The sequence below is a fragment of the Streptomyces sp. NBC_00045 genome (genome assembly GCF_045041095.1).
GTDB lineage: Bacteria > Actinomycetota > Actinomycetes > Streptomycetales > Streptomycetaceae > Streptomyces.
In genome coordinates, this window is sequence record NZ_CP108271.1 from 7,405,969 (window position 1) to 7,461,591 (window position 55,623).

Genomic DNA, 55,623 nt, shown 5'->3' on the forward strand with positions numbered 1-55,623 from the left:
GCGCCGCTGACCTGACGTACGCGGTGGCGGCGGTGAAGGGGAGGCTCCCCATTCCCTTGTGAAGTGTCCGGGTCCGAGGCAGCCGGGGACGCTGCGGTGTGCTGAGGTGTCAGTGTCAACCGATGCTGTTCAAACACCACTGCTCGCACGGCAGTTGAAAGGACACCACCGTGACTCGACCCGTGGGCCGGCGCAGTCTCCTCGGCGCCGCCGCAGCCATCGGCGGCGCCGCTCTCGTGGGACCGCTCGCACCGGTCGCCCGGGCCGCCCAGGTCCGGCCCACCGGGTCCCGGCCGGACACCCTGCCCACCCCGCCCGGATTCCAGCCCGAGGGCATCGCCGTCTCGCCCGGTGGCCTCGCCTACACGGGGTCACTGCTCGACGGGGCGATCTACCGCGTGGACCTCGCCACCGGGGCCGGCCGGATCCTGACCCCGGGGCTCGGAGCGGGAGAGATGTCCGTTGGACTCGCGCTAGCAGGCGACGGCCGGCTGCTCGTCGCGGGCGGCGCGAGCGGCCGGATCCGCGTCGTGCACGCCGGTGACGGCCGGGTGCTGGCCACCCACCGGGCGGCCACCGGGACGGGCTTCGTCAACGACGTCGTCGTCGGCTGCGGCGGGGCCTGGTTCACCGACTCGTTCAACGACGTCCTGTACTTCCTGCCCGCCGGTTCGGGAGTGGGCCCGGGCGCCGCCCGGGCCCCGCTCGCCGTGCCGCTGTCCGGCGCATGGGTCCCGACCCCGCCGGGCGGCCAGGTCTGGGGCGCCAACGGCATCGAGCGGACCCCGGACGGCCGGGCGCTGCTGGTGGTCAACGACAACGCCCAGGCGCTGTTCCGCGTCGACCCGCGCACCGGCGCCGCCGCCGGTGTCGAACTCGACGGCGGATCGGTGGCGAACGGCGACGGGCTCGTCGTCCACGGCCGCACGCTGTACGTCGTCCGGAACTGGAGTTACGCCGTCGACGTGTTCACGCTCGCCGCGGACGGCCGGCGGGCGCGGTTCGTCCGGCAGATCACCGATCCGCGCTTCGACGAACCGACCACGGCGGCGGTCCACGGCGGCCGACTGTACGTGGTCAACGCGGCCTTCGACTCCGACTGGTCGGACCCGGCCACCGCGTCGACGATCGTCAGTTGCCCGTCGTGATCGCCGGGGCGGGCTCGTTCCTGTAGTTGGCCGAGCCGAAGTTCTTCTTCACCGCTGCGTCCCAGGAGCCGTCCTGGACCATCTTCTTCAGGGCGACGTTGATCTTGCCCTGGAGTTCCTTGTCGCCCTTCTTGACGCCGATGCCGTAGTTCTCGTTGCTCAGGCTCAGCCCGACCAGCTTGAACTTGCCGGTGTTGCCCTTCTGGGCCGCGTAGCCGGCCAGGATGGAGTTGTCGGTGGTCAGGGCGTCGACCAGGCCGTCCTGGAGCGCGATGACGCACTCCGAGTAGCCGTCGAGCTCCAGGAGGCTCGCCTTGGGGGCGAGCTTGTCCTTGACGTTCTGCGCCGAGGTGGAGCCGGTGACCGAGCAGAGCTTCTTGTTGTTGAGGTCCTCGGCCTTGGTGATCGAGGTGTCGTCGGCGCGGACCAGCAGGTCCTGGTGCGCGAGGAAGTAGGGGCCGGCGAAGTCGACCTTCTCCTTGCGCTTCTCGTTGATCGAGTAGCTCGCCGCGACGAACTTGACCTCGTTGTACTGGAGCAGCAGCTCGCGGTCGGAGCTGTCGACCTTCTTGAACTCGATCTGCTCGGGCTTGTAGCCGAGCTCCTTGGCGATGTACGTCGAGACGTCCACGTCGAATCCGGAGAAGGCCCCGGTCTGCTCGCGCAGCCCGACGCCGGGCTGGTCGAACTTGATGCCGATGGAGAGGTTCCCCTTGGGGCCGCTGTCGCCTTCGCCGCACCCGGAGGCGGTCAGGGCGAGGCCGATCACTGCGACCAAAGCACCGGCCTTGGGAACCTTCATGCTGCACTCTTTCCTTGGGGACGCGACGCGCTGCGGGATCTCCGGCAGGAACCGCGGATGTGTACGACGCGTCAAGACGCGTGGGGGACGCGTAGAGGACGCGTGTACGAGGAAGCTAGGAAGGTGGCGGGCGTGGTGTCACTGGAATTGAGCAAAACTTGAGGTAACGATCCGGCGCGACCGGCGTTTCTGCGGAGGATTGGGCTGCAAACGGGATAAAGGGGTGCCAATCCCACGGCAAGTTCGGTGCAGGTCGGCTGAAATGTAATGCTGCCGGGGCAAGGGGTCCACATCCGCTTCATCCGTACATTTCGCCTCGGGCAGGCATTCAAACTGGTGATCGAGTTTCGGCCTGCGGGTGGGTATGATCTCCCGCAGCAAGGCCGTAGCGCAGAGGTCGTCGCGCCCAAGCATCGAGCTGGAGGACGTCGGTTCGAATCCGACCGGTCTTGCGTCTTCTTCATGTGTTTTCTCTTGTCGTTGTGGACGCCGGGCACCGGCGAAGGACCGGTGGAGTGGTGATGACACAGCCGACACCCGTACGGTGCCCCGCGATCGAGCACCCCGACCTGCCGCTCGCCGACCCGGCCGGGCTCGACCCGCTGCTCGCGCGGCTCGCCTCCGGGCAGGACGTCGCGGCCGACGAAACCTTCCCGATCGGCACCCTGCGCGCCGACGGCCGCGTCGACCTGTGCAAGCAGGGGCTCGGACCGGCCGGCGCCGCCCGCGTGGTAGCCGTCGCCGCGGTCTCCGTCCACGCCCGGCACCTGCTCCTCGGCACCAACTCCATCGGTGACCAAGGCGCCCGCACGCTCGCGGACGCCCTCACCGGCGGACACGCACTGCACACCCTCTACCTGGGCTGCAACCGGATCGGACCCGACGGCGTGGCCGCCCTCGCCGGCGCCCTCGCCGACGACACCGACGTCAAGGCCCTGTGGCTCAAGCGCAATCCGGTCCTCGAAGACGGCGCCCGGACCCTCGCCGCCCTGCTGCGCCGCAACCGGACCCTGCGCACCCTCGACCTGGTCAACACCGGCATCGGCATCGAAGGGGTACGCCTCCTCCTCGACGCCCTCCGCAGCCGCGAGACCCCGCTCGAACGCCTCTTCCTCGGCGGCAACGGCCTCACCGCCGAGGCCGCGCCGCTGCTCGCCGCCCTCATCCAGGAGACCGGGGTGCGCGAGCTCTACCTCCCCGCCAACCACCTCGGCGACGAGGGCACCGCGATCCTGGCCGCCGCCGCGGCCGCCGACCCCGCGCGCCCGGTCCGCCTCGGCCTCAGCGGCAACGGCATCGGACCGGCCGGCGCCCGGTCCCTCGCCGACGCCCTCGGCGGAATCGAGGCCCTCGACCTCGGACGCGCGATGTCCGAGCGCAGCCTCGGCTCCACCGGCAACGACACCGGCGACGAGGGTGCGTACGCCCTGGCGGCAGCACTGCCGGGCAGCCCGCTGCGCCGACTCGAACTGCGCCACACCGGGCTCACCGGGCGCGGCGCGAAGTGCCTGCTGGCCGCGGTGCCCCAGGACTCCCCGCTGGAATACGTGGGCCTGGGCCCCGGCCTGCCCCGCAAGGTCAAGCGGTCCTTCACCACCCGGTTGCGGCCCGCCCGGCCCGCCCACCCCGACCTCGGCGCGATCACGAGCGTGTACCGGTGAGCCCGCGCACCGAACTGCCCGGCGGGTTCCTGGCAGAGGACGGCCCGGCCTGGCAGCGGATCCGACGCCACGCAGTCCCCGGCTGGATGATCGAGCGCGCCACCGGACACCGGCTGGCCGGCGACTGGCGGGCGGCCTGCGCGGCCGCCGCCGTGGACGTCCGGTTCGACTTGATCGAACTCGCCGCCCGCCACGGAGCCCCCGTCGCGGAGGCGGTGGAGGAGGACCTGCGCCACCTCGCCCCGGACCTGGTCCGCTGGCACCTGCCCCGCGTCCTGGGCGGCCGTACGACCATCGACACCGACCTGCGCGTCCTGCTCGCCCGCTACGGGGCCGGCGACGGCGCGCCGGTGCTGTCCGTGACCACCGGCGCGATGATCGAGGGCCCGCAGCGGCTCCGGCTGGACTGCGCGCCGATCGACCCGGCCGAACGCAACCGCGTCCGTGCGGGAGCCAACCAGCTGCGCGCCGAGGACTGGACCGCGGCCCGCCCGCTCTGGGACGCCCGGCACACCGCCGCACTGCGCGAACGCCACACCGGCGGCGCGGACCGGCTCCCCTTCTTCCGCCCGGACGGCACCCCGCTGCTCCCGGACGAACTGCCCACCGCCGATCCCGGAGCGGCCGACCCGGCGGCGCGCGCCGAGTGGGTCGCCCTGCTGCACGCCCGCGGCGACCACGCCGCAGCGCACGAGGCCGCGGGCATCGAGCGCGACCTCACCCTCCCCGAGGAAGTCACGCGCTACGGTCGCGGGGCGGACCCGGACACCCTCACGGCCTCGCCCGCCCTCGACCTGACCCGGCTGGGGTCGGAGGTGCGGCGCCTCGCGGCGGCCGGCGCGGGAGACCGGTTCAGGATGGCCGTGCACTGGCGCGGCAACCTGCTGGTGGAGCCGGCGGGCCCGGGATCGGGCGAGCGACTGCGCACCAGGGTGGTCGGCTGGGACGAGCTGAAGGACGTGCCGCGGCTGCCGCTGTACGCGTGGAAGCGGCTCCCGGACCTCGAACTGGTGCGCACCGGCCGGATCGCCCCGCGTGAGCTCCACCCGCTCGTCGTCGAGGCCCTGTTCCCCGAGGCCGGTCCCGCCGCCGGTCCGCCCGGACCCGCCGGGGCCGCACCCGTACGGGTGCGCTGCCGCGGCGAGTGGCACGAGCTCCGCTCCCAGGGCGGCGTACTCGACCTGCTCCCGCACAGCCGCGAGGAGCAGCAGCGCGAGCGCGCCATGCGGGCGTTCGGCGGGGCGATCGAGGGCTGCTTCGCCGTGCAGCAGATCTGGACCACGGGCGAGGGGCGGCTCCCGCGCGCCCTGCGGGCGCAGCGTCGGGAGCTGTTCCTGCGCGCCCAGCACGGGGACACCCCCGGCGTCGTGGCGCTGCTCGACGCGGGTACGGACCCCCGGGTCCGGGACGCCCGCGGGTACACGCTGCTGCACCAGCTCCACCTCCTCGACCACGAAGCCCTGCTGCCGCGGCTGCTGTCGGCGGGCCTCGACCTGGAGGCCCAGGCCAAGTCGGGGCACACCCCGCTGCAACTGGCGGTCCAGTACGGCGGCTCCGCCGACCTGGTCCGGGCGCTCGTCGCGGCCGGCAGCCGGATCGACGTCGTCGATGAGGCGGACCTGTCGCTCGCCCAGGTGGTGCGCCGGTACAAGCGCACCGATCTCGCCTTCCTGCGCAGCCGGGTGGAGGAGGAGTTCCCCGACGTCGGCTCCGAGTGGTTCGACGAATACATGGACGAGCGCGAGTCCGACGAGGAGTCCGAGCAAGCATGAGCACCGAGCTGCGGCCTCCGCAGGCCCTCGCGGCCGCCGACGCCCTGGGCGCCCGGCTCCGCGCCACCCGCACGGAACCCGCCACCAACCCCCAGCTCGAAGCACTGGCCCTGGCCGTGACGGCCAACCAGCCCGTGCTGCTGTGGGGTGAGCCGGGCATCGGCAAGTCCGCCGGCATGCAGCAGCTCGCCGACGCCCTCGGCGTCGGGCTGGAAACGGTCATCGCCAGCGTCCACGAGCCCTCCGACTTCGCCGGTCTGCCGATCGTCGGCGACGACCCCGCCACCACCGGCGTGCCGATGGCCCCGCCGGACTGGGCGGTGCGTCTCGCCCGCACCGGCCACGGACTGCTGTTCTTCGACGAGCTGTCCTCCGCCCCGCCCGCCGTGCAGGCGGCGCTGCTGCGCGTGGTCCTGGAACGCCGGATCGGCAGCCTCGTGCTGCCCGAGTCGGTACGGATCGTCGCCGCGGCCAATCCGCCGTCCAGCGCGGCGGACGGCTGGCACCTGAGCCCGCCGCTGGCCAACCGCTTCGTCCACCTCGACTGGACCCACAGCCCGCGCACCGTCGCCCGCGGCCTGGCCGGCACCTGGCCCGAGGTGGCCCTCCCGGCCGTCGACCCCGCCCGCGTCTCCGGGGCCGTGGCCCGCGCCCGCGGTGTGATCTCCGGCTTCCTCACCGCCCGGCCGGGCCTGGTCCACCACATGCCGAACGAGGCGGAGGGCCGCGGCCGCGCCTGGCCCTCCCCGCGCACCTGGGAGATGGCGCTGCGGCTGCTGGCCACCGGGTACGCGTCCGGCGCCGGCGGCGAGGCCCTGGCCGCCGCGCTCACCGGCGCCGTCGGCGACGCGGCCGGGATCGAGCTGCTCTCGTACGTGGAACACCTCGACCTGCCCGATCCGGACCGGGTGCTCGCCGACCCCGACGCCTTCGCCCTGCCCGAACGCGGAGACCGGCAGCTGGCCTTCCTCATCGCCGTGGTCGCGGCCGTCCAGGGCGAGCTCACCCGCCCCCGCTGGGAGGCCGGCTGGGCGGTCCTGGCCAAGGCCGTGGAGGCGGGCGTACCCGACGTGGCGGCGCGGGCGGCGGCCGACCTGGCCGCCATGCGCGACCTGGACTGGCCCGTGCCCGCCGGGATCGACGCCTTCGTCGAACTGCTCCAGCTCTCCGGCGCCCTGCCGGGCAGCGGCTGACCGGCCCGTGACGGTGCCCGTGGACGGCGCGGCGGCCGGCCGGCCGGCGGACGAACTGTCGGCCCACGCCCGCCTGGACCGGGCCAAACTACTGGCCGCCCGGTACAAGGCGGCCGAGGCCCGGCCGTACTTCGCCTCCGCCCTCTACGCACTCACCGTGGTCCCCTCGGCCGGGGTCCCGACGATGGGCGTGGACCGGCACTGGCGCTGCTACGTCTCGCCCTCCTTCGTCGACGCGACGCCGGTGGCGGAACTGGCCGGGGTGTGGATCCACGAGGTCGCCCACCTGCTGCGCGACCACCACGCCCGGGCCGGCCGGCTCCCGGCCGCCGACCAGCGCGACCGGGTACGCGTCAACATCGCCCAGGACTGCGAGATCAACGACGACCTCCTCGCCGACGGGCTGGCGCTGCCCGAGGGCAGGATGGAGCCCAGACTGTTCGGCCTGGCCACCGGCGGGCTGTTCGAGACGTACCTGCCCGCGATCCCCGCCACCCCGCACGCACCCGACTGCGGCTCCGGGGCCCACGGCACGCCGGCGCCCTGGGAACTCGCCGAGGGGGCCGGTCCCGCCCGGATCGGCCCCGTCGAGGCGGAGGCGCTGCGCCGGCAGACCGCGCAGGCCATGCGCACCCACCAGCGCACCCGGGGCAAGCTCCCGGCCGGCTGGCAGCGCTGGGCGCAGGAGCTGCTGGAGCCCACCGTCGACTGGCGCCGCGCGCTGTCCGGGGCGGTCCGGGAAGCCGCCGCCTGGGCGGGCGGTGCGGTGGACTACACCTACCGCAGGCCCTCGCGCCGCACTCCGGCGCTCGGCGGCCGGGTGGTACTGCCGAGCCTGCGCCGGCCGCTGCCGCGGGTCGCGATCGTCATCGACACCTCGGGGTCGATGGGCGAGGACGAGCTCGCCGCCGCGCTCGGCGAAGTCACCGGCGTCCTGCGGGAGGTGGGGGTCCGGGGCAACCGGGTCGCCGTCCTGGCCTGCGACGCGGACGTGCACACGGTGGCCCGGGTGACGAGCACCGACCAGGTGACCCTGGCCGGTGGCGGCGGCACGGACATGCGCGTCGGCATCCGCGCCGCGCTGGCGGTGCCGGACCGGCCGAACATCGTCGTCGTCCTGACCGACGGGTACACCCCGTGGCCGGACGAGACCCTGTCCTGCCGGCTGATCGCCGCGCTGATCGGGGCCGACGCGCCGCAGCCGCCGGGCTGGGTGGAGACCGTACGCGTCTTGCGCGCCTCCTGAGGGAACCGGCCCAACTGGCCGGGAACGTACGCTCGTCCTGACCCGCAGGCCGGCCGCATGACAGCATGGCCGGGCAACACCCGGCAAGCGGAGGGGGAGTTCGGTGAGCACTTCGACGAGCGGAGTACGCAAGAGCCTGGCCAAGGTGGAGATCGCACTGCGGTGGGATCCGAGCCCCGCGGGCACGCCCGCCCATGACCTGGACATCATCGCGGCCGTCTACGGCGCCGCGGACCCCTACGGGGAGCCCGTCCACCTCGTGCACTTCGGCAGTCGTTCTCCCGATGGCACCATCACCTTAAACCGTGACAGCCACACCGGCCAGGGCTTCGGGTTCGACGAGGTGATGACCGTAGAACTGAACCGGATGGCGCCGGAGTTGGCGCGCGTGGTGGTGGGCGTGGTCATACAGGAAACCGGACCGCGGGACGCCCGCACGAAGACCTTCGCGGCCATAGGCGGTACGGGGGTCCGGATCCGGGAGGGCTACACCGATCTCGCGGTGAGCGACTTCGCCGGGGTCCCGGCCGCCACGGCGGCCACCGTCGCGGAGTTCACCCGCGACGCCGCGGGCGTCTGGTCGCTGGACGCCGGGGTACGGGGCTTCGACGCCGATCCGGAAGAGTTCATCCGCAGCATGGGCGCCCCCAGGTCCTGAACGGGGCGTGCGGCGGGTCTGCGGCCGCACAGACCGGGCGGTGGTCACTCCCTCCCAGCGGGTGAGTGACCACCGCCCCGTCCGGTGGCGCGCTGCCGCCGTCCCCACGAGGCAGCGCGGGCGGGTCGCCGTCCGGTCATCGGAGACGGCGGCCCACCGGTTCAGGGGGCCCGGTCCGGTTTCGGGCCGGGGGCGGGGACGGGTGCCAGGCCCAGGGCGGGCAGTAGGGCCGCGTCGACGAACCGGACCAGGTAGTCCGCGTCGGCGTACCGCCCCTCCAACACCGGCCGGATGCGCAGTACGCCCATCAGCTGGGCCGGCAGGAACTCCACGGCCGGGTGGTCCGCAGCGATCTCGCCGCGCGCCACGGCCCGTGCCACCATCGCGTCGAACGCGGTCAGCTCCGGTTCGACCAGCGCCTCGCGCAGCGCCGCCTGGAGCTCCTCGTCGCTGAGTACGGCATGTCCGAGGGCCTGGGTGAGCCGGGTGTCGCGCCCCGAGTTGCCGGCCGCGATCCGGGCCGCCTCGCGCAGGTCGCCGGCGAGCGTGCCGGTGTCCACCGCGACCAGAGTGCCCTGACGGTTGGCCCGCAAGGCTGCCGCGACCAGCTGGGGCTTGGTCTTCCACTGCCGGTAGAGGGTCGACTTCCCGCAGCAGGCGCGGGCGGCGACGCCCTCCATGGTCAGGGCCTCGTACCCGTTCTCGCGCAGCATGTCCAGGACGGCGTCGTAGAACTCCTGCACCCGCTCCGGGGTGATCTTGGAGCGGCGCGCGGCGGGCGGCGGCGACGTCATGGTGAGCGGCTCTCCTCGGGGCTCCGCGGTGGATGGTTCCGTGGGAAAAGTGTACGGGAACGCAAGCGTATCGGTACACCCCCGTATCGATACGCGAATGTATCGATACACTGGCGTGTCGATGTACGCGCGGCCGGCCGGGGCCGGCCGCCGCACACCGGCACACCAACCGCGTGGCCATCCACGCCACCCACGTGTGGGCGGCGCGCGAGCACAGAGAAGAGAGAGCGGGGGAAATGAGCTCCCACACCACACCCGACGGGCCGGCCGACGGCCCGGGAACCGGGCAGCGGCGCCGTCTCATACGCGAGCTGCTGCTCGTCGCCGGCCTGTTCGCCGTCTACAAGGCGGGCCGGATGCTCTCCACGGACCGCACCGACGAGGCCTTCCGCAACGCGGGCCGGATCTGGGACGCCGAGCGCGCCCTGCCCCTCCCCGGCGAAGGCGCGATCCAGCGCCTGCTCCTGCACGGAGCCGGCAGCGGCGGGGCCGGTGACGTCCTCGTGCACATCGCGAACACCTACTACGCGGCCGTGCACTTCCCGGCGACCGTCCTCTTCCTGATCTGGCTGTACCTGCGCCGGCCCGGCCACTACCTGTGGGCCCGGCGCACCCTCGCCGTCCTGACCGGCGCCGCCCTCGCACTGCACCTCGCCTTCCCGCTCGCACCGCCCCGGATGCTCGGCGCCGCGCACCTCGTCGACACCGCGCAGGTCTACGGGCCCTCCGTCTACCGGGCCGCGCCCGCCGCCGACACCATGGCCAACCAGTTCGCCGCGATGCCCTCGCTGCACTTCGGATGGGCACTGATGCTGGCGCTCGGCATGATCGCGGCCACCCGGTCCCGCTGGCGCGTGCTGTGGCTGCTGCACCCGCTGGTGACCCTGCTCGTCGTCGTCGGCACCGCCAACCACTACTGGCTCGACGCGATCGTCGCCACGGTGCTGCTCGGCGGGGCACTGCTGGTCGTCCCGCGCCCACGGGTCCGTACCGGATCGCTGCCCGTCGCACGGCACCTGCCGCGCCCCCGGAGCACGGCGTCGGCGGCCGGGGCAGGGCCCGGGGCGGCGGTACCGGTCGAAGTCGCCGGAGCTGCCGAGGTCGTGGCGTCCGCCGAGGCCGTGGGGGCCGGCCGATGAACGCCACCGCCCTCGCCGTCGCCCTCTGCCTCGCGTCCGCCGTCGCCTACGCGGCCGCCGCCGTCGCCCAGGAGCGCCTCGCCCGCGCCGCCGTCGCCCGTAGCGCCGGAGCCCTGCTCGGCAACGGCGCCTGGTGGTGGTCGGCCGGGCTCAACGCCGGCGCCGCGCTGCTGCACGCGGCCGCCCTGCGCTACGGACCGCTCACCCTGGTCCAGCCGCTGGGCGCGCTGACCCTCGTCGCCGCCGTCCCGCTCGGGGCCCGTGGGGCCGGCCGCCGGGTCGCGGCCACCGAATGGCGGGGCACCCTGGCCACCGTCGCCGGGCTCGGCCTGCTGCTGCTCCCGGCCTCCGGTCCGGCCCCGGACGACACCCTCACCCTGGCCGAGGCGCTCGCCGTGTCCGGGGCCACGGCCGCCGCGATCGTGCTGCTGACCGTACGCCGGGACGTGCGCTCGGGGCTTCGGCACGCGACGGCGTCCGGGTTGGCCTCCGCCGTGGCCTCCGCCCTGACGCAGACGGTGGCAGTCGCGGGGGGCCGCGGCGGGGCCCTGCTCAGCGTGCGGGTCGTCTCCGTCGCCCTGCTCGTCGTGGTGTTCGCGGTCGGCGGGATGTTCCTGTCGCAGCGGGCCTACCGGGGCGGGCTCGGGGCGCCGCTCGCCGTGGTGAACCTGGCCAACCCGCTCGCTGCGGCCGCCATCGGCATGGTCCTGCTCGGCGAGCGCATCCAGGGCGGCGCCGTGGGGCTCTTGCTCGCCGTGGGCGGTGCGCTCGCCGCGGCGCGCGGCGTACTGCTGCTGACGCGCACGGCCCCGGCGCCGGCCCCGGCGCCCGTATCCGCGTCGCCGGCCGCCGCGCCCCCCACGCGCGTAGCGGCATGACGCCCGAGCTGAGAACCGTTTCGCCGGTGTGCGCGTCCTCCCAGGTGAGAACAGACGGACACGAACGAAGCGGAGTGAACGACCATGGGGATCGTCAGCTGGATCGTCCTGGGGCTGCTGGCCGGCATCATAGCCAAGGTCCTGCTGCCCGGCCGTGACCCCGGCGGCCTGATCGGGACCACGCTGATCGGCATCGCCGGAGCCTTCATCGGCGGCTGGCTCTCCGCGAAGTTCCTGGACAAGCCGATCGGGCACGACTTCTACGACCCCGCCACCTGGGGCTCCGCGATCGCGGGCTCGCTGGTGCTGCTCATCGGCTACCGCATCCTGTTCGGCAACTCCCGTGACTGAGCGGCGCCGCGGCCCGGCCTAGGCTGGGCCCGCACGGCACGACGTACGAACTGCGAGGAGCCCCGAGTCACATGAGCGTCACCCCCGTCCCCACCAGCGACCTGTACGACGAGCACGGCGAGAGCCTGGCCGTATGCACCACGTCGTTCCGCCAGTTCGGAGGGCGCCGGCTCTTCGCGGGCCCGGTGCGGACCGTCACCTGCCACGAGGACAACGCGCTCCTGCGCGAGCTGATCAACACTCCGGGCGAGGGCGCCGTCCTCGTCGTGGACGGCGGCGGCTCCCTGCACACGGCCCTCTCCGGCGACCTCATCGCCGGAGCCGCTCAGCGCAACGGCTGGGCGGGCATGATCATCAACGGCGCGGTCCGCGACAGCGTGGCCCTCGGTGGCCTGGACCTCGGCATCAAGGCCCTGGGCACGGTCCCGCGCAAGAGCGGCAAGACGGGCGAGGGCACGGTCGACGAGCCGGTCACCCTCGGCGGCGTCACCTTCCGCCCGGGAGACCTGGTCCACGCCGACGACGACGGCACGGTGGTCCTCCCCACCGCCTGACCGCGAACGGACGGGGGCGAGTTCCGGCCAGGGGCGGGCCGGGAGCCCTGGTGCCGCCCCCGTGCGGCGGGATTCACTGCGGGGCCATGAGACGACACAGGATCACGGGCCTGCTCGGCGCGCTCGCCCTCGCCGCGGCCACCCTGGCCGGCGCCGCGGGACCCGCGGCCGCGGCCGGTACGACCGCGCGCGCGAACGGGGCCCACGGCGCCCCGCAAGCGGGCCCGGCCGGCCCCGGGACCGGCCGGGCGGTCGAGGGCACCGGCCCGGTCGCGCCCCCGGGCGGCGCCGCCGCCGAGCCGCCCGCCGAGTTCGGGAGCGACTGGCACGACCCGCTCACGGCGGCCCCGCCCATCACCCGGCCCGCGACCAGGTCCTGCGAGGTGACCGTCGCCGAAGCACAGTTCCGCGACTACACCCCGTACGTGGGGAGCTACGCGCCCCCGACCGCGTGCGGCGGCGCCTGGGCCAAGGTCGTCCTGCGCCTCGACGGCAAGGTCAAGGGCCGCCAGTACGACCGCCTCGGCCACCTCTCCCTCGGCGGCGTCGAAATCCTGCGCACCTCCACCCCCGAACCCTCGCCCGACGGCATCACCTGGTCCGTCGAGAAGGACGTCACCCGCTACCGCGACACCCTCAGTCGGCCGCAGCCCGTCGAGATGCTGATCGGCAACTTCGTCGACGACACCTACACCGGCGTCATCGACGTCAAGGCCACCCTCACCTTCTACGCCGCCGACCGGGAGCGCCGCGCGCCCGCCCCCGACACCCCCGACCGCGTCCTCCCGCTCACCACCCCCACCGTCACCACCCCGCGCAACACCGAGCGGCTCCTCGCCGAGGTGTACGCCACCGGCTCCGGCGGCGGCTGCGAGGAGTACTGGTACATGACCACCCCCGACGCCGCCCCGTACTCCTGCAAGGCCGCCGAGGGGCCCTACCGCGAGGTGCGGATCTCCGTCGACGGGCAGCTCGCCGGCATCGCGGCCCCGTTCCCGACCGTATGGACCGGCGGCTGGTCGAACCCCTTCCTCTGGTACGTCACCCCCGCGCCCCGCGCCTTCGACGTGCAGCCGATCGTCTACGACCTCACCCCGTACGCCGCCCTCCTCAACGACGGTCGCCCGCACCGGATCGAGGTGTCCGTCGCCGGAGTCCCGGCCGGGCAGAGCGGCTGGAGCACCCCGACGAACCTGCTCCTCTGGCAGGACGAGGGGCGGGCCGTCGTCACCGGCGCCCTCACCCGGCACGAGGCGGGCGAACCGGCCAACTCCGCCCACTGGACCCCGGGTGCCCCCGGTGCGCAGCACCGCCTCGACGCCGAGGGCGGCCACCGCCTCACCGTCGCCGGCCGGCTGGACACCTCGCACGGCCGGGTCACCACCACCGTCACCCGCGCCGTGCGGGGCACCTCCGTGCACCGCTGGACGGAGGGCGAGAACCAGGACGCCCTGACCGCCACGTGGACCGACGAGGAGAACGTCACCCGCGGGCCCAGCACCGTCCGCACCGCGCGCACCTACACCATGGACGGCGAGACCACCCTGGGCGCCGGGGACCGGATGCGCACCGTCATCGCGCTCGGCGACCGAGCCGAGACGACCACCCTGCGCGGCGGCCGGACCGTGGACCGGACCTGGCTCGACGACCGGTACACGGGCGACGCGAGCTACACGGCGAACGTCCCGCGCGAGCAGCGGCACGCAGTGGGCACCAGTTCCGAGCGCTACCAGCTGTACGGGTCGCAACCGGGATTCGGGTGCTACGACCGGACGCTGGCCACCGTCCAGGGCGCGGTGACGGTGGACCGCCGACGCTGCTGACAGAGGCTGCGCCTACGATGTCCGGCCATGGACAACAGTGAGGCCGAAAGACAGCTGGTCGACGGCCGCTTCGAACTGATCGCCCCCCTGGGCGCCGGCGGCATGGGCACGGTGTGGCGCGCCCGCGACATCGCCCTGCACCGCGACGTCGCCCTCAAGGAGGTGCGCCCGCCGGACCCGGCGACCGCCGCCGCCCAGCCCGGGCTCACGATCCAGCTGCGCGAGCGCGCCATCCGCGAGGCGCGGGCGCTCGCGCGGCTGGCCCACCCGCACGTGGTGACGATCCACCACATCGTGGAACCCGCCGACCCCGAGGTCGGGCATCCGTGGATCGTGATGGAGCTGGTCAAGGGCGGCTCCCTGCACGACAAGCTGGAGTCCGGCCCGATGCCGGTCGCCGAGGTGCTGCGGCTCGGCCTCGACGTGCTGTCCGCGCTGCGGGCCGCCCACGCCGAAGGGGTGCTGCACCGCGATGTGAAACCGGCCAACGTGCTGCTGCGCACCGACGGCTCGGCCGTGCTCACCGACTTCGGCATCGCGGCCCTGCACGGCTCCACCGCCCTCACCTCCACCGGCGTGCTCATCGGCTCGCCGGAGTACATCGCGCCGGAGCGCGCACGCGGCGAGGAAGGGCTGGCGGCCTCCGACCTGTGGTCGCTCGGCATGCTGCTCTACGTGGCCTCGGAGGGGGTCCATCCGCTGCGCCGGGCCACCAGCCTGGCCACCGTCGTCGCCGTGCTCGACGAGCCGATCCCGGCTCCGGTGCGCTCCGGCCCGCTGGGGCCCGTACTGGAGCGGCTGCTCGTACGGGACCTGGCCGTGCGGCCCGACGCGGCGCAACTGGAACAGATGCTCCGGGATGCGAGCACCGCTCTCGCAGGCGCGACGCCCGTCGTGCCCCCGGTGGTGCTGGGCCAGTACGGGCCGCCGAGCCCGCAGTCGGGGACCGTTGCGTCCCAGCTCCCGCACACCCCGCTTCCGCACACCGGGCCCCAGCCGCCGCAGGTCCCGCATCCGTACGCGCCGTCGGCGTCCTTCACCCCCGGGGGCGGTTCCCCGTACTCGACGACCGCGCCCGTCCCGGCGGTGCGCGCCCCGCGCCGCCGCCCAGCACTGATCGGCGGCCTCCTCGCGGTGGTCCTGATCGGCGGTGTGATCGGGATAGTCAACTGGCTCCCCGGCGGCCACTCCGACGACAAGGGTGCCGGCGGCGGGGCGAAGGGCGGCGCCACCACGGCGAGCAGCTCCCCGTCCACCCCCGGCGCCAAGGCGAGCACGCCCAAGGCGAACGGCAGCCCGGTCGCCGCCCCCAAGGGCAGCCTGCTCACCCCCGCCAACGTGCGGACCGCGCTTGAGGCCCTCAAGCAGAAGTCCGGCACCACCGAGTTCGTGGAGATGACCGTCTACGAGGAGTACGTGCTCGCCTCCATCCCCACCGGCCCCGGCGCCAAGACCTACGACCGCTACCAGTACCGCGACGGCGAGGCCAAGCGCACCGGCCCCGGCGGCACCGTCAAGCCGGACGAACCGCTGATCGACATGGCGGCCGTCAACTGGGACGCCCTGCCCGGTCTCCTCGACCGGGCCAAGCAGGAGCTCGGCGTGGCCAACCCGACCTCCCGCTACGTCATCGTCGAGCCCTGGCTCTTCGACCAGACCCCGTCCATGCGGCCCTACCTCAGCGACGAGTACGGCCAGGGCGGCTACGTCCACGCCGACACCCAGGGCAACGTGAAGAAGGTCTACCGCTCCTGACATCGTGTACCCGTACGCACACCGCACGCGTACGGCACTTCACGGTCGAGGAGCACCACCACCATGCCCAGCTGGCGCACCACCCTCACGGCGGCCGGAATCGGCGAACCCCGGCTGCGCGACGACTACACGTACGTCGCCCGCCGGGTGCTGCGCCGCGAGCCGGCCCCGTACCTCACGCTGCGCCTGCTCGCCGCGCCGCCGCTGGTGCCCTGGCTGACGGCGGGGGTGGCCTTCATGAACCTGGTGGACGACGTGGCGGAGACCGGCACTCCGCAGGAACGTTCCGCCGGTCTGGCCGCGCTCGCCGGGCAGACGGCCGCGGCCCTGGAGACCGGCGACAGCCCCGACCCGCTGCTGCGCGCGTACGCCCACGCCGTCACGACCCGCGGGCTGCCCGTCCACTGGGTCTCCCGGTTCCTGGAGGGCGCCGCCACCGCCGAGGCCGGCTTCGCCGGCTTCGAGACCGAGGAGGACTTCCAGTCCTACCTCGACGCCTACGCGTGGCCCGGGGTCCTGGTCTTCACCGGACTCCAGTACCAGGGCGGCCCCGACGGGGAACAGGCCGCCGGGTGGCGGCGGTTCGTGGACGCCGCCCAGCGCGTCGACTTCCTCGCCGACCTCGCCGGAGACCTCGCTGACGGCCGTCTGTGCATCCCGCGCGCCCGCCTCGCCGAGCACTCCGTCACCCGGGCCGACCTCGAACAGGCCCGCGACACCCCGGCCGTACGCGCACTCCTCGCGGCCGAAACCCGGCGCGCCCGGACCGCGCTCGACGCCACCGACGGCATCCTCGGCCTGGTCGAGCCCGGCCTGCGCCCCGTGATCGCCACGATGACGGAGCTGATGGGACACCAGCTGGCCGCCGTGGAACGGGCCGGCGTCCGGGCCCTGCGCAAGGACGTCGGCTACGGCCTGGCGGCCCCGGTCCGCACCCTGATCCGCGCCCGCGCGAGCCGGCCCCGCACGTCCCGGTAGACCGCCCCGGCCCGCTGGGCGGAGCCGGCGGGACATTCGTACCACCGGGGTCCGTACATGCGGATCTGCCGGGGAGCCCGCCCCGGTCCCTAGCGTGGTTGTCATGACACAGACGACGCCGACGACGCAGCCGGACCGCACGACGCAGCCCACGAGGCCGGCGAACGCCGAGCCGGCCATCAGCTTCCGGCACACCGCCAAGGCCTTCGGTCCCGTCCGCGCCGTCGCCGGCATCGACCTCGACGTCCGGCGGGGCGAAACGGTCGCCCTGCTCGGCCGCAACGGCGCCGGCAAGTCCACCGCCATCAGCCTGCTGCTCGGCCTGAACGAGCCCGACGCGGGCAGCGTACGGCTCTTCGGCCAGGAACCCGCGCGGGCCGTCCGGGCCGGCCGGGTGGGCGCCATGCTCCAGGAGGGGCGCGCCGTACCGCGGATCACCGTGCGTGAACTCGTGGCCTTCGTGGCTCACACCTACCCGGCGCCCATGCCCGTCGCCGAGGCGCTGGAGCTCGCCGGGCTCACCGAACTGGCCGGCCGCCGCATCGACCGGCTCTCCGGGGGCCAGGCCCAGCGCGTCCGCTTCGCCGTGGCCCTCGCCGGCAACCCGGAGCTCATCGTGCTCGACGAGCCGACCGCCGCCCTCGACGTGGAGGCCCGCCGCGCCTTCTGGGAGTCCATGCGCGCCTTCGCCCGCCGCGGCAACACCGTCCTGTTCTCCACGCACTACCTGGAGGAGGCCGACGCCCACGCCGACCGGATCGTGGTCGTCGATGCCGGACGCGTCGTCGCCGACGGCACGGGGGAGCAGCTGCGCCGGGCCGCCGGCGGATCGCTGGTCTGCGTCGACCTGGCCGGGCGCCCCACCGAGGGCCTCGTAGGCCTGCCCGGTGTGATCTCCGTGGAGGTACGCGGGGACCGTGCGCGGCTGCGCACGGAGGACCCCGACGCGACGGTCATCGCCCTCGCCGGGCTCGGCGCCGTCCGCGGGATCGAGGTCACCGCGCCCTCGCTCGACGACGCCTTCCTCGCCCTCACCGAGACCCGCGCCCACACCCACGCCCTCGACCGCGCCGAAACCCTCACCCACCCGTACACCGCCGCCGCCGGGAGCGCCCGATGATCACCGCCTACGTCAGCCTGGAAGTCCGCCGGACCCTGCGCGACACCTCCTTCGTCGTCTTCGGCATCGGCATGCCGGTGCTGATGTACCTGCTCTTCACCAACCTCGGCACCGGCGTCGACGCCGAGTGGAAGACGGCCTCCATGGTGGCCATGGCCGCGTACGGGGCCCTCGGCGCGGCCCTGTCGACCGGAAGCGGCGTAGCCGAGGACAAGGGCATCGGCTGGCTGCGCCAGCTGCGGGTCACCCCGATGACCCCGCGCCAGGTGGTGGTCGGCCGGGCCCTGACCGGTTCGGTGATCGTGCTGCCCGCCGTCGCCGCCGTGCTCGCGGCGGGCGCGTTCGTCAACGGCGTCCGGCTCGCGGCCTGGGAGTGGGGCGCCGTGGCCCTCGTCCTGTGGCTCGGCGCGCTCCCCTTCACCCTGCTCGGCATCGGCAACGGCTACCGCCTCACCGCGCAGACCACCGGCGTCGTCAACGTCGGGTGCAGCCTCGCCCTCTCCATCGTCGGCGGACTCTGGTTCCCGACCGAGCTGTTCCCGGACTGGCTGCGCTCCCTCTCGGGCTTCACGCCCACGCGCCGCTTCGCCGAGATCGGCCAGTCCCTCGCCGCCGGCACCGCCCCGAGCCCGGGCGCGGTCGCCGTACTCGCCGGATGGGCCCTGCTGTTCGGTTCGTACGCGGTGTTCTCGTACCGTCGGTCGGCGAGGACGGTATAGCGCATGAAGCGGGCAACAGGAGCGAAGATGCACGGCCAGCGGGGGACCGACGAGGACTGGAAGGCCGACTGGGCGGCCCACAAGGCCGAATGGCTGGAGCGGCGACGCAAGCGGCGCAAGACGTGCGGTGAGGCCTCCGGCTACGGCCCGATGGGCCCGCCCAGCGCCTTCACGCTGCTGCCGTGGCTGTTGATGGGCATGGGCGCCATCTCCAACGTCATCAAGGGGGAGACCCCCAACCCCTGGATCGGCGCCCTCGGTCTGCTCCTCTTCAACTCCCTCTACATCACCCTGGTGTTCCGCGCCTTCGACCGGCGGGCCCGGGAGGCCGCCAGCACCCGCTGGTGCCTCGCCGCCCTCGGCGCGGTCACCTGCACGCTCGCCTTCGTCTACGGGGGCAACTGGCTGCTGTTCTTCCCGCTGTGGGGCCTGGCGACCGGCGCGGTGGTCCGGGGCAGGATGCTCGGCCCGGTGATGTTCGCCGTCACCACCCTGGCCGCGGTGATCGCCGGCCGGGACGAGGGCTGGGACACCCTCGGCATCGCCTACGGGACGCTCCTGTCCGGCATGGTCACCGCAGCCATCCTCGCCCTGTCCGAGACCGTGAAGGAACTGCGGGACACCCGGCAGGAGCTGGCCCGGGCCGCCGTGGACCAGGAGCGGCTGCGCTTCTCCCGCGATCTGCACGACCTGCTCGGCCACACCCTCTCGGTGATCGTCGTGAAGTCGGAGGCGGCCCGCCGGATCGCCCCCCGGGACATGGCCGCGGCGCTCACCCAGGTCGCCGACATCGAGTCGGTCGGGCGCCAGGCGCTCACCGAGATCCGCGAGGCCGTCACCGGCTACCGCGAGGCCAGCCTCGCCGCCGAGCTCGACCGGGCCCGCGGCGCGCTGACCGCCGCCGGGATCGAGCCCGTCCTACGGCAGTCCGGGCCCCCGCTGCCCCCGCAGGCGGCGGCACTGCTGGGCTGGGTGGTGCGCGAGGCCGCCACCAACGCCATCCGGCACAGTGGCGCGACCACCTGCGAGATCGAGGTGCGGAGCTCCGCGGAACGGGTCTGCCTGGTGATCACCGACAATGGGAACGGCGTAGGCTCGACCCCGCCGGGCAGTGGACTGACCGGCCTGACCGAACGGCTCGCCGCGGCCGGCGGCACCCTGGTCGGCGGACCGGCCCCGGGCCCGGCCCGCGGCTTCCGGGTCACCGCCGAACTCCCGGTGGAGCCGGCCGAACCGGAGGACCGGGCCGCACCGGCGGGCCCGACGGACGAGGAGAGTCGATGATCAAGGTCCTGCTCGCGGAGGACCAGGGCATGATGCGCGGCGCGCTGGCCCTGCTGCTCGGGCTGGAGGAGGACATCGAGGTCGTGGCCCAGGTAGGTGCCGGGGACGAGATCGTGCCCGCCGCGATCGAGGCGCAGCCGGACGTGGCCCTGCTCGACATCGAACTCCCGGGCCGCAGCGGGCTCGACGCGGCCGCCGAACTGCGCACGCGCTGCCCCGGCTGCCGGGTGCTGATCCTGACCACCTTCGGACGCCCCGGCTATCTGCGCCGGGCGATGGAGGCGGGGGCCGCCGGGTTCCTGGTCAAGGACGGGCCGGTGGAGGAACTGGCCGCCGCGATACGCCGGGTGCTCGCCGGTGAGACCGTGATCGATCCCGCTCTCGCGGCCGCCGCGCTCAGCGCCGGCCCCAACCCGCTGACCGCGCGCGAGGTCGACGTGCTGAACGCCGCGGTCGACGGGGCGACCGTGGCCGACATCGCGGCCAGGGTCCACCTGTCGGAGTCGACGGTACGGAACTACCTGTCCTCGGCCATCGGCAAGACGGGAACCCGCAACCGCATGGAGGCCGTCCGCGCGGCCCGCCGCCAGGGCTGGCTGTAGGCCCGGCCCGCCCGGTGGGCGCGGGCCCCGCCCGCCTAGTAGGCGCCGTTGACGTTGTCGATCGAGCCGTAGCGGGCCGCCGCGTAGTTGCAGGCGGCCGTGATGTTGGCGACCGGGTCGTAGGAGTCCAGGGCGGTGCCGGGCACGTGGTAGGCCCGGAACGTCGGGTCGATGACCTGGAGCAGGCCCTTCGAGGGGATGCCCGCCGCGGCGTTGGAGTCCCAGTTGTTGATGGCCAGCGGGTTGCCGGAGGACTCCCGCATCACATTGCGGTGAATTCCGTTGTAGCTGCCGGGGATCCCGTGCTTGGCCATGATGTCCAGGGACTCACGGATCCAGCCGTCGAGGTTGTTCGAGTACGAAGTCGCCGGCTTGGACACGGCGGTCGCCTTTGCGGCGGCCGCTTTGGCCGCCGCGCCGAGGGTCAGCTTCAGCCCGGGGCGAATGACCGAGGGGTTGGCCCCGATGGCGCTCCGGTTGGCGTCGTAGAGGGCCGGCCAGCCGCCGTTCACCGCGTGCTCCACGGCGATCTTCGAAAGGGTGTCGCCGACGGTCACGGAATAGGTCATCGGTACGGCCGCCTTTTCCACCGCAGGCTTGACGGCGGGCAGCGTGGCGGCCTTCACGGCGGGCGCAGCGGCAGGTTGCGTGACGGCGGCCCCGGCCGTGGTCGCGCTGATCAGCGGCAGGGCGAGGGCGGCGCCGCCGGTGCCGGCGAAGGCCAGCTTGCGGGCGATCGGGCGCTGCTTGGGCCGACGGTGCTTACCGAGTCCGGGCATGGCGGAATTCCTCACGTGCGGGTGCGGGGGATCCCTGGCGGCGGCCGGTTCGGGCTGCTGCCCGCTGGGAACGACGTGACCGTAAGCGAGCCCGACGGGCCGGAACAAGGCACGAATTCGACCTGGTGATCGACTTCCCGGTGCCGGGGGTGAAAACGACCTTGGAAGCGTGTTCCGGGAATGCCGAAATTCCTTTCCGGTAAAAGGGAATCGCCTGTTCCGGATAAATGATGTTGTCCCTATTTGAGTGACCCACATCACGAGCTCCCGAAGCCCTCCCGAGAAACGGACAAGTCGCCCATACGCATGCCTGATTCGGGCATCTCGCCCGTTGTTTGCGAACCGCCCACAGGGGGCGCTTCCCGGCATGCCCGCCATGGCGGCGCGTGTCCGGCGGAGCGCCGGGCCGGGTCCGCGCAGTCCCGCCCGCCCCGCGGCGTCCGGCACCGCACCCCGCTGCGTTGTCGGGCGCGCCGGAGTACGGCCAGTACGCGGGCGGCCCTCCGCCTTGCGATGCGCGGCGCCCGGGGGCCCCCAGCGGTAGCTGGGGGAGCCGCGGGGCCCGCCCTTCGGGCGGCCGACGCTAATGCGCGGACACGGCCCGGCCGAGCCCGAGGTCCGCCAGTCGGTCCAGGGCCGCCGACACCGCTGCCGGGTGGGCCGGCAGCAGCGGGAGGCGTACGTCCGGCGTCGGGATCCGGCCCAGGGCGTGGAGCACCCCCTTCACGACCACCGGACTCGGCTCGGCGAAGAGCGCCGCCGAGAGCCTGGCCAGCCCGTGACCCAGGGCCCGCGCCCGGGATGCGTCGCCGGTGCGCCAGGCCGTCGCCAGCTCCGCGTACCGCGCCGTCGCCACGTGCGCCGAGGCCAGGATTCCGCCCGTCGCGCCCAGCGCCATCAGCGGCGACACGTACAGGTCGTCGCCCGCCAGCACCGCGAACCCCTCCGGCGGCCCGCCGAGCAGCGCCACCGCCTCCTCGCCGATCCCGCCGCCCGCGTACTTCATCCCGGCCACCCCGGGCAGCTCCCCGATCGCCCGCAGCGTGGCCGCGTCCAGCTGCTGCCCGGTCCGGTACGGAATGTGGTAGACGACCAGCGGTACGGGACTCACCTCGGCCAGCCGTGCGAAGTGCGCCAGCACCCCGGCCGCCCCGGGTCGTACGAACGACGGCACGGTCACCAGCGCCGCCCGCACCTCCGGCCACTTCGCGAGCCGCCCGAGCGCGGCCCCGGCGGCCACGGTGCCGCCCGCCCCGGCGCCCACGGTGAGTGCGGCGCCCCGCTCCCGGCAGACCCGGGCGCAGACGTCGGTGACGAGGTCCCGCTCCGCCCCGTCGAGGCCGGCGGCCTCGCCGGTGGTGCCGAGGGCGACGATCCCGGTGGCGCCCTCATCGAGCACCTGGTGGGCGAGCCCCTCCAGGGCGACGGCGGCGACGTCCCCGGAGCGCGTGAACGGCGTGACGAGCGGTACGTGAATCCCGTGGAGGGAGAGGTCCTGTGCCATGTCCACGAGCTTCGTCCGACCCGAGCCTCGAATCCAGTTCGCGTTTCTTACCTGAACCGTAAGCTGAGCCGATGCTCGACGTACGACGCCTGCGCCTGCTGCGCGAACTCGCCCGCCGCGGAACCATCGCCGCCGTGGCCGAGGCCCTCGCCTTCAGCCCTTCGGCGGTGTCCCAGCAACTCGGCGTCCTCGAACGCGAGGCCGGTCTGCCGCTCCTCGAACGCACCGGGCGCCGGGTCCGGCTCACCCCGGCCGGGCAGAACCTGGTCCGGCACGCCGAGGCCGTACTGGAGCGGCTGGAACAGGCCGACGCCGATCTCGCCGAAGCGCGCGGCGGCCTGGCCGGGGCGCTACGCATCGGGGCCTTCCCCACCGCCATCCGGGCCATCGTCCCGGCCGCCTTGGGGGCCCTGGCCCGGCGCCACCCGGGGCTGGAGCCGATGGTGTCGGAGACGGACCCGGCGGCGGTCGCGCACGCCCTGCGCGCCGGTGACCTGGACGTGGCCCTGATCCACGAGTACGACTTCGTCCCCGCCCCGCCGGAGCCCGGGCTCGACGCGCAGCCGCTGTACCGGGAGGCGATGTACCTGGCGGCCCCGGCGAACGCCGCTGCCCCGGCGCCAGGCCCCGAGTACGGTCCCGAGCACGGCCCCGGCCAAGGCTCCGGCCAAGGCCCCGGCCAAGGCTCGGACCAAGAATTCGACCCGGGCGCCGCGGACCGGGGCCCCGGCCGGGATCCGGTCCACGACCAGGGCGCCGTCCTGCGGGCGCACGCCGATGCCCCCTGGATCACCGCCACCCCCGGCACGCTCTGCCACACCATGGCCCTGCGGGCCTGTCAGGCAGCCGGCTTCACCCCGCGGATCCGCCACCGGGTCGACGAGTTCCCCACCGTGCTCGCCCTCGTCGCGGCCGGCCAGGGCGTCGCGGTCGTCCCGCAGCTCGGGATCACGGGTTCCGCCGACCCGGCCGTCTCCCTCACCCGGCTCGTCATGGAGCGCCGTACCAAGGTCGCCTTCCGCAGCGGGGCCGCCGCCCACCCGGCCGTGGCCGCCTTCGGCGCGGCGCTTCGCGCCTCCGTACCGCCGGAACTCGCCACTTGGGGTTCCGTGACGTGACACAACTCCCTTCCGCCGCCGCGCCCGTGTACGTTCGTTGATCCAGACAGATCCGACCAGAGCGGGGTACGACGTGACGCATCGCGTACGAGGGGTCATCGCCCGGAGCAAGGGCGCACCGGTGGAGACGACCACGATCCTCGTGCCCGACCCGGGACCCGGCGAGGCCCTGGTCAAGGTGCAGGCCTGCGGGGTCTGCCACACCGACCTCCACTACCGGGAGGGCGGCATCAACGACGAGTTCCCCTTCCTCCTCGGCCACGAGGCAGCCGGGATCGTCGAATCCGTCGGCCCGGACGTCACCTCCGTCGCGCCCGGTGACTTCGTCGTCCTCAACTGGCGTGCGGTGTGCGGAACCTGCCGGGCCTGCAAGCGCGGCCGCCCCTGGTACTGCTTCAACACGCACAACGCCACCCAGTCGATGACCCTGGAGGACGGTACCCCGCTGTCCCCGGCGCTCGGGATCGGGGCGTTCGCCGAGAAGACGCTGGTCGCGGCCGGCCAGTGCACGAAGGTCGACCCGGCCGCCGCTCCGGCCGCCGCCGGACTGCTCGGCTGCGGGGTGATGGCCGGCCTCGGCGCCGCCCTGAACACCGGCGGCGTCGGCCGGGGCGACTCCGTCGCCGTCATCGGCTGCGGGGGAGTGGGCAACGCGGCCGTCGCCGGCGCCCGCCTCGCCGGTGCGGCCCGGATCATCGCCGTCGACCTCGACGACCGGAAGCTGGAGTGGGCGCGGGGCCTGGGCGCCACCCACACCGTCAACGGCCGCACGGAGGACGTGGTCAAGGCCATCCAGGCCCTCACCGGCGGAAACGGCGCGGACGTCGTCATCGACGCCGTGGGCCGCCCCGAGACCTACCAGCAGGCCTTCTACGCCCGCGACCTGGCCGGCACCGTGGTGCTGGTCGGCGTGCCGACACCGGAGATGAAGCTCGAACTCCCGCTCCTCGACGTCTTCGGCCGCGGCGGCGCCCTCAAGTCGTCCTGGTACGGGGACTGTCTCCCCGAGCGCGACTTCCCCCTCCTCATCGACCTCTACCTCCAGGGCCGCCTCGACCTCGACGCCTTCGTGTCCGAGACGATCCCGCTGGACGGCGTCGAAGCCGCCTTCGCCCGGATGGAGCGCGGCGAGGTCCTCCGCTCGGTCGTCGAGTTCTAGACCGCTCCCGAGCGCCCGTCCCGGCGCCCGCGCGCCGGGTCCGCGGCCGTTCCCCTCCCGCGACCCGGCCCGGACGGGTCCGGCCGAGGCCCCGACCGCCCCGGCGCGATCCGGCGCCGGGGGTGTCCGGCGGGCCGTGGCCGGACACGGCTTAGACTCGGCCGGGCCGCCAGACCCGTGCCCCGGTCGCGATCCGGCCGGGGCAGCCGCACACCCAGGGGCCGTTCGTGACCATCGAGCACAGCTACCGTCAGCCCGGTGTCGTCCTCACCGACCACCGCTTCACCGTCCCGCTCGACCACACGCGCCCGGACGGGGAGCACATCGAGCTGTACGCCCGCGAGGTCGTCGCCACCGGCAAGGACCCCGACACCCTGCCCTGGCTGCTCTACCTGGAGGGCGGCCCCGGCTTCGGTGCCCGCCGCTTCGTCGGCCGGCAGGCCTGGCTGGAGCGGGCCCTGAGCGAGTACCGCGTCCTCCTGCTCGACCAGCGCGGCACCGGCCGCTCCACCCCGATCAACCGGCAGACCCTGCCGCTGTGCGGCACCCCCGGGCAGCAGGCCGAGTACCTCGCCCACTTCCGTGCCGACTCCATCGTGCGCGACGCCGAGGCGATCCGCCCCGGTCTGACGGGTGGCGCGCCCTGGACCGTGCTGGGCCAGAGCTTCGGCGGCTTCTGCACCACGCACTACCTCTCCACCGCCCCCGAGGGCCTGAGCGCCGCCCTGATCACCGGCGGCCTGCCGTCCCTGACCGCCACCGCCGACGAGGTGTACGAGGCGGCTTACCCCCGCATGGAGCGCAAGAACCGCGCCCACTACGCCCGCTACCCGATGGACGTCGAGCGCGCCCGCCGCATCGCCGCGCACCTGGCACAGGGTCCGGCCGAACTGCCGGGCGGCCACCGCCTGACCGTCGAGGCGTTCCAGTCCCTGGGCATCCTGCTCGGCACCGGCGGCGGAAGCCACCAGTTGCACTACCTGCTGGAGGACGCCTTCGTCCCGACCGCGTCGGGCCCCGCCCTCTCCGACGCCTTCCTGGAAGGCGTCCACGGGCTGCTCTCGTTCGCCGCGCACCCGCTGTACGCCCTGCTCCACGAGCCGATCTACGCCCAGGACCCGGCCGCGCCCACCGCTTGGGCCGCCGAACGGGTCCGCGCCGGCCAGCCCGGCTTCGACGCCGAGAAGTCCCTCGCGGGCGACGAGCCCCTGCTGTTCACCGGCGAGACCGTCCACCCGTGGCACTTCACCACCGACCCCGCCCTGGCCCCGCTGCGCGAGACCGCGGAACTCGTGGCCGCCCGTACCGGCTGGGGACCGCTGTACGACCCTGCCCGACTCGCCGCGAACGAGGTCCCGGTGGCCGCCGCGGTCTACCACGACGACCTGTACGTCGACACCGCCCACTCCCTGCGCACCGCCGCATCCATCCGCGGTCTGCGCACCTGGGTGACCGACGAGTTCGAGCACGACGGCGTCCGCGCCGGCGGCCCCCGCGTCCTGGACCGCCTCCTGGCCCTGGTCCGCGACGACGCCTAGGGGCCCGTGCGGTGCGGAGTTGGAGGCCGGCGAGGTGGCCGTCCGGGGTCTTGCCGGCGGGCCGGTCCTGTCGGTCGGCCACCGCGACCGTCTGCACGCAGAATCCGCCGGCTCTTGATCGATCGGCCAGGGCACGGCCGCCGGAGGAATCTCGATGGCAGGGAAGAAGGTGGTCCAGGTGAAGCGGAGGGCGTCGTTGTGCACGGCCGCGTGCGCCGTGATCGCACAAGCGCTGGCCCGCCACCGCGGCCCCGTGCGGCGGATCGGCGCCTCGGGCCGGGGCGCGCGGCTATCGTGCGGTGCATGACCGAACAACGGGATCAGCCCGCGCCCTTGGAGCCCATGCCCACCGACTGGCAGCGCGCCCTCGCGGTGGTCGCCCACCCCGACGACCTGGAGTACGGCGGCGCCGCGGCGATCGCCGACTGGACGGACGGCGGCCGCGAGGTCGTCTACGTCCTGGCCACGCGCGGCGAGGCCGGCATCGACACCATCGCGCCCGAAGAGTGCGCCCCGCTGCGCGAGGCCGAACAGCGGGCGAGCGCCGCCGTCGTCGGCGTGTCCACCGTGGAGTTCCTCGACCACCGCGACGGCGTCGTCGAGTACGGCCTGGACCTGCGCCGGGACATCGCCGCGGCCATCCGCCGGCACCGCCCCGAACTGCTGATCACCCTCAACCACCGCGACACCTGGGGCGGACAGGGCGGCGGCGGATTCTGGAACACCCCCGACCACAAGGCCGTCGGCCGGGCCACCCTGGACGCGGCCGCCGACGCGGGCAACCGGTGGATCTTCCCCGAGCTCATCTCAGAGCAGGGTCTGGAGCCGTGGAACGGGGTGCGCTGGGTCGCGGTGGCCGGGTCCTCGACGCCGACGCACGCGGCGGACGCGGGTCCCGGCATGGAGCGTTCCATCACGTCACTGATGCAGCACAAGACGTACATCGAGGTGCTCACCGACCAGGACCCGGAGGAGTACTGCCGCAATTTCCTCACCGGTTTCGCCCAGCAGGCGTCCGTACGCTTCGGCGGCCGCCCGGCGGTGACCTTCGAGGTCTTCCCGCGCTGAGCCCCCGCCCCCTAAGCTGACGACCCATCAGCTGTCGGCGGGGAGGGCGGACCGGCTCGGTGATCGACACCATCGGCAACGAGATCGCGGAGGGCGAGGAGCGCATCCGTCTGGAGACCGCGGACGGCATCGCGGTCCTCACCCTCTGCCGCCCCGAGCGGCTCAACGGCTGGAGCTGGGAGTCCACCCGTCAGCTGGGCCTGCTCGCGGACCGGATCCGCTTCGATCCGCAGGTGCGGGCGGTCCTGCTGCGGGCCGAGGGCCGCGCCTTCTGTGCGGGCATCGACGTGACGGCCCCCGGCGGCGCCATTACGGGCGCGACGCCCGCCGAACGGACCCGCAACTACTACGAGGGCATCCGCTGGGTCCACGAGCGCTTCGCCGTGCTCTCCCGCCTACCGCAGCCGGTGGTGGCCGCCGTACAGGGCCACTGTCTCGGCTTCGGCTTCGAACTGGCCCTCATGGCCGACCTCCGAGTCGCCTCCCGGGACGCCGTCTTCGCCCTGCCGGAGGCGCAGCTGGGCGTGGCGGTGGACGCGGGCGGCGACCTCAGGATCGCCCGCGAGGCGGGCGCGGGCTGGGCCAAGTTCCTGGCGCTCACCGGCCGCCGCATCGACGCCGCGACGGCGCACCGCCTGAACCTGGTCCAACTGGTCGTCCCGGGCGCCGACCTGGACGCCACGGCCCGCGCACTGGCCGCCGAGATCGCGGCCAACGCCCCCCTCGCCGTCCAGGGCATCAAGCGGGCGATCGACGCCTACGCGGACGCCGCCCTCGCCCCTGCCCTCGACCGCGTCGCGATGACGGCGGCCCTCACCCTGACCTCGGAGGACTGCCGGGAGGGGTACACCGCGAAGGCGGCCCGCCGGCCGCCGCACTTCAACGGAGGGTGAACACCGGCCGGGTCGAGAACGCCTCGAACACGGCCTCGCCGTCAGGTCCGTACGCGAACTCGGCCATGGACGGGTTGCGGTGGGCGGTGGCCAGCGGCAGCCAGGCGAGCAGATCGCCGTATCCGCCGCAGACGGCCTCCCCGCCGTCCCCGCCGTGCACCACGGCAGCGTCGGTGCTCAGCTCGGTGCCGTAGCTGTCGTACGCGATGTGCAGCCCGAACGCGTTCGGCTCGTGCCGTACGCCGCCACTGCCCCCGTACGACGGCTCGTCCAGAGGGCACTCGTTCCCCCAGCGGAACAGGGTGGCCGCCCCGGCCCCGCACGCGTGCTCCCACTCGTCGGGACCCGGCATCCGCAGCCCGCGCGCCGCGAGCGAGGCCGCGGTGCCGGCCGGGCTCGCGGTCAGCGGCTCGCTCTCCACGGCCACGAGCACGGTGGCCAGCGTCACCGTGCGCAGCGGGCTGAGCACGTCGGCGAGATGGGCCTTCAGGTCGGCGTGCCCGTACCCGTACCCCTCGGCCGCGCTCTCCGCGTAGTCGGCGGCCTGTGCGGGTGTCGGTGCCCAGGCCTGCGGATCGAAGCCCAGCCGCACCGGCCCGCCGGGCACGAGGGCGAACTCCTGGCCCCCGCGCTCGATGCGCACGCGGTGCAGGGGCCCGCCCAGGTGCTCCACGGTGTCGAGGAGCACTACCCGGCCGCCCGCCTGTGCGGCGGCTTCGTGGGCGATGCGCCCGGCGGCGGTCGCGTCGAGCGAACGCCAGTGGGCGAGGGTCAGTTCGGCGAGGGGCATGACCGGATCCTCGCACCCGTCACTGACAGCGGCCGCTCAGGGGGTGAACGGGCCGCGGCCCAGTTGGCTGCGCACCGGGACCACCTCGGGGTTGACGAGCGAGCGGCGCTGCCAGTTCGCCCCGTCGACGACCAGGGTGTGGCCGGTGATGTACCGGGCGTAGGGCGAGGCCAGGAAGGTGGCCGCCCAGCCGAGCTCGCGCGGGGCGCCGACGCGCAGGGCGGGCTGGCGTGCGTCCTGTGCGCCCTGTGCGTCCGGGGCGTCCAAGGCACCCCGGCCGCCCCGGACGCCCCGGGCCTCCTGGGCGGACGCGCCGGTGTCGGGCGCGGCGCGGTCCAAGCCGGCGCGGATGTCCTCGGTCATGTCGGCGTGCGGGAACAGGCCCGGGACGAGCCCGTTGATCCGGATGCCGTACGGGCCCCATTCGACGGCGAGCGTCTCCACCAGGTTCTTCACGCCCGCCTTGGCGGCAGCGCTGTGGGCGAAGCCCGGCCCGCCGGTCCAGGCGTACGAGGCGCCGATGTTCACGATGGACCCGGGTGTCGAGGCGGCGAGGTGGCGGCGGCCGAATTCGCGGGTCATGAACCAGGTCCCCGTCAGGGTGATGTCGACGACCGCCCGCCAGGCGCCCGGCGACAGGTCCTCCGCCGGGGAGGGGAAGTTGGCGGCCGCATTGTTGACCAGGACGTCCGGCGGGCCGAGCGCCGCCTCCGCCGCGTCGAAGACCTCCGCGATCCGCTCCGGGTCCCGGATGTTGCAGACGGCGGCAGTCACCCGGCCCGCGCCGGGGACGGCCGCCAACTCCTCCTGCGCCGCCTTCAGCTTCCCGGCGCGCCGGCCCGCGATCACCAGGTCCGCGCCGAGCCGCGCGAACTCGGCGGCGATCGCCTTGCCCAGCCCGGTGCCGCCGCCGGTCACGAGGACCACCTGCCCCGCGTACGTACCGGGGGGCAGGGCGGCGGCGCCGGGCGGAGGCGGCGCGGGCAGGCCGGGCAGGGGCTGCTGCCGGGGTTGTCGCGGGGGCTGCCGAGAGGGGTTCTCCATGCGCCCATCGATAGCGTGCGGGCGCTCGGATCACCATGGGCGTGACGCCGCCACTACTTCGGGGCGTACGCCTGCCTGCTCGCGCAGGTCCACACGACGGCGGAGCTCGTCATGGTCCCCCAGTCGTAGAACGAGCCGCCCACCCGGTCGTCGTCCGAGGCCGCGAACGCCTCGCTGCGCGAGTCCGGGCTCGTGCCCGCCGGGTGCGGGAGCGCCTTCGGGGCTCCGCTGCCGGCCCAGTACGCGGCGTGGAGGAAGTTGGCGTACCCCTCGACGAAGGTGAGGGCCGACCCGACGCTCACGTTCGTCGTCGGGCTGATCGCGTCCAAAGTGAGGTGCTCGAAGCCCGCGACGCGGCCGGGATCGTTCGGCAGGGCGTCGTAGGGCTTCTTCCAGACGGCCGGCTTGCGCTCCTGCCAGTCCCGGTAGCTGCGGTCCTCGTGTCCGACGACCTGGCCGCGGTCGTCGATGCCCGTCGCGTGCGTCCCGACCGTGTAGTCGTCCTCGGTCCACACCCGCAGGCTGTACGGCGGGTAGCCGCCCCCGGCGGGCCAGACCACCGGGAACTGCTTGCTCGTGACGACGTCGTCCTCCCAGTAGTAGGTGAGGGCGGTACCGACGATGTCGCCGCGCTTGTTGATCCCGTCCACCGACGTGATCTTGGTGCTGGGATGCGCGTCCGCCGGGACGGGCAGCTCGCGCACGACCTTCCCGCCCAGCCACTCCTTGGGGACGCCCGCCTCCATGCCGACGACCCGGCCCGCGTCGTTGACGTCCGCCAGGCTGCTCGGGGTGGAGCCGGAGCCGATCAGCCGGACCGCCGCCGCGCCCTGTTGGTAGGTGAACGCGAAGGCGTTGTCGTGGTCGTCGGGGCGGTGGAGCGTGCCCACCATCAGGCCCTTGGCGTTCACGGCCTTGACCTCGCCGTTCGTGAACCCCTCGGGGACCGGGACGGCGTGGACCGCACGGTCGGCCGTCCAATACACCGGCAGCCCGCGGCTCGCGCCGGCCAGCAGGCCGTCGGACCCGAAGGCCCTCACCGAGTTGGTGCCGGAAGGGCCGTCCGTCAGGGCCGGCAGGGTGACGATCTCCGGTGTGCAGGCCGGTCCGGCCGCGGCGGCCGGACCGGCCGCCGTGATCAAGCCCGTGAGGACGATGGCGGCTCCGGCTGCGGACATGCTTCTTCTCATGTGGTGGTCCCCCCTGGACAGGTGTTGTTCCCCGTTTGAGTCATGACACGTGCACGCCACATGTTGCCTGACGGTGGGGCCCGAGTGGCCGGAATGACGCGTGTTGATTCGGACCGGACGGTCGTCCACCCCGCCCGACAGTTCCCAGAGGGGCAAGCGACTGCTTAGTATGCTCCGCGGAGCGTGGTTCCTCGACGGCGGCTGGAGGCCCCGGATGCAGGCATGGCGAGTACACACCCCCGGTGAACCCCACGAGGCCATGTGCCTCGAAGAGGTTCCCGAACCGATGCCCGGCGAGGGCGAGGTGAGGCTGAAGGTGCTCGCGGCGAACGTCAACTTCCCCGACGCGCTTCTCGTCCGGGGCCAGTACCAGATCCGCCCGCCGCTGCCCTTCACGCCCGGCGTCGAGATCTGCGGCGAGACCGAGGACGGCCGCCGCGTCATCGCCAACCCGAGCCTGCCGCACGGCGGCTTCGCCGAGTACGTCACCGCGCCCGCCCGCGCCCTGCTGCCGGCCCCCGCGACCCTCGACGACGCCGAGGCCGCCGCCCTGCACATCGGCTACCAGACCGGCTGGTTCGGCCTGCACCGCCGGGCCCGCATCCAAGCCGGCGAAACCCTGCTCGTGCACGCCGCCGCCGGTGGGGTCGGCAGCGCCGCCGTCCAGCTCGGCAAGGCCGCCGGCGCCACCGTCATCGGGGTCGTCGGGGGCAAGGCCAAGGCGCGCATCGCCGAGGAGCTCGGCTGTGACCTCGTCATCGACCGCAGGAGCGGGGAAGAGGGCGGCGGGATCGCAGCCCGGGTCAAGGAATTCACCGGCGGGCGCGGGGCCGACGTGGTGTACGACCCCGTCGGCGGCGATGCGTACACCGCCTCCACCAAGTGCGTGGCCTTCGAGGGCCGGATCGTCGTCGTCGGCTTCACCAGCGGCACCGTCCCCACCCCCGCCCTCAACCACGCCCTCGTGAAGAACTACGCCGTCCTCGGCCTGCACTGGGGCCTGTACGCGACCAAGGACCCCGCCTCCATCGCCGCCTGCCACACCGAGCTGACCCGGCTCGCCGCCGAGGGCGCGATCAAACCGCTGATCAGCGAACGCGTCCCGCTCGCCGCAGCCGCCGACGCCGTGCAGCGCGTCGCCGACGGGACCACCACCGGCCGGCTGGTCGTCGTACCGGCCCTGAACGGAGGGGGCTCACGGTGATCACCTCCGAAGAGCTGGTGGCGCGCGTAAGGGACCTGCTCCTCGCGCACCCGCCCGCCGACACCGACCGCACCGCGTTCCTGCGCGCCCGCTTCGACGCCGGCCTCGCCTGGATCCACTACCCGAAGGGCCTCGGCGGACTCGCCGCTCCCCGCGCCCTCCAGGCCGTCGTCGACGCCGAACTCGAAGCCGCCGGAGCCCCCGAAAACGACCCGCGCCGGATCGGCATCGGCCTCGGCATGGCCGCCCCGACGATCCTCGCGTACGGCACCGACGAGCAGAAGCAGCGCTTCCTGCGCCCCCTGTGGGTCGGGGACGAGGTCTGGTGCCAGCTCTTCAGCGAGCCCGGCGCCGGCTCCGACCTCGCCGCACTCGGCACCCGGGCCGTCCGCGAGAGCGGCACCGGCGACTGGATCGTCGACGGGCAGAAGGTGTGGACCTCCAGCGCCCACACCGCCCGCTGGGCCATCCTGATCGCCCGCACCGACCCGGCGCTGCCCAAGCACCAGGGCATCACCTACTTCCTCTGCGACATGCACGCCCCCGGCGTCGAGGTCCGGCCGCTGCGCCAGATCACCGGCGAAGCCGAGTTCAACGAGGTCTTCCTGACCGGCGTCCGCATCCCCGACGGCCACCGGCTCGGCGCCGTCGGCCAGGGCTGGGAGGTCGCCCGCACCACCCTGATGAACGAACGCGTCTCCATCGGCGGCATGCGGATCCCCCGCGAAGGCGGCATGATCGCGCCCGTCGCCGCCGCCTGGCGCGAGCGGCCCGAACTGCGCACCCACGCACTGCACCAGCGCTTGCTCGGGCTGTGGGTCCAGGCCGAGGTCGCCCGGCTCACCGGCGAGCGGCTGCGCCAGCAGCTCGCCGCCGGACAGCCCGGCCCCGAAGGGTCCGGGATGAAGCTCACCTTCGCCCGCCTCAATCAGGAGATCAGCGGCCTGGAGGTGGAACTCCTCGGCGAAGAGGGCCTGCTGTACGAGGACTGGACCATGCGCCGGCCCGAGCTCGTCGACTTCACCGGCCGCGACGCCGGCTACCGCTACCTGCGGGCGAAGGGCAACAGCATCGAGGGCGGCACCAGCGAAATCCTCCTGAACATCGTCGCCGAACGCGTCCTCGGCCTGCCCGGCGAGCCGCGCGACGACAAGGACCTCGCCTGGAAGGACCTGGCCCGATGAGCACTGCGTTCGACCTGCTGTACTCGGACACGGAGGAAGAACTCCGCTCCGCCGTAAGGGCGTTGCTCGCGGACCGGTGCGCACCGCCGGCCGTGCTCGCCCGGGCGGAGACCGGCCGGCCGCACGACCCGGAACTGTGGCGCACGCTCGCCGCGGACATCGGCACCGCAGGCCTGCTCGTACCCGAGAAGCTCGGCGGTCAGGGCGCGGGGCACCGGGAGGCGGCCGTGGTCCTGGAGGAGCTGGGGCGGGCCGTGGCGCCGGTCCCGTACCTGACGAGCGCGGTGCTCGCCACGGAGATCCTGCTCGGCTGCGACACGCCGGAAGTCGCCGGACTGCTCCGGGAGTTGGCCGCCGGCCGACAGGTGTGCGCACCCGCGCTGCCGCTGACGCAGGCCCCGGGCGCCCCGCTGCCGGCCGCCGTCCGCGACACCGGGGGCGGAACCCTGACGGGCACCGTCACCTCGGTGGCGGACGCAGTGGCCGCCGACGTGCTGCTGGTCCTCGCGGACACGGGGCTGTACGCGGTCCCCGCGGCGGAGGTCGCACTGACCCCGCTGGTCCCGCTGGACCTGACCCGCCCGCTCGCCACCGTGACGCTGGACGCGGCCGCCGGAACCCGGCTCGCGGACCCGGCGACGGCCCGTGCGGCGGTCGCCGGAGCGCTGCTCTCCGGGGCCGGACTGCTGGCCTCCGAACAGCTCGGGCTCGCGGAGTGGTGCCTGACGGAAACGGTGCGGCACGTGCGCGGCCGGCACCAGTTCAACCGGCCCCTCGGCTCCTTCCAAGCGCTCAAGCACCGCCTGGCACAGCTGTGGCTGGACGTGGCCTCCGCCCGCGCGGCGGCCCGCGCCGCGGCGGACGCGCTGGCCACCGGGGCCCCCGACGCCCCGCTCACGGTGGCCGTCGCCCAGGCGTACTGCTCCGGCGTCGCCGTCCGCGCGGCGGAGGAGTGCGTACAGCTGCACGGTGGCATCGGCATGACCTGGGAGCACCCGGCGCACCTGTACCTCAAGCGCGCCAAGGCCGACGCCCTGACCCTGGGCACCCCGGGCCATCACGAAGCCCTGGTGGCGGACTTCGCGGAACTCCCGTCCCCGTAGCCGCTGCTGGTCCTCGAACGCCGAATGGCTGAACGCCAGCCCCGCCGGCGTTCGAGGCGCGGGCTCCGGGGCGGAGCCCCGGTCCGCGGTGCGCACTCGCGGTCGACGCCGTCGGCCCCGCTGTCGTCACCGTCATCGGCGTCCTGCACCGGCCCCGCCTCCAGCGGGCCGCCGCCCGATCCCTATCCTCGCCGCATGACCCCCGTCATCACCCGGCTCGACGCCGCCCGACTGGCCGCCCACCGCGACGAACTCGCCGATCTCCTGCTCGCCGTGGTCCGCGGCGGGTCCTCCCTCGGCTTCCTCGCCGACCTCGACCGCGCCCGGGCGGCCCGCTGGTGGGACGAGCTCGGTCCCGCCGTCGAGGACGGCCGCCTCGCCCTCTGGGTCTCCCGCGCCGGTGACGGCCGTCTGGACGGCACCGTCAGCTGGTACCGCGAGTCCAAGCCCAACGGCCGCCACCGCGCCGAGCTGCGCAAGCTCATGGTGCATCCGCGGGCGCGCGGCCGCGGCGCCGCCCGTGCGCTCCTCGCCGAGGCCGAGCGGGCGGCCGCCCGGGCCGGTGTGCTACTGCTGGTCCTGGACACCGAGACCGGCAGCGGGGCCGAGCGCTTCTACCGCTCCGCGGGCTGGACCGAGGCCGGGACCATCCCCGACTACGCCACCGATCCGGCCGGCCGCTTGCACCCCACCACCCTCTTCTACAAGCAGCTCCCGCAGTCGAGGTGACCTCGCCCGCCGCGCCGCGTTAGACCCCGTAGCGCGGACCACCGAGCGAGGGAGACTGCATGTACGCCACACCCGCCTCCGCAACACTCACCCGTCGCACGCTCCTTCGTACGGCCTTCATCGCGGCGGTGCTCGCCGGCACCACCGCGGCCCTGGCCCCCGTACTGCGCGCCCGCCGGCCCCGGCAGACCGTCACCCCGGCCCCCCTCACCGAGGAGACCTACCGCGGCCGGCACATCGCCGTCGACCTCGCCGGGGTCCGCATCGACGGCCGCCCCCTGCACGTCATGCGCCGCGCCGACGGCAGCTACCTGAGCGGCATCAACCACTTCCAGTCCTTCGGGACCCCGCTGGAGCTCGCCCGCGCCGCCGTCGATGAACTCGGCACCACCCAGCTGGCGTTGGCGGCCCCGCAGCACGGCTGACGGCCGCGCCGGAAGCGGGACGGAAACAGGACAGCAGACGGAACGGGAGAAGCCCCGCATGTACACCCGGCACAACCAGAGCAACCTGACCAGCACCCAGAAGAGGCGGTTCACGGCGGCCGTCCTGGAGCTGAAGAGAAACGGCGCCTACGACGACCTGGTGCGCACCCACGACAAGTACTTCGTGCCCGACCGGGACAGCAAACTCCGCGTCGGGCACATGTCCCCGTCGTTCTTCCCCTGGCACCGGCGCTACCTGCTCCAGTTCGAGCGGCTGCTCCAGGCCGTCGACCCGGGCGTCTCGGTCCCGTACTGGGACTGGACCACGGACAGCAGCCCCGTCTCCTCGCTGTGGGCCGAGGATTTCCTCGGCGGCACCGGCCGCGAGAGCGACCGCCGGGTGATGACCGGACCCTTCGCCCACGAGCAGGGCAACTGGGAGATCACGGTGGGCATCACGGAGGCCCGCTTCCTCACCCGCAACCTCGGCCGCCCGCAGAACCCGATCGCACTGCCCACCGCGGCCGAGCTCCAATGGGCGCTCGACGATCCGGCGTACGACACCTCGCCCTGGGATTCGACGGCGCGTGACGGCGGCTTCCGCAACAAGCTGGAGGGCTGGGCCGCGCCGAAGAGCGAGCGCTGGCGCAACCACAACAAGGTGCACCAGTGGATCGGCGGCCACATGACGGGCGGCACGGCCCCCAACGACCCGGCGTTCTGGCTGCACCACGCCTTCGTCGACCTGCTGTGGGACCGCTGGCAGCTCAAGCACCCGGGTTCCGGCTACCTGCCGGCGGCCCCGCTCGAACCGGGGGACCTCCAGCGCGGCCGGGTGATCGCCCTCGACGAGGTGATGCCGCCGTGGAACATCACCCCGCGGGACATGCTCAGCCACCAGGGCCTCTACCGCTACGAATGACCGCGGCGATCCGAACGGACCGCGCCGGGGACGGGCAGGTCCGGACGGACGAGCGGCACGAGGAAAGGGCCCCCGCCCTGCGGCGGGGGCCCTCGACCTGCGGGCCGGCCGGTCAAGCCGGCCGGCGGGCACGGACGGTCAGCCGCCGTAGCCGTCGGTGTGGTGCTCGCCGCCCGACGCGTTGATGCAGGGGTTGCCGAACGCCGGGTTCAGGAGGGCGATCACGTTCACGGTGTTGCCGCAGACGTTGACCGGGACGTGAACCGGAACCTGGACCAGGTTGCCCGACAGGACACCGGGGGAGCCGACCGCCGCACCGTGCGCTCCGGCATCGGCGACGGCCAGACCGGCACCGGCGGCCAGGGCGCTACCGGCAACAGCGGTGACGGCGACTGCCTTCGCGATACGCGACATCAAGATCTCCTCTTGCGATGGGGGTGCCGCAGGAGGCCTGCAGCATTTGACATGGCATACAACGCGGCGGGAGCCCGGCGGTCACGGCCGCTGGGCCTTGGTGATGAAGGAAAATCGCACGGAGGCGAAGTACGGCTCGATCTGGCCCCCGCCCCCGGGCTGCAGGACCGCCACGACGGCGCCCCCGCAGCCCGGCTCGCGGTACAGGGTCGCCGTGCTGCGCGTCGCGTTGGTGACCGGCTTGCGGCCGCCGCCCTTCGCCTCGACGCAGCCCTGCGGGTCGGTCAGCCCGTGCACCTTGTCGTCCCGGCCGACGTACTGGAAGTCGGGCCCGGCGGCCCGCGCCGTCCCCGCGGCCACGATCAGGAGCAGGGAGACCGAGCCGGCCCGGACGAAGCCGCGGACGCCGGGGTGGATACGCATGGATCGCATACCGGTCCAACCCGGCCCGCCCCGGACCGGGTCACGCCTTGTCACCCGTCGCAGGCCTGTGCGACCGTGCCCGGGAGGCGGAACACCGGAACACCGGAACACCGGAACACCGGATTCAGCGGAGGAGCGGACGATGGGCACAGCGGACGGCAGCGGCCGGCCCCGGGTCAGGACCGGGCACGGCGTCGTCGAGGGGCGGACCGGGCCGGGCGGGACCGCCGCCTTCCGGGGCGTCCCGTACGCCGCCCCGCCCGTCGGCGCCCTGCGTTTCGCCGCGCCCCGGCCGCCGGCCGCCTGGGAGGGCGTACGCGACGCCGGCTCCTTCGGCCCGACCGCGCCCAAGGTGCCCTACCCGCCGACGTTCGCCGCCCTGCTGCCCGACCCGGAGATCCCCGGGGACGACTGTCTGAACCTCAACGTGTGGACCCCGGACCCGACCCCCGGGGCCCGGCTGCCCGTCATGGTCTGGCTGCACGGCGGGGCGCTCACCCGCGGCTCCTCGGCCGTCCCCGTCTACGACGGCTCCGCCTTCGCCCGCGACGGGGTGGTGCTCGTCTCCGTCAACTACCGTCTGGGCGTCCTCGGCTACGGGCTCTTCCCCGACGCCCCGGCCAACCGCGGGCTGCTCGACCAGATCGCCGCCCTGACCTGGGTCCGCGAGAACATCGAGGCCTTCGGCGGCGACCCCGGCCGCGTCACCGTGTTCGGCGAGTCCGCCGGCGCCATCAGCGTCGGGGCGCTGCTCGGAGCCCCGCGCGCCGCCGGGCTCTTCGCCGGGGCCGTCCTGCAGAGCGGCGCCCCCGAGGTGACGGCGCGCGACGACGTGCGCGCCATGGTCCGGCGGATGGCCTCCCTGCTCAAGGTGCCCGCGACGGCCGAGGCCTTCGCCGCCACCGCCCTGCCCGACCTGCTCGCCGCGCAGGGCGCCGTCCTGCGCCGCTCCGGCCCGCTCCTCGGGGGCCCCGCGTTCGGCCTGGTCACCGACCCGGACACGCTCCCGGGCGACCCCCTGGAGGCCGCGACGGCGACGGACGTACCGCTGCTGCTGGGCTGGACCACCGAGGAGTACCGGCTCTGGCTCGCCCCCACGGGTGCGATGCGGCTGATGGACCGGCTCGGTCCGCTCACCGTGGCCCTGGCCCGCGCCCGCAGCGGCAAGGACCGCTCCGCCGTACGGGCATTGCGCGCCGCACTGCCCGGGGCGGGCCCCGCGGAGCTCGCGGGTCAACTGCTCACCGACCGGCTGTTGCGCGACCCGCTGCGCCGGCTCGCCGTGGCGCGGCGGTCCGCGTCGAGTTTCCTGTACGAGTTCGGCTGGCCCTCCGGCGTCGAGGGCCTCGGCGCCTGCCACGCCCTGGAGTTGGGCTTCGTATTCGACACGCTGGGCGTGCCGGAGTCCTCGTGGCTGGCCGGGCCGAAGGCCCCGCAGGAGCTGGCCGACCGGATGCACGCGGCGTGGGTGCGTTTCGCCGTGACCGGGAACCCGGGCTGGGCGGCCTGGGACGGCAACGGCCCGCCGATGGTGTTCGGCGGGCCGCAGCGCGTGGAGCCGGTCGGACCGGCGGTTGCCCCGCCCGTTACTCCACCGGTCCTTCCATGACCTTGCTGATGAACTCGATCGGGCCCTCGCCCATGTTCGGCACGTAGGTCTTGGCGTTGTGCTGGCCGCCGGGGATGACCCTCAGGCTGGTGTGGATCGGGCCCTTGGTGTACGTCGCGACGAACTTCTGCACGTCGGGCAGCGTCTTCTTGTTGCTCTCGTTGTCGCCGACCTGGAAGGCGAGGTAGACGTCCGGGGCGCCCTTCTTGTCGATCATGGCCTTCGCCAGGAGCTCCGGGTTGTTCTCGGCCTTCTCCTTGTCGTGGCCCTTCCACAGGGAGGAGTCGGGCACGATGTCCGGACCGGAGCAGATCGCGGCCTTGAACTTGTCCGGGTGCTGGAGCACGGCCTTCAGGCTCGCGAAACCGCCGGTGGAGGAGCCCATGTAGGCCCAGCCGTCACGGGACTTGATCGTGCGGAAGTTCGCCTTCATCAGGTCCGGGACGTCTTCGGTCAGCCAAGTGCCCATCTTGGGCTGGCCGGGGATGTCGGAGCCGTCCCAGTAGATGCCCTTGTCGTCCGGGCCCGGGTTCAGCACCGGCATGGCGAGGATGAACGGCTTGCTCTTGCCCTCGGCGTACCACTTGCTGATGCTGGTCTGCAGCCCCAGGTCGGTGCCCATCCAGTAGTTGCTCGGGTAGCCGGCGCCGCCCGGCAGGGCGATCATGACCGGGAAACCGCTCTTGGCGAACTTCGGGTCGTTGTACTCCTTGGGCGCCCAGACCCACACCTTGCCCTTGAAGCCCGACTTCTTGCCGTCCAAGGTGGTGACGGAGACGTGCGTGCCGTCGCCCAGGGTCATGGAGTTCTTGAATTCGGCCTGGGGCCCGGTCGGCATCAGTGCCTTCGAGTTGGCCGGCTGCTTGCTCGCGTCGCCCGCCCCGCCCTTCTTGCCGCCCGCCGAGGACTGGCCGTAGGAGACGCTCGATCCCTTGTCGGTGAAGGGGGGTATCTCGAAGTGCCACATCACTCCCGCGGCTATGCCGGCGAGGGCGAGGACGGTGACGCCGGCGATCAGCCAGCGCCTGCCCCGGCGCGGCCGCTGCTGCTCGTACTCGGGCTCCTCGGGCCCGCCGTACGGCGGCTGCGGTGGCCCGTACGGGGGCTCGGGCTGGTACTGCGGTTCGTACGGCTGCGCGTACGACGTGCCGTAGGGCTGCTGCTGGTACTGCCCTTCCGAGCGGTACGGCTGGTGCTGTCCGTCGGGTGAGTACGACATGTGCGGTTGCTCTCCGGCTGGTGCTGCCCCGTCGGGGGGTGGTCTCTTCGTGTTCTTGTTTCTTGTTCGAAGGATGAGCCTAAGTGATCCACGGTTCCCCTTTTTTCCAGCTCTTGGGATGACGTAGGGCTGGGCGTTGCCGAACACCCGGAGGCTCACCGGAGTTCCCGATCTGTTGGCCGACCGTCCCTGGTCCATGCACATGGCCCTGGGTATGGTGCGTCCGCGCCGCCCCCAGACCACCCCCTGCCCGGAGGTATTTTCCGTGTTTGGCATGACCCCTTCACGGCCCCGACGCAAGACCGCCCTCGCCACCGCCTTCGGCCTCACCGCCGCCGGTGCCGCCCTGTGGGCCGGCATCGGTGCCGCCCAGCCCGCGCACGCCGCCGGCCTGCCGGCCCCCGACCACGTCGTCGTCGTGGTCTTCGAGAACCACGCCTACAACCAGGTCATCGGCAGCTCCAGCGCCCCGTACATCAACTCCCTCAAGACCGGGGGAGCCAACCTCACCCAGTCGTACGGCGTCACGCACCCCAGCCAGCCCAACTACCTCCAGCTGTTCTCGGGCTCCAACCAGGGCGTCACCGACGACAGCTGCTACACGCCGGGCTTCAGCTCCGCGCCCAACCTCGCCTCCGAGCTCATCGCCGCGGGCAAGAGCTGGGGCAGCTACAACGAGACCCTCCCCAGCCAGGGCTCCACCACCTGCAGCAGCGGCAAGTACGCCCGCAAGCACAACCCCTGGTTCGCCTTCTCCAACGTGCCCACCAGCACGGCGAAGACCATGACCCAGTTCCCGACGGACTACACCACCCTCCCCAAGGTGTCCTTCGTCGTCCCGAACCTGTGCAGCGACATGCACGACTGCTCCGTCGGCACCGGCGACACCTGGCTCAAGAACAACCTCAAGGCCTACGCGGACTGGGCCAAGACCCACAACAGCCTGCTCGTCGTCACCTTCGACGAGGACAACCGGCTCTCCGGCAACAAGATCCCGACCGTGCTCTACGGCCAGCCCGTCACCCCGGGCAGCACCTCCGGCACCACCTACAACCACTACGACATGCTGCGCACCCTGGAAGGCCTCGCCGGCCTGAACACCCACGCCGGGAACGCGGCCACCGCCAAGGACATCACGGGGATCTGGGCTTCCTGACCATGTACGTTGCGGACAGTCGCGGAACCTCCGCGCCCGCCGTGACCCCCGAGCCGCAGGCCGTCGCCCCGGGCACCAGCCCGGGGCGGCGCGCCGCGCTCGCCCCCACGGTGCTCGCCCTCGGCACGGTCAGCCTGATCACCGACGTCTCCTCCGAGATGGTCACGGCCGTGCTCCCGCTCTACCTCGTCGCCGGACTCGGCCTCTCCCCGCTCGGCTTCGGACTGCTCGACGGCCTCTACAACGGCATCAGCGCCCTGGTCCGGCTCACCGGAGGCCACCTCGGCGACCGCCTCGGCCGCCACAAGGCCCTCGCCGGTCTCGGCTACGGCCTCTCGGCGCTGTGCAAGCCGCTGCTCCTGCTCGCCCACACCCTTCCCGCCATCGGCGCCGTCCTCGCCCTCGACCGCACCGGCAAGGGCCTGCGCACCGCCCCGCGCGACGCTCTGATCTCCCTGGCCGCCGCCCCCTCGGACCGCGGCCGGGCCTTCGGTGTCCACCGGGCGATGGACACCGCCGGCGCCCTGATCGGGCCGATCCTGGCCTTCCTGATCCTGCGCGGTGCGGCCGACGGCTACGACGCCGTCTTCACGGTCAGCGCCTGCGTCGCCGCACTCGGCGTCCTCGTCCTCGTTCTGTTCGTCCCCGGCCGCCGCACCGAGCCCGCGCCCGGCGCCGATCCCGTCTCGCTGCGCGCCTCCCTCGGGCTGCTGGGCCGCCGGGACCTGCGCCGGATCAGCCTGTGCGCGCTGCTGCTCGGGCTCTGCACCGTCAGCGACGCCTTCCTCTTCCTGCTGCTCCAGCACGCCACCGGCATCGCCGACCGCTGGTTCGCCCTGCTGCCGCTGGGCACCGCCGCCGCCTTCTTCCTGCTCGCGCTGCCGCTGGGCCGGCTCGCCGACCGCATCGGCCGCTGGCGCGTCTTCCTCGGCGGCCACCTCGCGCTGCTCCTCGCGTACGGCCTCCTGCTGGCCGGCGGGCAACACGTACAGCACCCCGTCCTGCCCTACGCCGTGCTCCTGTTGCACGGCGGCTTCTACGCGGCCACCGACGGCGTGCTGATGGCCGCGGCCGCCGGGGCCGTGCCCGAGGAGCACCGCGGCGGCGGCCTCGCCCTCGTCCAGACCGGCCAGGCCCTCGCCCGCTTCGCCGCCTCGCTCGGCTTCGGCGCCGCCTGGACCGTCTGGGGGCCCCGCCCCGCCCTCGCCGTCGCAGCCGTCCTGCTGGCCGCCGCGGCCGCAGCGTGCGCCCGGCTGCGTCCCGCGGACACCCCGGCCGCCGAGGCGCGGGCCGACTGAGACCCCTGCGCCGCCCGTAGTTCCCCCACATCCCCGAAAGGCCCCCATGACCCTCCAACGCCGGATCCTGATCCTCGTCTGCGCCGTCGTGCTGCTCGCCGCCGTGGGGGTGCTCGCCGTCGTGCGGGCCTCCTCACGGGCCGACGAGAAGAACCAGACCCAGGCCGGCGGCCCGCAGATCGACCGGGGCGAGGTCTCCCTGACACCGGGCGAGGGCAAGCGGCGGATCGTGTTCCGGAACATGGCGTGGGGCCCGCACCGCGACGAACTCGCCACCGTCCCCGCCGACGCGCCCCGGGGGCCCCGCACGGCCTCCGGGGTGAGCTGCCTGCGCTTCTACGCGGCGGCCGGCACCGGGATCTGCCTCCAGGCCGACAAGGGCGGGGTCCAGGACAGCTACCGGGCCGTCGTCCTCGACGCAGGCCTCAAGGAGGTCTCCGCGCGACCGGTGGCCGGCATACCCACCCGGGCCCGGGTCTCGCCCCAGGGACACCTCGTCGCCTGGACGGTCTTCGTGGGCGGGGACTCGTACGCCGGGACGAACTTCTCCACCCGGACCTCGCTGCTCGACCTGCGCACCGGGAAGTTCGACGCCTCCCTGGAGGACTTCGCGATCCACAAGGACGGCAAGGCGTACCGCAATTCCGACGTCAACTTCTGGGGCGTGACCTTCGCCGCGGACGAGCGGACCTTCTACGCGACCCTTGCCACCGGCGGCCAGACCTACCTGGTCCGCGGCGACCTCGCCGAACGCACCGTGACCACGCTCCGCGAGAACCTGGAATGCCCGTCGCTGTCGCCCGACGGGACCCGGCTGGTGTTCAAGAAGCGGGTGCCCGGCCTGTCCCCGGACGCTCCGTGGCGGCTGTACGTCCTGGACCTCGCCTCGATGCAGGAGACCCCGCTCGCGGAGCAGCGCAGCGTGGACGACCAGGTGGTGTGGACGGACGACGAGCACGTCGTCTACTCCCTGCCCGGCGACTTCGGCGCCGACCTGTACACCCTGCCGGCCGACGGCAGCGGCGCTCCCGCCCCGCTGATGACCTCGGCCCTCGCCCCGGCCTTCCTGGGCTGACGCCTTCAGGAAGGACCGGGACGGGGGCCGAACGGGGCCGGACGCAGGACCGTTACGCCGGGAACCGCGCAGGGACCTACGCGGGGATCAGCGTCTTGCGGCGGCGCTTGCGCTGGGCCCCGGCCGACAGCCTCAACTCGATGATCGACCGTACGGCCGGCCACTCCTCGTCGAGGATCGAGTAGAAGGCGGTACTGCGCACGGCGCCGTCGAGGCCCCGCGAATGGGCCCGGCGGACCCCCTCGCAGGTGAACCCGAGCCGCTCCATCGCCGCCCGCGAGCGCCCGTTGCGGGCGTCGGCGCGCAGCGAGATGCGGCGCACGCCCCAGGTCTCGAAGGCATGGCGGAGCATGAGCAGCTTCGCCTCCGTGTTGATGCCCGTCCCCTGGGCGCCCGGGGACAGCCAGGTATTGCCGATCTCGGCGGCATCGGGGATCGCCGTCGCCGGATCACCGAACGGGACACCCGGCACGGCGGGCCACACCAGCGGACCCTGCCAGTAGTCGAGTTCCAGGAACCGGGTCGAACCGACGACCCGGCCGTCGGTGGCTCTGACCACCGCGAAGGGGAGAGATCGACCCGCCGCCTGATCTGCGAGGGCGCGGTCGATGTACTCGTGGGACGCCTGCACCCCATGGGGTACGGGGGTGAAGGCGTAAGTCGTACGATCCTCGGCCCCGGCCACGGCCAAGGCCTCGGTGTGGTGGGGGGCGAGGGGCTCAAGCCGCACGGTGCGGCCAGCGAGGAGTACGGGTACGGGCACGGAGCCTTCGGTCCTTCTGGGCGGTGGGGTGGTTGCACAGTGTGCGCTCCTGACGTCGCCCCCCGTGCAAAACACGGGTGAAAGGCAACGGGCTGTCAGGTGAACGCGAGTGGCTCAATGTAGCCCCTAAATCTCCTCTCATGAACCCCCAAATTGGCAACGCCGCGGCCATGTTTTTTGATGACTTTGGTCCCCGGCCCGCAGCGCCCGTAATCCTGATCCGAGGACAACCGTTCAAGCGCACGGCGCAGGCCCCCCGGACGGCGGCCCGCGTCGCCCCCGGTCGGCCTACAAACAGCCTCTGACCTGCATGGATGCAAGGGGACCCGGGCGGGCCCCGGGACGGCCCCGACCGTCGGCCCGGCGCAGCGCCCCGGGCCCCTCACCGGCCGCCCGGAGATCGAACAGACGGTCGTCGGTGATGTGTCCAACAGTGCGTCCCGGGACGCGCTGCGGGAGGGCTCGGCGACCTGACCCGAGTGGCCCAGTGGAAGGGCGGTCGAATGGACCGATCGGGTGGGCCATGCAGCTGGTCCAATGGACCGGTGACGATACGGATCCTGCCCCCGCCCGGGGCGCCGCGCCGCCTGGCGGCCGCCCAGCTGAGCAACTCCGTCGGCGACGGCGGCTACTACGTGTGTTCGGCCCTCTACTTCACTCGCGTGGTCGGTCTCTCGCCCGCCCAGATCGGCCTCGGGCTGACGCTCGCGTGGGCGGTCGGCTCGGTCGCGGGTGTTGCGCTGGGGGCGCTCGCCGACCGGCGCGGCCCGCGCGGCACCTCGGTCCTGCTGGCCCTGGTCACCGCCGCCTCCGTGTCCTCGTTCCTGTTCATCCGCTCGTTCTGGGCCTTCCTCCTCGCCGCCGTCGTCTACGCCACCGCCCAGTGCGGGCTGGCGGCCGCCCGGCAGGCACTGCTCGCGGGGCTGGTGGCCCCGCAGGAGCGCACGGGCGTGCTGGCCCACCTCCAGTCCGTGCTGAACGCCGGGCTGGCGCTGGGCGCGGCCCTCGGCGGGCTCGCCCTGAGCGCCGACTCCGAGCGGGCCTACCTCGCGGTGTTCGTCCTCGACGCGATCGGCTTCTTGCTCTGCGCCGCCGTACTGCTGCGGCTGCCCGCGGTGGCCCCCGTACCGCAGCGGCCGGCGGGGGAGCCGCGACTGGCGGTGCTCCGCGACCGGCCGTACGCGCTGGTCACGCTGCTGAACGCGGTCCTGCTGCTGCGGATGCCGCTGCTCAGCCTCGCCGTCCCGCTGTGGATCGTCGAGCGCACCAGCGCCCCCGGCTGGCTGGTGTCGGCGCTGTTCGTGCTCAACACCGTGGCCGTCATGCTGTTCCAGGTGCGGGCGGCGCGGCCCGTGACCGACCTGGACAGCGCTCGGCGCGCGGTCCGGGTGTCCGGACTGGTCATGGCCGCCTCCTGTGCAGTGTTCGCCCTCTCGGCGCTGCCCGGGGCCGGCTGGGCGGCCGCGGCGCTGCTGGTGGCCGGGGCGGTGCTCCAGGTGGATGCCGAGATGCGGCAGTCCGCCGGGTCCTGGCACATCGGCTTCTCGCTGGCCCCGGCCGAGCGGATCGGCCAGTACCAGGGCTTCTTCGGGACCGGGGTGCCGATCGCGCGGACCCTGGGGCCGCTGGTCCTGACCTCTCTGCTCCTGCTGTGGGGGATCCCGGGCTGGCTGCTGCTCGGCGCGGTCCTGCTGGCCGCCTCGTACGGGATGGGCCCCGCGGTCCGCCGGGCCGGGGCGGTCCACCGGGGAACCGCGCCCGCGGAGGCCGTCGCACCGGCCTCGTAGCCGCCGGGGAACCGGCCCGTGCCCCTGATTGCGCCCGCACCGGGCTTAGGGGTCTGCGGGGAATGACGGGTCTGCCACGCTGGTTGCCCCGTCACAAGATCGACAACCAGGGGAGCCCTGCATGACCGAGACCGTCACCCGCATCGAGTACACCCTGCCCGTCAACGACCCCGCGGCGGAGGAGCAGGTCCGGCTGACCCGGGACGACGTCTGGACGGGCCTGGTGGCCAAGGCCGCCGACCCGCGGCCCTACGTTCCGGCGATCACCGAGTGCACGGTCCTGTCGGAGAACCCGCAGGGACTGGTCCGAGAGATAGCCCGCGCCGGCGACCGCTTCCGCGAGGTCGTGGTCTTCGACATCGGCCACCGCGTCAGCTTCCGCCGCTCCGACGACAAGGAAGCCTGGACCATCGACAACGTCATCGACGAGGACCCGACCGGCGCCCTCACCCTGACCTTCAGCGGCGAGTTCGGGTACGAGATCAAGGAGTCCCGGCTCGCCGCGATGCGCACGTCCATGGCCAAGACGGTCGCCCGGACCCTGGCCGTGATCCGCGAGGACACCGCCGCCTGAGATCATCCGCGCATGGAGATGCAGGACGTACTGGGCCGACTGGCTGCCGTCGGGCCGTTCTTCGCCGTGCCCTACGGGACGGAGCCGCCCGGCGCCGGATTCAGGCCGCTGAGCGACCTGTACGGGCGCCAACTGGAGCCGTACGTCGCCGAGGTGGGGCGGCGGATCGGCAGCGGGCCCGGCAGGGTCGCGGCTTCGACCGCGCAGTTCGGGATCGCCTCGCGACTGTGGTCGATCGGGCTGGGCTGCGCCGCGCTGGGCGGGCGGATCCCGGACCTGGCCGTCGACAGGGTGTGGTGGCGACTGCCCGAGACCGGGTCGCTGGAGCTGTGGCTGCCCGAACCGGGCAGGGGGGACCTGTCGTCCGGGGCGCTGGGGCAGAACGTGCTCGGCCACCTCGCGGTGCTCGACGCGGAGGTGCGGGCGCGGTACGGGGTGTCGCCCAAGGTGCTGCGGGGGAACGCCGCTTCGGGGCTGGTCGGGGCGCTGCGGGTGCTGATCGACCGGGTTCCGGGCGGACCGGCCGTGTCCCTGGCGGCGGAGCTGCTGGCCGAGGGCGGGGCGCTCGGCGGGACGGGCACCTTCATCCACGAAGAAGGCCTCGGGGTGGCCTTCGTACGCCGCAGCTGCTGCCTCTACTACAAGGTGCCCGGCGGCGGACTGTGCGGGGACTGCGTGCTGCGGACCGGGTAGCCGGGCGGGAACGCGGGGACCGAGGTCGTGCCGCGGATCGAGGCGCCGGCGCCGGCCCTCCGACCACGACTTCGAGCAGTTCTACTCCGGCCGGCCCCGGCAGGTGCACGACCTACTGGGGCGCGGCGCGAGTACGTGAAACCGACCGGGGCCACCGGGGCGCAGTTGCACTGCTCCCCGGTGGCCCCGCAGCAGCACCGACACGTCGTCTTCGGCCGGCTCGCCGACGTCTGCGGCGTGAGTGCGGCAGTGGTGCCTCAGCGCCTCAGAAGGTGAGGTTCCAGGCGTCGATCTTGCCCGTGTCCGCGTTGGCGTTGTCGTTCACGCGGAGCTTCCAGACACCGTTGGCGACCTCGGAGGACGCGTTGACGGTGAAGCTCTGGACGATGTTGTCGGTGCCGCCGCCGGCCCGGTTGCTCAGGGTGTAGACCGAGCCGTCCGGGGCCACCAGGTCGACCTTCAGGTCACCGATGTACGTGTGCTTGATGTCCACGCCCACCTTGAGGGTGGCCGGCGCGTTGCCGGTCACCCCGCTGACGGTGATGGGGCTCTCCACGGTGGCGTTGTCGTTGATCGCGAAGTCGCCGAGGTTCTCGAAGTACTTCCCGGGCGGAGGGGTGGAGCCCACCGCCTTCAGCGCGTCGACCTGGCCCTCGCCGAAGAACGAGTTGTTGGCCGCGGTGCCGGTGCAGCGGCTGTCCGACGGGCAGGCGATGTCGTTGGCCTGGGTGGCCAGCTTGTCGCGCAGCTGCGCCGGGGTGATGCCGGGGTTGGTGCTGGCGAGCAGCGCCGCGACGCCCACGACGTGCGGGGTGGCCATCGAGGTGCCGCTCTTGGTGCCGTACTTGCCGCCCGGCAGGGTGGAGTAGACGTCGCTGCCCGGGGCCGCGACGTCGATGACGCCCGAGCCGAAGTTCGAGAACGAGGCCTTGGTGGTGCCGGTGCCGTTCGCCGCGACCGTGACCACGCCCGGGAGCTCGGTCGGGATGTCGAGGCAGGCGTTGGTGATGGTGCGGGTGACCGGCGTCGAGTCGTTCGGGCTCGCGGAGTCGGTCGTCTTGTGGGCGAGGTCGTAGTCCTCGTTGCCCGCCGCGGCGACCTGGAGGGAGCCCTTGCCCTCCGCGTACTCCTGGGCGCGCTTGACGCCCTCGATGATGGCGGCCTGGTCGATGTTGTCCGGGCAGTTGAACTGCCACGGGTCCGTGTAGTAGCTGTTGTTGGTGACCTTGAAGCCGTGGTCACCGGCCCACACGAAGCCGCAGATGGTGTTCTCGGCGAAGAAGAACGCGTTGCCCGGCTCGGCGACGCGGACCGCGGAGATCTTCACGCCCGGGGCCACGCCGACGACGCCCTTGCCGTTCTTGGCGGCCGCGATGGTGCCCGCGACGTGGGTGCCGTGGGTGTCCACGTCCCGCCAGGCGCCAGCACGGGTGTCCGGCTTGCCGTAGGCGCAGGAGACGGAGTCGGCGGCGTTGAAGTTCGGCGCCAGGTCCTGGTGCTGGTCGTCCACACCGGTGTCCAGGATGCCGACCTTGACGGAGGCGGAGCCGGTGGTGACGGCCCAGGCCTGGTCCGCCTTGATCTGGCTCATGTCGGCGCGGACGGGCTCGCCGGCCGGGGTCGTGGACTGCGCCGGGTTGGCGGGCAGCGCTGGGTTGTAGGCGTCGGCCGGAACGTCCGAGGTACGGGTGGCCCCGACCTGCTGGACCCCGCTGACCCCGCGCATCGTCGCGGCGAAGCCGGCGGACGAGGAGTGGGCGACGATCACGCCGATGGCGTCGAAGTTCGAGAAGACGGTGCCGCCGTTGGCGGCGACGGCCGAGCGCACGGCCGAGCTGTCACCGGGAGCGGTGATCACCAGGTAGGCACGGGTGCCGGCAACCCAGGTCGCACTCTGGGAAGACGGCGCCGCGGCCTTGGCCTTGGCGGGCGCGGACGGGACGGACTGGCCGGAAGGCGAGACCGGGGCGGTGCCGGCGAGCGCGGCGGGGGCCCCGAAGGCGAGTGCGGCGCCGAGGGTGGCGGCCAGCACGAGGGTACGTCGAGGTCGGCTGGATATGTGGGGTATCAATGCGTCCTCCGAAGACGGCCCGGAGGTGCTGGTGGCACCTACCGGGCCGTACGAAACGAGTGGTGGACGCAAGATGTCAGAAGCGTGCCCGGGTACGGAAGTACCTTTTACCGCACGACACTTCAAAGCCCCATGGCCGAAAATCGACCATGGGGACGGTGTGCGGGCCGACCGGGCTGGGCACCGTGGGGGCGAGCCCTGCCCGGTCGGCTCGTGACGGGCGTTCCGCTTAGGCGGGTACGCCGTCCTTGGCGCCGGCCGGCGACTGGTCGGGCACTGTGGGGATCTCCGTGCCGTGACCGTCGTCGACCAGCGTGGTCTCGTCGAACTCCAGGCGTCCCGCGAGGACTTCGGCGGCCCGCCCGCGGTCGAACTCCTTGGTCCAGGTGCCGATGAGCACCGTCGCCACCGCGTTGCCCGCGAAGTTCGTCAGCGCCCGGGCCTCGCTCATGAAGCGGTCGATGCCCACGATCAGCCCGACGCCGTCGACGAGTTCCGGACGGTGCGACTGGAGCCCACCGGCCAGCGTCGCGAGCCCGGCTCCGGTCACGCCGGCCGCGCCCTTCGAGGCCACGATCATGAACAGCAGCAGCGAGATCTGCTCGCCCAGGGCGAGCGGCTTGCCCGTCGCCTCCGCGATGAACAGCGAGGACATCGTCAGGTAGATCGCGGTTCCGTCCAGGTTGAACGAGTAGCCCGTCGGTACCGTGATGCCGACCACCGGCTTGGAGACGCCGAGGTGCTCCATCTTCGCGATCAGCCGGGGCAGCGCCGACTCCGACGAGGAGGTGGAGAGGATCAGCAGGAACTCGCGGCCCAGGTAGCGCAGCAGCGAGAACACGTTGATCCCGGTGCACACCCGCAGCAGCGTGCCGAGGACGACGAACACGAACAGCAGGCAGGTCGTGTAGAAGCCGATCATGATGACGGCGAGTGACTTCAGGGCGTCGATTCCGGTTGCGCCGACCACCGCCGCGATCGCGCCGAACGCGCCCACCGGCGCCGCCCACATGATCATCGCGAGCACCCGGAAGACCAGCTTCTGCACGTGCCCGATGCCGCGCAGCAGCGGCTCGCCCGCCGGACCCATGGCCTGGAGCGCGAACCCGCACAGCAGGGCCACGAGCAGCGTCTGGAGCACCTGGCCGCCGGTGAAGGCCGAGACCAGGGTGGTCGGGATGATCCCGAGCAGGAACTCGGGCGTGCTCTGCGCCCCTCCCGCCTTGGCCTGTGCCTCTCCCGCGTGCTTGACGGCCTCGGTCAGGTGCAGTCCGCTGCCCGGCTCCAGCAGGTTGCCGACGAGGAGTCCGATGGCCAGCGCCACCGTGGACATGATCATGAAGTAGCCGAGGGCGAGGCCGCCCACGGCGCCGACCTTCGCGGCCTTGCGCACCGACCCGATGCCCAGCACGATGGTGCAGAAGATCACGGGCGAGATCATCATCTTGATGAGGTTCACGAAGCCGGTGCCCAGCGGCTTGAGCTCCACGGCCGTGCCGGGTGCGGCGAAGCCGACGGCGATGCCGAGGAGCACCGCGGCGATCACCGCGATGTAGAGATAATGGGTCTTGTCGCGTCTGCCGGCCACGGCTCGCCTCCTGGTGGTGAATACGTCCCGGGAGGACCATCGCCCGAGGCTGTGACCCCGGTCACCGTTGCGTTCATTGAGTTCACAGCTGGGTGCACACTGAACGCCATGTTCCGGTTCCCTCGTCCGCCGCGCAGCCTCGCCGGCCAGCTCTTCGCCATGCAGGTGTTGCTGGTCGCCGTGGTAGTTGCCGGCTGCGCGGTCTTCGCGTACGCCACCGCCCGCGGGCAGGCCGAGGAGGCCGCCCGGCGCCAGGCGGGCGCCGTGGCCCGCGCGGTCGCCGACTCCCCGTCCGTGCGCGAGGCCGTACGCGGGGCGGCGGACGGCGGCAATCCCTCGCTCGCCCTCCAGCCCTACGCCGAGCGGGTCCGCGTCGACTCGGGGGTGGACTTCGTGACGATCATGGCCCCGGACGGGCGCCGCTGGACCCACCCCGACCCCCGCCGCATCGGCGAGCCCTTCATGGGCAACACCGCCCGCGCCCTGCGCGGCGAGACCTTCAGCGAGACCTACACCGGCACCCTCGGGCCCTCCATCCGGGTGGTGACCCCGCTCGTCGACGACGGCCGGGTCACCGGCATGGTCAGCGCCGGCATCACCGTCCGCGCGATCAGCGCCCGGCTCGCCGAGCAGCTCTCCGCCCTCGCCTGGGTCGCGGCCGGCGCGCTCGCCCTCGGCGGACTCGGCACGTACGTCGTCAACGCCCGGCTGCGCCGGCACACCCACGGGATGAACGCGGGCGAACTCAGCCGGATGTACGACTACCACCAGGCCGCCCTGCACGGAGTCCGTGAGGGCCTGCTGATGCTCGACGGCCAGCGCCGGATCACCCTCATCAACGACGCCGGACGCGAACTGCTGGGCCTGCGGGGGGACGTCAGGGGCACCGGTGCCGCCGACCTCGGGCTGCCCGCGCCGCTCACCGGCGCCCTGCTCGCCGACCGGCCGCGGGTGGACGAGGTGCACCTGACCGCGGACCGGGTCCTGGTCCTCAACAGCTCGCCCGTCGCGGGCGGCGGCCGTCGCGGGACCGTGGTCACCCTGCGCGACCACACCGAACTCCAGTCGCTGACCGGCGAGCTGGATCAGGAACGCGGATTCACCGAGGCGCTGCGCTCCCAAGCCCACGAGGCGGCCAACCGGCTGCACACCGTGGTCTCCCTCATCGAACTCGGCCGCGCGGACGAGGCGGTGGAGTTCGCCACCGCCGAACTGGAGCTGGCCCAGGCCCTCACCGACGAGGTGGTCACCGGCGTCGGGGAACCCGTCCTGGTGGCGCTCCTGCTGGGCAAGGCCGCCCAGGCGCACGAGCGGGGCGTCGAACTGGTCGTCACCGCCGACAGCCGCGCCGTCGACGGCCGGACCGGAACCGTGCCGGCCAGGGACCTCGTCACCGTGCTCGGCAACCTCCTCGACAACGCCGTCGACGCCCTCACCGGTGTCCCCGGGGCCCGGATCGCCGTCACCGTCCGGCCCGACGAGGACGGGCTGCTGCTGCGCGTCAGCGACAACGGCCCCGGGCTGCCGACGGGCGCCGCCGCCGATGTGTTCCTGCGCGGCTGGTCGGGGAAGGGAGAGGGGCGCGGCCTCGGCCTCGCCCTGGTCCGGCAGGTGGCCCATCGGCACGGAGGCAGCGCGGTCGCCGCCGAAGTGCCCGGCGGAGGAGCCGAGTTCACCGTACGCATGCCGATGGGAAGGGAGGCGACGCCATGAGCGACGCCCGTGACGGCCGCGAGGCACGAGAGGCACGAGAAGCACGAGAGGCGCCCGCGGTGCGGGTGCTGGTGGTCGAGGACGACCCCGTCGCCGCCGACGCGCACGCGCTGTACGTCGGCCGGGTCCCCGGCTTCACCGCCGTCGGCGCCGTCCACTCGCTGGCCGGGGCCACCCGCATCCTGGAGCGGACCGGGGTCGACCTCCTGCTGCTCGACCTCGCCCTGCCCGACGGCAACGGGCTGCGCTTCGCCCGCCGGCTGCGGGCTTCCGGGCATCCCGTGGACGTGATCGTGGTGACCTCGGCGCGCGACCTGGCCGTGGTCCGCGAGAGCGTCTCGCTCGGCGTGGTCCAGTACGTGCTGAAGCCCTTCGCCTTCCCGACGCTGCGCGAACGGCTGCTGCGCTACGCCGAGTTCCGCGCGACGGCGGGAGAGGCGGCGGGCCAGGACGACGTGGACCGGGCGCTCGCCGCCCTGCGTGCCCCCGGGCCCGCCGAGCTCCCGAAGGGGTTGAGCGCGCCGACCCTGGACCGGGTCGGCGCGCTGCTGCGGGCGGCGCCCGAGGGACTGACCGCCGCGGGGGCGGCCGAGGCGGCCGGGATCTCCCGGATCACGGCCCGCCGCTACCTGGAGCACCTGGTGGACACCGGGCGGGCGGACCGTACCCCCCGCTACGGCCAGGTCGGGCGCCCCGAGCTGCACTACCGCTGGCTGGCGGCGGCCGGGACCGGCTCCGTGTCGAAGGTGTAGTGCTTCCGGTGGTCGAGCATGTCGGCCGGAGTCACGTCGTTCCACGGCCGCATGGTGTCGTGCAGGTCCACGACGTTGGTGGTGCCGGCGGCCGGCAGGTACGCGGACTTCGGGTTGCGGGCCTGCCATTCGGCCCACAGCTTGTCGACGTAGGCGTGGTGCATCCAGAACACCGGGTCGTTGGGGGAGACCCCGGTGGCCATCTGGCCGCCGACCCAGACGTGCACCCGGTTGTGGAGGTTGGCGCCGCGCCAGCCCTCCAGGTGGTTGCGGAAACCGTTCGAGGAGCTGTTCCACGGGGCCATGTCGTACACCGGCATGTTGAGCACGGCGTCCACCTCGGCCTTCGTCGGCAGCTCGGCCACTCCCGCGCCGAGTGCGCGCCGCAGGTACGCGCGCCCGTCCACCCGTACGTTCACCTCGAACTTCCCGGTGGCGTAGGCGAACGGCCCGTCCATGACCTGCCCGTCGCGGGCCCGGCCGGTGCCGCCGAGGAAGTCGGCGGCCCAGAGGGAGGAGCGGGGGGTCCGGTCGGTGGTCCAGTCCCAGTACGGGAGGGTGACCTCGGCGTCCACTTTCTGCAGGGCGGCCTCGAACTCCAGCAGGAAGCGGCGGTGCCACGGCAGGAAGGAGGGGGAGCGGTGGCCCACCCGGTCGCCAGAGTCCGTGTCGCTCATGATGAACCCGTTGTGGGTGGTCACGAACCGGTCGTAGGCGCCCGTGCGCTTGAGTTCGAGCAGGGCGTTCGTGAAGGCGCGCTTCTCCTCGGGGGTGAGGGCGGCCTGGTTCTTGCGGACGGTCATGCCGTGCCTCCCATGGGCGCGAACGGGACGAGGACGGCTCCCTGGAGCTCGCGCACGGCGGCGCGGGCGAGCGAGGTCGGATCGGCGAAGGTCTCGTAGTGGTTGACCACGCTGATCCAGGTGCCGTCGGCGTTGCGCATCACGTGCAGTTCGCGTCCGTCTATCCGGACGGTGGGCAGCGCGTCGTGGCCGCCCCCGTGGTGGCCGCCGTGGTGGCCACCACCGTCCTGGGCCGGGGCGATCTGGATGCGGCGGCCCTGGTACACCTCGTCGACCGTGCCGGCGGGTATGGAGGCGCGGGAGTCGGTGGCGGCTGCGTGCGCGGTGGCGCCTGCGATGCCGAGGGCGGTGAGTGCGCCGGCTGTGGTGCCCAGGGCCTGCCGGCGGGTGATCTTGTTCATGGGTCGAAGAAGTATCAGGACGGTACGGACCGGTGACCAGTATCCGGACATCCGCGGATAAGTTGCCCGTAGAACGAGTTGGTCGATCTTCCCGTCCGACCCGGCTCCAGCGGCCCGGACGGGAAGATCTTCGAGCAAAAGTCTACTCGACAGTAAT

General features: G+C 73.4%; 53 protein-coding genes and 1 tRNA gene (1 of these 54 only partly in view). 39 read left to right on the plus strand and 15 right to left on the minus strand.

The features are described from left to right. Together OHA65_RS34210 and OHA65_RS34215 are read left to right on the plus strand one after the other, a co-directional pair. Positions 1–15: the 3' portion of a DJ-1/PfpI family protein gene (locus OHA65_RS34210; protein WP_327280003.1), read on the plus strand. It extends 552 nt beyond the left edge of the window; only the last 15 of its 567 coding nucleotides appear in the window; its start codon lies off the left edge, out of view; the stop codon is at positions 13–15. Between the two features lie 155 nt (positions 16–170). Next, positions 171–1,148: a superoxide dismutase gene (locus tag OHA65_RS34215; protein WP_327280004.1), complete on the plus strand. Its 978-nt coding sequence runs from the start codon at positions 171–173 to the stop codon at positions 1,146–1,148. Here OHA65_RS34215 and OHA65_RS34220 read toward each other — a convergent pair. Continuing rightward, on the minus strand, positions 1,132–1,950 hold the full coding sequence (locus OHA65_RS34220) for a glutamate ABC transporter substrate-binding protein (protein ID WP_328764594.1): 819 nt from the start codon (positions 1,948–1,950) through the stop codon (positions 1,132–1,134). The genes OHA65_RS34215 and OHA65_RS34220 overlap by 17 nt on opposite strands. Before the next feature lie 379 nt (positions 1,951–2,329). Between OHA65_RS34220 and OHA65_RS34225 the strand changes: the two genes are divergently transcribed. The 6 genes from OHA65_RS34225 to OHA65_RS34250 all read left to right on the plus strand — a co-directional run bounded on the left by OHA65_RS34225 (position 2,330) and on the right by OHA65_RS34250 (position 8,480). Continuing rightward, positions 2,330–2,402 (plus strand) — tRNA-Arg (locus OHA65_RS34225). Between the two features lie 69 nt (positions 2,403–2,471). After that, positions 2,472–3,611 carry a gala protein gene (locus OHA65_RS34230; RefSeq protein WP_328764595.1) on the plus strand — a complete coding sequence of 380 codons (1,140 nt, stop codon included), beginning with the start codon at positions 2,472–2,474 and terminating at the stop codon, positions 3,609–3,611. Continuing rightward, on the plus strand, positions 3,608–5,383 hold the full coding sequence (locus tag OHA65_RS34235) for an ankyrin repeat domain-containing protein (protein WP_405763165.1): 1,776 nt from the start codon (positions 3,608–3,610) through the stop codon (positions 5,381–5,383). The genes OHA65_RS34230 and OHA65_RS34235 overlap by 4 nt, the downstream gene beginning before the upstream one ends. Beyond that, positions 5,380–6,576: an AAA family ATPase gene (locus OHA65_RS34240; protein WP_327280008.1), complete on the plus strand. Its 1,197-nt coding sequence runs from the start codon at positions 5,380–5,382 to the stop codon at positions 6,574–6,576. Before OHA65_RS34235 ends, OHA65_RS34240 begins: the two co-directional genes overlap by 4 nt. 55 nt (positions 6,577–6,631) lie before the next feature. After that, complete coding sequence (locus tag OHA65_RS34245; protein WP_405763478.1) at positions 6,632–7,822, plus strand: DUF2201 family putative metallopeptidase; 1,191 nt, start codon at positions 6,632–6,634, stop codon at positions 7,820–7,822. Positions 7,823–7,925: 103 nt separating this feature from the next. Beyond that, the gene (locus tag OHA65_RS34250) at positions 7,926–8,480 is read left to right on the plus strand and encodes a TerD family protein (RefSeq protein WP_328764597.1); all 555 of its coding nucleotides are present in this window, start codon (positions 7,926–7,928) and stop codon (positions 8,478–8,480) included. A 161-nt stretch (positions 8,481–8,641) separates the two neighbouring features. Here OHA65_RS34250 and OHA65_RS34255 read toward each other — a convergent pair whose 3' ends face one another. Next, on the minus strand, positions 8,642–9,274 hold the full coding sequence (locus tag OHA65_RS34255; RefSeq protein WP_327280010.1) for a TetR/AcrR family transcriptional regulator: 633 nt from the start codon (positions 9,272–9,274) through the stop codon (positions 8,642–8,644). A 236-nt stretch (positions 9,275–9,510) separates the two neighbouring features. Between OHA65_RS34255 and OHA65_RS34260 the strand changes: the two genes are divergently transcribed. The 11 genes from OHA65_RS34260 (at position 9,511) to OHA65_RS34310 (ending at position 20,477) form a co-directional block, all read left to right on the plus strand. After that, positions 9,511–10,413, plus strand: coding sequence for a phosphatase PAP2 family protein (locus tag OHA65_RS34260; protein ID WP_405763168.1), 903 nt, complete (start codon positions 9,511–9,513; stop codon positions 10,411–10,413). After that, entirely contained in the window at positions 10,410–11,291 is an 882-nt protein-coding gene (locus OHA65_RS34265; RefSeq protein ID WP_327280012.1) for a hypothetical protein, read from the plus strand. Before OHA65_RS34260 ends, OHA65_RS34265 begins: the two co-directional genes overlap by 4 nt. Positions 11,292–11,375: 84 nt before the next feature. After that, positions 11,376–11,642 carry a GlsB/YeaQ/YmgE family stress response membrane protein gene (locus OHA65_RS34270; protein WP_327280013.1) on the plus strand — a complete coding sequence of 89 codons (267 nt, stop codon included), beginning with the start codon at positions 11,376–11,378 and terminating at the stop codon, positions 11,640–11,642. Between the two features lie 71 nt (positions 11,643–11,713). Continuing rightward, complete coding sequence (rraA, locus tag OHA65_RS34275) at positions 11,714–12,196, plus strand: ribonuclease E activity regulator RraA (RefSeq protein WP_328764600.1); 483 nt, start codon at positions 11,714–11,716, stop codon at positions 12,194–12,196. Positions 12,197–12,282: 86 nt separating this feature from the next. Further along, positions 12,283–14,019 (plus strand): peptide-N4-asparagine amidase, encoded by a 1,737-nt coding sequence (locus tag OHA65_RS34280; protein ID WP_405763170.1) that lies wholly within the window; start codon positions 12,283–12,285, stop codon positions 14,017–14,019. Between the two features lie 27 nt (positions 14,020–14,046). Beyond that, positions 14,047–15,774: a protein kinase domain-containing protein gene (locus tag OHA65_RS34285; protein WP_327280015.1), complete on the plus strand. Its 1,728-nt coding sequence runs from the start codon at positions 14,047–14,049 to the stop codon at positions 15,772–15,774. A 63-nt stretch (positions 15,775–15,837) separates the two neighbouring features. Further along, on the plus strand, positions 15,838–16,752 hold the full coding sequence (locus OHA65_RS34290; protein ID WP_327280016.1) for a squalene/phytoene synthase family protein: 915 nt from the start codon (positions 15,838–15,840) through the stop codon (positions 16,750–16,752). Between the two features lie 103 nt (positions 16,753–16,855). Further along, a complete protein-coding gene (locus OHA65_RS34295) occupies positions 16,856–17,872 on the plus strand; it encodes an ABC transporter ATP-binding protein (protein ID WP_327280017.1) in 1,017 nt (338 codons plus the stop codon). Next, the gene (locus OHA65_RS34300) at positions 17,869–18,591 is read left to right on the plus strand and encodes an ABC transporter permease (protein ID WP_405758295.1); all 723 of its coding nucleotides are present in this window, start codon (positions 17,869–17,871) and stop codon (positions 18,589–18,591) included. Before OHA65_RS34295 ends, OHA65_RS34300 begins: the two co-directional genes overlap by 4 nt. A 3-nt stretch (positions 18,592–18,594) precedes the next feature. Next, on the plus strand, positions 18,595–19,875 hold the full coding sequence (locus OHA65_RS34305) for a sensor histidine kinase (RefSeq protein WP_405763173.1): 1,281 nt from the start codon (positions 18,595–18,597) through the stop codon (positions 19,873–19,875). Further along, complete coding sequence (locus tag OHA65_RS34310) at positions 19,872–20,477, plus strand: response regulator transcription factor (RefSeq protein WP_328764601.1); 606 nt, start codon at positions 19,872–19,874, stop codon at positions 20,475–20,477. Before OHA65_RS34305 ends, OHA65_RS34310 begins: the two co-directional genes overlap by 4 nt. Positions 20,478–20,512: 35 nt before the next feature. Here OHA65_RS34310 and OHA65_RS34315 read toward each other — a convergent pair whose 3' ends face one another. Next, a complete protein-coding gene (locus OHA65_RS34315; RefSeq protein ID WP_327280019.1) occupies positions 20,513–21,256 on the minus strand; it encodes a transglycosylase SLT domain-containing protein in 744 nt (247 codons plus the stop codon). Between the two features lie 583 nt (positions 21,257–21,839). After that, entirely contained in the window at positions 21,840–22,760 is a 921-nt protein-coding gene (locus OHA65_RS34320) for a dihydrodipicolinate synthase family protein (RefSeq protein ID WP_327280020.1), read from the minus strand. A 71-nt stretch (positions 22,761–22,831) separates the two neighbouring features. Between OHA65_RS34320 and OHA65_RS34325 the strand changes: the two genes are divergently transcribed. The 5 genes from OHA65_RS34325 to OHA65_RS34345 all read left to right on the plus strand — a co-directional run bounded on the left by OHA65_RS34325 (position 22,832) and on the right by OHA65_RS34345 (position 28,536). Then, a complete protein-coding gene (locus OHA65_RS34325) occupies positions 22,832–23,878 on the plus strand; it encodes a LysR substrate-binding domain-containing protein (protein WP_405763175.1) in 1,047 nt (348 codons plus the stop codon). 73 nt (positions 23,879–23,951) lie between these two features. Next, the gene (locus tag OHA65_RS34330) at positions 23,952–25,037 is read left to right on the plus strand and encodes an S-(hydroxymethyl)mycothiol dehydrogenase (protein WP_327280022.1); all 1,086 of its coding nucleotides are present in this window, start codon (positions 23,952–23,954) and stop codon (positions 25,035–25,037) included. 233 nt (positions 25,038–25,270) lie between these two features. Beyond that, entirely contained in the window at positions 25,271–26,575 is a 1,305-nt protein-coding gene (locus OHA65_RS34335; RefSeq protein ID WP_327285891.1) for an alpha/beta fold hydrolase, read from the plus strand. Positions 26,576–26,878: 303 nt separating this feature from the next. Continuing rightward, entirely contained in the window at positions 26,879–27,643 is a 765-nt protein-coding gene (locus OHA65_RS34340; RefSeq protein WP_327280023.1) for a PIG-L deacetylase family protein, read from the plus strand. A gap of 59 nt (positions 27,644–27,702) precedes the next feature. Further along, positions 27,703–28,536, plus strand: a complete 834-nt coding sequence (locus tag OHA65_RS34345; RefSeq protein WP_327280024.1) for an enoyl-CoA hydratase/isomerase family protein — start codon at positions 27,703–27,705, stop codon at positions 28,534–28,536. On the opposite strand, the gene OHA65_RS34350 is transcribed toward OHA65_RS34345, so the two are convergent. From OHA65_RS34350 to OHA65_RS34360, 3 genes are read right to left on the minus strand one after another with little or no spacing between them, the layout of a single operon-like run. Next, positions 28,523–29,326 (minus strand): hypothetical protein, encoded by an 804-nt coding sequence (locus OHA65_RS34350; protein WP_405763177.1) that lies wholly within the window; start codon positions 29,324–29,326, stop codon positions 28,523–28,525. The genes OHA65_RS34345 and OHA65_RS34350 overlap by 14 nt on opposite strands. A gap of 36 nt (positions 29,327–29,362) precedes the next feature. Beyond that, positions 29,363–30,370, minus strand: coding sequence for an SDR family oxidoreductase (locus tag OHA65_RS34355; protein WP_405763179.1), 1,008 nt, complete (start codon positions 30,368–30,370; stop codon positions 29,363–29,365). 53 nt (positions 30,371–30,423) lie between these two features. Next, positions 30,424–31,548 (minus strand): hypothetical protein, encoded by a 1,125-nt coding sequence (locus OHA65_RS34360; RefSeq protein WP_327280027.1) that lies wholly within the window; start codon positions 31,546–31,548, stop codon positions 30,424–30,426. 226 nt (positions 31,549–31,774) lie between these two features. Between OHA65_RS34360 and OHA65_RS34365 the strand changes: the two genes are divergently transcribed. The 6 genes from OHA65_RS34365 to OHA65_RS34390 all read left to right on the plus strand — a co-directional run bounded on the left by OHA65_RS34365 (position 31,775) and on the right by OHA65_RS34390 (position 37,127). Further along, positions 31,775–32,764: an NADPH:quinone oxidoreductase family protein gene (locus tag OHA65_RS34365; RefSeq protein ID WP_405763181.1), complete on the plus strand. Its 990-nt coding sequence runs from the start codon at positions 31,775–31,777 to the stop codon at positions 32,762–32,764. Further along, the gene (locus OHA65_RS34370; RefSeq protein WP_327280029.1) at positions 32,761–33,948 is read left to right on the plus strand and encodes an acyl-CoA dehydrogenase family protein; all 1,188 of its coding nucleotides are present in this window, start codon (positions 32,761–32,763) and stop codon (positions 33,946–33,948) included. Before OHA65_RS34365 ends, OHA65_RS34370 begins: the two co-directional genes overlap by 4 nt. Continuing rightward, positions 33,945–35,051 carry an acyl-CoA dehydrogenase family protein gene (locus tag OHA65_RS34375; protein ID WP_327280030.1) on the plus strand — a complete coding sequence of 369 codons (1,107 nt, stop codon included), beginning with the start codon at positions 33,945–33,947 and terminating at the stop codon, positions 35,049–35,051. Before OHA65_RS34370 ends, OHA65_RS34375 begins: the two co-directional genes overlap by 4 nt. Before the next feature lie 195 nt (positions 35,052–35,246). Next, positions 35,247–35,780 carry a GNAT family N-acetyltransferase gene (locus tag OHA65_RS34380; protein WP_327280031.1) on the plus strand — a complete coding sequence of 178 codons (534 nt, stop codon included), beginning with the start codon at positions 35,247–35,249 and terminating at the stop codon, positions 35,778–35,780. Between the two features lie 59 nt (positions 35,781–35,839). Continuing rightward, on the plus strand, positions 35,840–36,205 hold the full coding sequence (locus OHA65_RS34385; RefSeq protein WP_327280032.1) for a tyrosinase family oxidase copper chaperone: 366 nt from the start codon (positions 35,840–35,842) through the stop codon (positions 36,203–36,205). Between the two features lie 58 nt (positions 36,206–36,263). Further along, on the plus strand, positions 36,264–37,127 hold the full coding sequence (locus OHA65_RS34390) for a tyrosinase family protein (protein WP_327280033.1): 864 nt from the start codon (positions 36,264–36,266) through the stop codon (positions 37,125–37,127). A gap of 138 nt (positions 37,128–37,265) precedes the next feature. On the opposite strand, the gene OHA65_RS34395 is transcribed toward OHA65_RS34390, so the two are convergent. Both OHA65_RS34395 and OHA65_RS34400 read right to left on the minus strand, forming a co-directional pair. Beyond that, positions 37,266–37,541, minus strand: a complete 276-nt coding sequence (locus tag OHA65_RS34395; RefSeq protein ID WP_327280034.1) for a chaplin — start codon at positions 37,539–37,541, stop codon at positions 37,266–37,268. Positions 37,542–37,622: 81 nt separating this feature from the next. Further along, positions 37,623–37,964, minus strand: coding sequence for a hypothetical protein (locus OHA65_RS34400; RefSeq protein WP_327280035.1), 342 nt, complete (start codon positions 37,962–37,964; stop codon positions 37,623–37,625). Between the two features lie 142 nt (positions 37,965–38,106). On the opposite strand from OHA65_RS34400, the gene OHA65_RS34405 reads away from it, so the two are divergent. Then, complete coding sequence (locus tag OHA65_RS34405) at positions 38,107–39,573, plus strand: carboxylesterase family protein (protein ID WP_327280036.1); 1,467 nt, start codon at positions 38,107–38,109, stop codon at positions 39,571–39,573. Here the strand turns inward: OHA65_RS34405 and OHA65_RS34410 are convergent. Continuing rightward, the gene (locus tag OHA65_RS34410; protein ID WP_327280037.1) at positions 39,551–40,792 is read right to left on the minus strand and encodes an alpha/beta hydrolase-fold protein; all 1,242 of its coding nucleotides are present in this window, start codon (positions 40,790–40,792) and stop codon (positions 39,551–39,553) included. The two genes, OHA65_RS34405 and OHA65_RS34410, sit on opposite strands and share 23 nt — an antisense overlap. A 274-nt stretch (positions 40,793–41,066) precedes the next feature. Between OHA65_RS34410 and OHA65_RS34415 the strand changes: the two genes are divergently transcribed. The 3 genes from OHA65_RS34415 to OHA65_RS34425 are packed head-to-tail and all read left to right on the plus strand — an operon-like array spanning position 41,067 to position 44,321. Continuing rightward, on the plus strand, positions 41,067–41,948 hold the full coding sequence (locus tag OHA65_RS34415; protein WP_327280038.1) for an alkaline phosphatase family protein: 882 nt from the start codon (positions 41,067–41,069) through the stop codon (positions 41,946–41,948). A 2-nt stretch (positions 41,949–41,950) separates the two neighbouring features. Further along, on the plus strand, positions 41,951–43,246 hold the full coding sequence (locus OHA65_RS34420) for an MFS transporter (RefSeq protein WP_405758317.1): 1,296 nt from the start codon (positions 41,951–41,953) through the stop codon (positions 43,244–43,246). Positions 43,247–43,292: 46 nt separating this feature from the next. Continuing rightward, positions 43,293–44,321, plus strand: coding sequence for a hypothetical protein (locus OHA65_RS34425; RefSeq protein ID WP_327280040.1), 1,029 nt, complete (start codon positions 43,293–43,295; stop codon positions 44,319–44,321). 76 nt (positions 44,322–44,397) lie between these two features. Here the strand turns inward: OHA65_RS34425 and OHA65_RS34430 are convergent, their stop codons facing one another. Continuing rightward, a complete protein-coding gene (locus OHA65_RS34430; protein WP_053789887.1) occupies positions 44,398–45,084 on the minus strand; it encodes a GNAT family N-acetyltransferase in 687 nt (228 codons plus the stop codon). Positions 45,085–45,629: 545 nt separating this feature from the next. Between OHA65_RS34430 and OHA65_RS34435 the strand changes: the two genes are divergently transcribed. The 3 genes from OHA65_RS34435 to OHA65_RS34445 all read left to right on the plus strand — a co-directional run bounded on the left by OHA65_RS34435 (position 45,630) and on the right by OHA65_RS34445 (position 48,138). After that, complete coding sequence (locus OHA65_RS34435; RefSeq protein WP_327280041.1) at positions 45,630–46,871, plus strand: MFS transporter; 1,242 nt, start codon at positions 45,630–45,632, stop codon at positions 46,869–46,871. Positions 46,872–46,992: 121 nt separating this feature from the next. Further along, entirely contained in the window at positions 46,993–47,445 is a 453-nt protein-coding gene (locus tag OHA65_RS34440; RefSeq protein ID WP_327280042.1) for an SRPBCC family protein, read from the plus strand. Positions 47,446–47,457: 12 nt separating this feature from the next. Further along, positions 47,458–48,138, plus strand: a complete 681-nt coding sequence (locus tag OHA65_RS34445; protein ID WP_327280043.1) for a (2Fe-2S)-binding protein — start codon at positions 47,458–47,460, stop codon at positions 48,136–48,138. Between the two features lie 265 nt (positions 48,139–48,403). Here OHA65_RS34445 and OHA65_RS34450 read toward each other — a convergent pair whose 3' ends face one another. Both OHA65_RS34450 and OHA65_RS34455 read right to left on the minus strand, forming a co-directional pair. After that, positions 48,404–50,170 (minus strand): S8 family serine peptidase, encoded by a 1,767-nt coding sequence (locus OHA65_RS34450; RefSeq protein WP_327280044.1) that lies wholly within the window; start codon positions 50,168–50,170, stop codon positions 48,404–48,406. A 268-nt stretch (positions 50,171–50,438) separates the two neighbouring features. After that, on the minus strand, positions 50,439–51,797 hold the full coding sequence (locus tag OHA65_RS34455) for a cation:dicarboxylate symporter family transporter (RefSeq protein ID WP_327280045.1): 1,359 nt from the start codon (positions 51,795–51,797) through the stop codon (positions 50,439–50,441). Positions 51,798–51,905: 108 nt separating this feature from the next. On the opposite strand from OHA65_RS34455, the gene OHA65_RS34460 reads away from it, so the two are divergent. Continuing rightward, a complete protein-coding gene (locus OHA65_RS34460) occupies positions 51,906–53,510 on the plus strand; it encodes a sensor histidine kinase (protein WP_327280046.1) in 1,605 nt (534 codons plus the stop codon). Further along, the gene (locus OHA65_RS34465) at positions 53,507–54,262 is read left to right on the plus strand and encodes a response regulator (protein ID WP_329315473.1); all 756 of its coding nucleotides are present in this window, start codon (positions 53,507–53,509) and stop codon (positions 54,260–54,262) included. Before OHA65_RS34460 ends, OHA65_RS34465 begins: the two co-directional genes overlap by 4 nt. On the opposite strand, the gene OHA65_RS34470 is transcribed toward OHA65_RS34465, so the two are convergent. Continuing rightward, on the minus strand, positions 54,214–55,065 hold the full coding sequence (locus OHA65_RS34470) for a tyrosinase MelC2 (RefSeq protein WP_327280048.1): 852 nt from the start codon (positions 55,063–55,065) through the stop codon (positions 54,214–54,216). The two genes, OHA65_RS34465 and OHA65_RS34470, sit on opposite strands and share 49 nt — an antisense overlap. Next, positions 55,062–55,466: an apotyrosinase chaperone MelC1 gene (locus tag OHA65_RS34475; RefSeq protein WP_327280049.1), complete on the minus strand. Its 405-nt coding sequence runs from the start codon at positions 55,464–55,466 to the stop codon at positions 55,062–55,064. The genes OHA65_RS34470 and OHA65_RS34475 overlap by 4 nt, the downstream gene beginning before the upstream one ends. Positions 55,467–55,623: the final 157 nt, after the last annotated feature.

Bases quoted from the DNA above. Each gene is read 5' to 3' on its own strand.
- OHA65_RS34315 (WP_327280019.1), bottom strand. From the start codon at position 21,256: ATGCCCGGACTCGGTAAGCACCGTCGGCCCAAGCAGCGCCCGATCGCC.
- OHA65_RS34440 (WP_327280042.1), top strand. From the start codon at position 46,993: ATGACCGAGACCGTCACCCGCATCGAGTACACCCTGCCCGTCAACGAC.
- OHA65_RS34365 (WP_405763181.1), top strand. From the start codon at position 31,775: ATGCAGGCATGGCGAGTACACACCCCCGGTGAACCCCACGAGGCCATG.
- OHA65_RS34425 (WP_327280040.1), top strand. From the start codon at position 43,293: ATGACCCTCCAACGCCGGATCCTGATCCTCGTCTGCGCCGTCGTGCTG.
- OHA65_RS34220 (WP_328764594.1), bottom strand. From the start codon at position 1,950: ATGAAGGTTCCCAAGGCCGGTGCTTTGGTCGCAGTGATCGGCCTCGCC.
- OHA65_RS34465 (WP_329315473.1), top strand. From the start codon at position 53,507: ATGAGCGACGCCCGTGACGGCCGCGAGGCACGAGAGGCACGAGAAGCA.
- OHA65_RS34270 (WP_327280013.1), top strand. From the start codon at position 11,376: ATGGGGATCGTCAGCTGGATCGTCCTGGGGCTGCTGGCCGGCATCATA.
- OHA65_RS34405 (WP_327280036.1), top strand. From the start codon at position 38,107: ATGGGCACAGCGGACGGCAGCGGCCGGCCCCGGGTCAGGACCGGGCAC.
- OHA65_RS34460 (WP_327280046.1), top strand. From the start codon at position 51,906: ATGTTCCGGTTCCCTCGTCCGCCGCGCAGCCTCGCCGGCCAGCTCTTC.
- OHA65_RS34445 (WP_327280043.1), top strand. From the start codon at position 47,458: ATGGAGATGCAGGACGTACTGGGCCGACTGGCTGCCGTCGGGCCGTTC.
- rraA (WP_328764600.1), top strand. From the start codon at position 11,714: ATGAGCGTCACCCCCGTCCCCACCAGCGACCTGTACGACGAGCACGGC.
- OHA65_RS34360 (WP_327280027.1), bottom strand. From the start codon at position 31,548: ATGTCCGCAGCCGGAGCCGCCATCGTCCTCACGGGCTTGATCACGGCG.
- OHA65_RS34325 (WP_405763175.1), top strand. From the start codon at position 22,832: ATGCTCGACGTACGACGCCTGCGCCTGCTGCGCGAACTCGCCCGCCGC.
- OHA65_RS34475 (WP_327280049.1), bottom strand. From the start codon at position 55,466: ATGAACAAGATCACCCGCCGGCAGGCCCTGGGCACCACAGCCGGCGCA.
- OHA65_RS34420 (WP_405758317.1), top strand. From the start codon at position 41,951: ATGTACGTTGCGGACAGTCGCGGAACCTCCGCGCCCGCCGTGACCCCC.
- OHA65_RS34380 (WP_327280031.1), top strand. From the start codon at position 35,247: ATGACCCCCGTCATCACCCGGCTCGACGCCGCCCGACTGGCCGCCCAC.
- OHA65_RS34375 (WP_327280030.1), top strand. From the start codon at position 33,945: ATGAGCACTGCGTTCGACCTGCTGTACTCGGACACGGAGGAAGAACTC.
- OHA65_RS34310 (WP_328764601.1), top strand. From the start codon at position 19,872: ATGATCAAGGTCCTGCTCGCGGAGGACCAGGGCATGATGCGCGGCGCG.
- OHA65_RS34410 (WP_327280037.1), bottom strand. From the start codon at position 40,792: ATGTCGTACTCACCCGACGGACAGCACCAGCCGTACCGCTCGGAAGGG.
- OHA65_RS34265 (WP_327280012.1), top strand. From the start codon at position 10,410: ATGAACGCCACCGCCCTCGCCGTCGCCCTCTGCCTCGCGTCCGCCGTC.
- OHA65_RS34415 (WP_327280038.1), top strand. From the start codon at position 41,067: ATGACCCCTTCACGGCCCCGACGCAAGACCGCCCTCGCCACCGCCTTC.
- OHA65_RS34285 (WP_327280015.1), top strand. From the start codon at position 14,047: ATGGACAACAGTGAGGCCGAAAGACAGCTGGTCGACGGCCGCTTCGAA.
- OHA65_RS34295 (WP_327280017.1), top strand. From the start codon at position 16,856: ATGACACAGACGACGCCGACGACGCAGCCGGACCGCACGACGCAGCCC.
- OHA65_RS34390 (WP_327280033.1), top strand. From the start codon at position 36,264: ATGTACACCCGGCACAACCAGAGCAACCTGACCAGCACCCAGAAGAGG.
- OHA65_RS34260 (WP_405763168.1), top strand. From the start codon at position 9,511: ATGAGCTCCCACACCACACCCGACGGGCCGGCCGACGGCCCGGGAACC.
- OHA65_RS34400 (WP_327280035.1), bottom strand. From the start codon at position 37,964: ATGCGTATCCACCCCGGCGTCCGCGGCTTCGTCCGGGCCGGCTCGGTC.
- OHA65_RS34305 (WP_405763173.1), top strand. From the start codon at position 18,595: ATGAAGCGGGCAACAGGAGCGAAGATGCACGGCCAGCGGGGGACCGAC.
- OHA65_RS34240 (WP_327280008.1), top strand. From the start codon at position 5,380: ATGAGCACCGAGCTGCGGCCTCCGCAGGCCCTCGCGGCCGCCGACGCC.
- OHA65_RS34395 (WP_327280034.1), bottom strand. From the start codon at position 37,541: ATGTCGCGTATCGCGAAGGCAGTCGCCGTCACCGCTGTTGCCGGTAGC.
- OHA65_RS34320 (WP_327280020.1), bottom strand. From the start codon at position 22,760: ATGGCACAGGACCTCTCCCTCCACGGGATTCACGTACCGCTCGTCACG.
- OHA65_RS34350 (WP_405763177.1), bottom strand. From the start codon at position 29,326: ATGCCCCTCGCCGAACTGACCCTCGCCCACTGGCGTTCGCTCGACGCG.
- OHA65_RS34290 (WP_327280016.1), top strand. From the start codon at position 15,838: ATGCCCAGCTGGCGCACCACCCTCACGGCGGCCGGAATCGGCGAACCC.
- OHA65_RS34355 (WP_405763179.1), bottom strand. From the start codon at position 30,370: ATGGAGAACCCCTCTCGGCAGCCCCCGCGACAACCCCGGCAGCAGCCC.
- OHA65_RS34340 (WP_327280023.1), top strand. From the start codon at position 26,879: ATGACCGAACAACGGGATCAGCCCGCGCCCTTGGAGCCCATGCCCACC.
- OHA65_RS34300 (WP_405758295.1), top strand. From the start codon at position 17,869: ATGATCACCGCCTACGTCAGCCTGGAAGTCCGCCGGACCCTGCGCGAC.
- OHA65_RS34470 (WP_327280048.1), bottom strand. From the start codon at position 55,065: ATGACCGTCCGCAAGAACCAGGCCGCCCTCACCCCCGAGGAGAAGCGC.
- OHA65_RS34280 (WP_405763170.1), top strand. From the start codon at position 12,283: ATGAGACGACACAGGATCACGGGCCTGCTCGGCGCGCTCGCCCTCGCC.
- OHA65_RS34230 (WP_328764595.1), top strand. From the start codon at position 2,472: ATGACACAGCCGACACCCGTACGGTGCCCCGCGATCGAGCACCCCGAC.
- OHA65_RS34385 (WP_327280032.1), top strand. From the start codon at position 35,840: ATGTACGCCACACCCGCCTCCGCAACACTCACCCGTCGCACGCTCCTT.
- OHA65_RS34255 (WP_327280010.1), bottom strand. From the start codon at position 9,274: ATGACGTCGCCGCCGCCCGCCGCGCGCCGCTCCAAGATCACCCCGGAG.